General features: G+C 41.8%; 34 protein-coding genes (1 of these 34 running past the window's edge). 32 read left to right on the forward strand and 2 right to left on the reverse strand.

What is annotated here, in order from left to right; genetic code table 11:
* Positions 1 to 284 precede the first annotated feature (284 nt).
* From DWW23_RS20600 to DWW23_RS20740, 29 genes are all read left to right on the forward strand, one after another.
* On the forward strand, positions 285 to 1,580 hold the full coding sequence (locus tag DWW23_RS20600; protein ID WP_122355711.1) for an IPT/TIG domain-containing protein: 1,296 nt from the start codon (positions 285 to 287) through the stop codon (positions 1,578 to 1,580).
* Positions 1,581 to 1,604: 24 nt separating this feature from the next.
* On the forward strand, positions 1,605 to 4,673 hold the full coding sequence (locus tag DWW23_RS20605) for a TonB-dependent receptor (RefSeq protein WP_122355713.1): 3,069 nt from the start codon (positions 1,605 to 1,607) through the stop codon (positions 4,671 to 4,673).
* 19 nt (positions 4,674 to 4,692) lie between these two features.
* Positions 4,693 to 6,681 (forward strand): RagB/SusD family nutrient uptake outer membrane protein, encoded by a 1,989-nt coding sequence (locus DWW23_RS20610; protein WP_122355715.1) that lies wholly within the window; start codon positions 4,693 to 4,695, stop codon positions 6,679 to 6,681.
* 19 nt (positions 6,682 to 6,700) lie between these two features.
* A complete protein-coding gene (locus DWW23_RS20615) occupies positions 6,701 to 7,633 on the forward strand; it encodes a BT_3044 domain-containing protein (RefSeq protein WP_122355717.1) in 933 nt (310 codons plus the stop codon).
* Between the two features lie 157 nt (positions 7,634 to 7,790).
* Positions 7,791 to 11,030: a S41 family peptidase gene (locus DWW23_RS20620; protein WP_122355719.1), complete on the forward strand. Its 3,240-nt coding sequence runs from the start codon at positions 7,791 to 7,793 to the stop codon at positions 11,028 to 11,030.
* Positions 11,031 to 11,156: 126 nt separating this feature from the next.
* Positions 11,157 to 11,735, forward strand: a complete 579-nt coding sequence (locus DWW23_RS20625) for an RNA polymerase sigma-70 factor (RefSeq protein ID WP_122355833.1) — start codon at positions 11,157 to 11,159, stop codon at positions 11,733 to 11,735.
* Positions 11,736 to 11,805: 70 nt separating this feature from the next.
* Positions 11,806 to 12,828, forward strand: coding sequence for a FecR family protein (locus tag DWW23_RS20630; RefSeq protein WP_122355720.1), 1,023 nt, complete (start codon positions 11,806 to 11,808; stop codon positions 12,826 to 12,828).
* A gap of 314 nt (positions 12,829 to 13,142) precedes the next feature.
* Positions 13,143 to 16,328, forward strand: coding sequence for a SusC/RagA family TonB-linked outer membrane protein (locus tag DWW23_RS20635; RefSeq protein ID WP_233564405.1), 3,186 nt, complete (start codon positions 13,143 to 13,145; stop codon positions 16,326 to 16,328).
* Between the two features lie 12 nt (positions 16,329 to 16,340).
* The gene (locus DWW23_RS20640) at positions 16,341 to 18,008 is read left to right on the forward strand and encodes a RagB/SusD family nutrient uptake outer membrane protein (RefSeq protein ID WP_122355724.1); all 1,668 of its coding nucleotides are present in this window, start codon (positions 16,341 to 16,343) and stop codon (positions 18,006 to 18,008) included.
* A 10-nt stretch (positions 18,009 to 18,018) separates the two neighbouring features.
* Positions 18,019 to 19,191 carry an FN3 domain-containing metallophosphoesterase family protein gene (locus DWW23_RS20645; protein WP_122355835.1) on the forward strand — a complete coding sequence of 391 codons (1,173 nt, stop codon included), beginning with the start codon at positions 18,019 to 18,021 and terminating at the stop codon, positions 19,189 to 19,191.
* 143 nt (positions 19,192 to 19,334) lie between these two features.
* Positions 19,335 to 19,907, forward strand: a complete 573-nt coding sequence (locus tag DWW23_RS20650; protein WP_122355726.1) for an RNA polymerase sigma factor — start codon at positions 19,335 to 19,337, stop codon at positions 19,905 to 19,907.
* A gap of 86 nt (positions 19,908 to 19,993) precedes the next feature.
* Positions 19,994 to 21,001 carry a FecR family protein gene (locus DWW23_RS20655; protein WP_122355728.1) on the forward strand — a complete coding sequence of 336 codons (1,008 nt, stop codon included), beginning with the start codon at positions 19,994 to 19,996 and terminating at the stop codon, positions 20,999 to 21,001.
* Positions 21,002 to 21,293: 292 nt separating this feature from the next.
* Complete coding sequence (locus DWW23_RS20660; RefSeq protein WP_233564406.1) at positions 21,294 to 24,644, forward strand: TonB-dependent receptor; 3,351 nt, start codon at positions 21,294 to 21,296, stop codon at positions 24,642 to 24,644.
* Between the two features lie 12 nt (positions 24,645 to 24,656).
* Positions 24,657 to 26,159, forward strand: a complete 1,503-nt coding sequence (locus DWW23_RS20665) for a RagB/SusD family nutrient uptake outer membrane protein (protein ID WP_122355732.1) — start codon at positions 24,657 to 24,659, stop codon at positions 26,157 to 26,159.
* A gap of 82 nt (positions 26,160 to 26,241) precedes the next feature.
* Complete coding sequence (locus tag DWW23_RS20670) at positions 26,242 to 27,420, forward strand: sialidase family protein (RefSeq protein WP_122355734.1); 1,179 nt, start codon at positions 26,242 to 26,244, stop codon at positions 27,418 to 27,420.
* A gap of 90 nt (positions 27,421 to 27,510) precedes the next feature.
* Positions 27,511 to 29,796 carry a family 20 glycosylhydrolase gene (locus DWW23_RS20675; RefSeq protein ID WP_122355736.1) on the forward strand — a complete coding sequence of 762 codons (2,286 nt, stop codon included), beginning with the start codon at positions 27,511 to 27,513 and terminating at the stop codon, positions 29,794 to 29,796.
* Positions 29,797 to 29,811: 15 nt separating this feature from the next.
* On the forward strand, positions 29,812 to 30,834 hold the full coding sequence (locus tag DWW23_RS20680) for a hypothetical protein (RefSeq protein ID WP_122355738.1): 1,023 nt from the start codon (positions 29,812 to 29,814) through the stop codon (positions 30,832 to 30,834).
* 104 nt (positions 30,835 to 30,938) lie between these two features.
* On the forward strand, positions 30,939 to 32,087 hold the full coding sequence (locus DWW23_RS20685; protein WP_233564407.1) for a Gfo/Idh/MocA family protein: 1,149 nt from the start codon (positions 30,939 to 30,941) through the stop codon (positions 32,085 to 32,087).
* A gap of 278 nt (positions 32,088 to 32,365) precedes the next feature.
* Entirely contained in the window at positions 32,366 to 32,920 is a 555-nt protein-coding gene (locus tag DWW23_RS20690; RefSeq protein ID WP_233564408.1) for an RNA polymerase sigma factor, read from the forward strand.
* Positions 32,921 to 32,944: 24 nt separating this feature from the next.
* Positions 32,945 to 34,201 (forward strand): FecR family protein, encoded by a 1,257-nt coding sequence (locus DWW23_RS20695; RefSeq protein WP_122355744.1) that lies wholly within the window; start codon positions 32,945 to 32,947, stop codon positions 34,199 to 34,201.
* 155 nt (positions 34,202 to 34,356) lie between these two features.
* A complete protein-coding gene (locus tag DWW23_RS20700) occupies positions 34,357 to 37,830 on the forward strand; it encodes a TonB-dependent receptor (RefSeq protein ID WP_233564409.1) in 3,474 nt (1,157 codons plus the stop codon).
* 26 nt (positions 37,831 to 37,856) lie between these two features.
* Positions 37,857 to 39,323: a RagB/SusD family nutrient uptake outer membrane protein gene (locus DWW23_RS20705; protein ID WP_122355748.1), complete on the forward strand. Its 1,467-nt coding sequence runs from the start codon at positions 37,857 to 37,859 to the stop codon at positions 39,321 to 39,323.
* 24 nt (positions 39,324 to 39,347) lie between these two features.
* Complete coding sequence (locus tag DWW23_RS20710) at positions 39,348 to 41,456, forward strand: nucleoside hydrolase (protein WP_122355750.1); 2,109 nt, start codon at positions 39,348 to 39,350, stop codon at positions 41,454 to 41,456.
* A 169-nt stretch (positions 41,457 to 41,625) separates the two neighbouring features.
* On the forward strand, positions 41,626 to 42,636 hold the full coding sequence (locus tag DWW23_RS20715) for a hypothetical protein (RefSeq protein ID WP_122355837.1): 1,011 nt from the start codon (positions 41,626 to 41,628) through the stop codon (positions 42,634 to 42,636).
* Positions 42,637 to 42,717: 81 nt separating this feature from the next.
* Complete coding sequence (locus DWW23_RS20720) at positions 42,718 to 43,392, forward strand: SGNH/GDSL hydrolase family protein (RefSeq protein ID WP_122355752.1); 675 nt, start codon at positions 42,718 to 42,720, stop codon at positions 43,390 to 43,392.
* 136 nt (positions 43,393 to 43,528) lie between these two features.
* Positions 43,529 to 44,077, forward strand: coding sequence for a 3'-5' exonuclease (locus DWW23_RS20725; protein WP_122355839.1), 549 nt, complete (start codon positions 43,529 to 43,531; stop codon positions 44,075 to 44,077).
* A gap of 114 nt (positions 44,078 to 44,191) precedes the next feature.
* On the forward strand, positions 44,192 to 45,208 hold the full coding sequence (locus tag DWW23_RS20730) for a sensor histidine kinase (protein ID WP_122355754.1): 1,017 nt from the start codon (positions 44,192 to 44,194) through the stop codon (positions 45,206 to 45,208).
* A 1-nt stretch (position 45,209) separates the two neighbouring features.
* Positions 45,210 to 45,923 (forward strand): LytTR family DNA-binding domain-containing protein, encoded by a 714-nt coding sequence (locus tag DWW23_RS20735; protein WP_122355756.1) that lies wholly within the window; start codon positions 45,210 to 45,212, stop codon positions 45,921 to 45,923.
* Between the two features lie 112 nt (positions 45,924 to 46,035).
* Complete coding sequence (locus tag DWW23_RS20740; protein ID WP_122355758.1) at positions 46,036 to 48,432, forward strand: TonB-dependent receptor domain-containing protein; 2,397 nt, start codon at positions 46,036 to 46,038, stop codon at positions 48,430 to 48,432.
* A gap of 15 nt (positions 48,433 to 48,447) precedes the next feature.
* Here DWW23_RS20740 and DWW23_RS20745 read toward each other — a convergent pair whose 3' ends face one another.
* The gene (locus DWW23_RS20745; protein ID WP_122355760.1) at positions 48,448 to 49,638 is read right to left on the reverse strand and encodes a dicarboxylate/amino acid:cation symporter; all 1,191 of its coding nucleotides are present in this window, start codon (positions 49,636 to 49,638) and stop codon (positions 48,448 to 48,450) included.
* Complete coding sequence (gene nhaC, locus DWW23_RS20750; RefSeq protein WP_122355762.1) at positions 49,607 to 51,073, reverse strand: Na+/H+ antiporter NhaC; 1,467 nt, start codon at positions 51,071 to 51,073, stop codon at positions 49,607 to 49,609. The genes DWW23_RS20745 and nhaC overlap by 32 nt, the downstream gene beginning before the upstream one ends.
* An 830-nt stretch (positions 51,074 to 51,903) precedes the next feature.
* Between nhaC and DWW23_RS20755 the strand changes: the two genes are divergently transcribed.
* The 3 genes from DWW23_RS20755 to DWW23_RS20765 form a co-directional block, all read left to right on the forward strand.
* The gene (locus DWW23_RS20755) at positions 51,904 to 52,869 is read left to right on the forward strand and encodes a FecR family protein (RefSeq protein WP_233564410.1); all 966 of its coding nucleotides are present in this window, start codon (positions 51,904 to 51,906) and stop codon (positions 52,867 to 52,869) included.
* Between the two features lie 117 nt (positions 52,870 to 52,986).
* The gene (locus tag DWW23_RS20760) at positions 52,987 to 56,382 is read left to right on the forward strand and encodes a TonB-dependent receptor (RefSeq protein WP_122355766.1); all 3,396 of its coding nucleotides are present in this window, start codon (positions 52,987 to 52,989) and stop codon (positions 56,380 to 56,382) included.
* A 13-nt stretch (positions 56,383 to 56,395) separates the two neighbouring features.
* Positions 56,396 to 57,671: the 5' portion of a RagB/SusD family nutrient uptake outer membrane protein gene (locus DWW23_RS20765; protein WP_122355768.1), read on the forward strand. The gene runs 347 nt beyond the window's last position; the window shows 1,276 of its 1,623 coding nt (coding positions 1-1,276); its start codon is at positions 56,396 to 56,398; the stop codon falls past the right edge of the window.

A 57,671-nucleotide genomic window follows, 5' to 3' on the forward strand; every position in this document is an offset into this window, starting at 1 on the left:
AAAATTATTAAATAAATAATATTTTATAGAACATATATGAAATATAGAGGACAATAACCAGATCGATTTCAAATGAAGAAATAAAAGCCTGTAAAATGTTCTAAATTCCACTCAAAGTTATAAAATGCAAGTAAAGTCCTACCAGAACTAATGCACATTGAAGCAAGCAATGTGACCCATATAATAGTGTGCTATCTTATGATATTACTTCGGTATAAGCTTTAGATTTAAAAATACCTTTTTTGTCTAATGCACTTTGTATTAATTAAATGATTTAAAGTACTATGAATTACTCAACCAAAAGAAGACAACTATTGTTGTCGATGATTGGAGTGGCTCTTTGGCTAGGATTTGCCTGCAATAACAAAGAGAACGGAATTTCAGAAGGACCCTATGATCCTTCCAGACCAGTGAAAATAACAGAATTTTACCCCGATTCAGGCGGAATGGCTACAAAAATGATCATTAAAGGGGAGAATTTTGGAATAGCCTCAGAAGATGTGAGAGTCTATTTTAACCAGAAAAAAGCCGCTGTAGTTGAGTCTAATGGCGATATGCTGTATGTAATCGTTCCCAAACAACCAGGCGACGAGTGTAAAGTGTCAGTAGCCGTAGGGAATGATTCTTTGGCTTTTGAAAAGACGTTTTCCTACATTACATCTGTGACTGTTTCTACTATTGCAGGTAAAGTAGGTGTACAGGGAAGTACGGACGGAACCTTGGCGGAAGCTGAATTTCATTCTCCGCGCTATTTGATTATAGATGCAGAGAAAAACATTTTTGTATCAGAGTTTAATAACCATATGCTTCGTCAGATCAATGAAGAAAGTAATATGGTAACAACCATTCATAAAGGAAATGGCATGACTAACCCGAATGCACCGGCTACGGATGCTGATAAGAAAGTTATTTTCGTTCCGAATGATGGTGGTAATGTATTCCTTGAGTTTGATCCTGAATTACAATGGGCCGGAAAGAAAATATCTCCCCGACCAGCTGAGGGAGAGTCTTTCTCTATTGACTATAAGCATTCGTTGGCCCCTAATCCGAAAGATGGAATGATCTATACACGTGCTTACAATGGGCAGTTGATAAAATTTAATGCACGTACGAAAGCAGCTTATGTCGTTGCCATAGATTTGATGCCGAACTCAGACGGCTATTTATATTTTCATCCTAAAGATCCCAATCTTCTCTTCCTTTGTTATCAGAAAAAACATTGTATTTATACCTTCGATTTAACAACTAAAGAGCATAAATTATTTTCAGGAACACTTAATCAGGCAGGTTGGATGGATGGTGAACGTGAGTTCGCAGAATTTAATGCTCCACGCCAGATCTGTTTTGATAAGGATGGAAACTTATATGTAGCCGATGGAGGTAATCACGTAATCCGTAAAATCGATACAAACGGTATCGTATCAACAGTTGTTGGAATTCCTGGTGTGAAAGGTTACCGCGACGGTAATCCCGATGAAGCCATGTTCAATGCTCCTGACGGCGTAGCTATTGATGATGAAGGTATTATCTATATTGCTGATTATGAAAATAGACTAATTAGGAAATTAGCAATCGAGTAAATGTTAGCATAAATTGAAATGATTATGAAAAGAAAATTATACATTATACCGTTCTTTTTATTGACGGTTCTATTTGCATTTGCACAATCCAACCAGATTATATCAGGAGTTGTAGTGGAAGATAGAGATAATGGTGAGCCTTTGCCTGGGGTAAATGTCTATCTAAAGGACCGTCCGGGCGTTGGAGTTGCAACAGACATGAATGGACACTTCTCAATCAAAGCTGCCATCAATGATATTTTGATCTTCTCTTATCTGGGATACAATAATTATGAACACCGGGTGAATAAACCGGATGATAAACTGACAATTCGGATGACAGAATCTTCTACCATGCTGGAAGAAGCAGTTGTAATAGGTATGGGTACACAGCGAAAGATCAGTGTAGTTGGTGCAATTACCAGTGTAAAAGCGGAGGATTTGCAGATGCCGGCAACTAATATCAATAATGTATTAGGAGGACGTGTACCTGGTATTATTTCGGTGATGAGCAGTGGCGAACCAGGTAAAAATATTTCTGAATTCTGGGTACGTGGTATCGGTACTTTCGGTGCCAATTCCAGTGCTTTGGTTTTGATTGATGGACTGGAAGGGCGTTTGAGTGATGTCGATCCTGCTGATATTGAAAGCTTCTCCGTATTAAAAGATGCTTCAGCCACGGCCGTTTATGGAGTACGCGGTGCAAATGGTGTTGTTTTGGTAACGACAAAGCGCGGTAAGGAAGACCGCTTGCAGATCACCGTCCGTGCCAACCTGACGATCTCTCAATTGACTCGACTGCCGGAATATCTGGGTGCTTATGATTATGCTAAGCTTGCCAATGAAGCTCGTGCCGTTTCCGACATGGAACCGCTTTATTCGCCGATGGAACTCGATTTGATCAGATACAAGCTTGATCCCGAACTCTATCCCGACGTAAACTGGCAGGATGAAGTATTGAAAAAAACATCATTGCAACACACCTATTACATGAGTGCTCGAGGAGGAGGTAGTGTAGCTCGCTATTTCATCAGTTTAAATGCTTCTTTGCAGGAATCAGCGTATAGGCAAGATCCGACATCCCGTTATAAATCAAGTGTAGGATACAATAACTATGGATACCGTGCTAACATTGACATGAATGTGACTAAGTCGACTAAATTATATTTAGGAATGGAAGGATTCATCTCTACCAAAAGCGAACCGGGTATGGCTAATACCGACCGGATCTGGGCCGCACAGGCGGCGTTGACTCCATTGACGATCCCGACAAAGTTCTCTAATGGTGCTCTTCCTGCTTACGATGCAGATAATGCGTATTCCCCTTATGTGATGTTGAATCATACAGGTACACACTCTTTCAGCGAATACAAGAACATGGTAACATTAGCTTTAGATCAGGACTTATCAATGATCACCAAAGGTTTGACAGCCACATTGCAAGGTGCGTTAAATACGGAATCCAATTATACGGAAACCCGTTACATCATGCCAGACTTGTATGCCGCCGTAGGTCGTGCGACAAGTGGCGAGCTTCAGTTGGTTCGTAAGGTAAATTCTGCTGCTGCAACTTATTCAAATAAGACTTACTTCTGGCGTAAATATCATTTCGAAGGGAAATTGAACTATGACCGCCTGTTTGCAGAAGACCATCGTATAGGCGGATTGCTATATTATTATATGAGTGATGCGCAGAATAACAATGTTACAACCAGCATGGCTGCTATTCCGGTGCGTTATCAAGGTCTTTCTGCCCGCCTTACTTATGGTTATAAAGATACGTACATGATCGACCTGAACTTTGGGTATACTGGTTCCGAAAACTTTGAGCCGGGAAAACAGTTCGGCTTCTTTCCTTCAGTAGCTTTGGGATGGGTATTCACAAACTACGATTTTATGAAGAATAAAGTGCCTTGGTTGAATTTTGCCAAGATCAGAGCATCTTATGGTACGGCAGGCAACGACCGTATTTCCAATACTCGTTTTCCGTATCTGACGTTGGTAAATTCGGAAGCTGAATCAGGCTGGGGATCAAACACCGGAGGTCTTATAGAAAGTGTCATCGGTGCCAATAACCTCGGATGGGAACGCGCTTTGAAAACAGATATAGGGCTGGATGTCCGCATGCTAAATGATAAAGTATCATTTACAGTAGATTATTTCAACGATTTGCGTGAGGGTATTTTCCAGCAACGCACTCAGATACCTGAGTTTGCGGGAACAATCACCATGCCTTATGGCAACGTCGGGCGCATGAGAAGTTACGGTTCTGATGGTAATATATCTTACTCTGATAACATCGGTAAAGACATTTCTTATACCATCAGGGGCAATTTCACCTATTCAACAAACTTTGTAGATGAATGGGAGCAGGCCTATCCGAAATATGGTTACCAAGAGATAGCTAATAACCCGTATAATATAACCCGTGGATATATTGCTTTAGGTTTATTTAAGGATGAACAGGATGTAAATAGTAGCCCGAAGCAATTCGGAACAGTCCGTCCGGGTGATATTAAATATAAAGATGTCAATGGTGACGGCATCATTGATACAGATGATAAAGTACCTATCTCTTACTCCCGTTTCCCTCGTTTGATGTATGGTTTCGGTGGTGAGTTTAAATGGAAGAACTGGACATTGGCTGTCATGTTCAAGGGCACCGGACGTACGGACATTTATCATGTAGGGGATGGTTATAATATGGGATATATGCCATTTGAAGGAAATAAGACAGGAAATGTCCTGAAGATTGTCGGTAATCAGAATAACCGTTGGACGCCCGCTTCTTATTCGGGTGATCCTTCTACTGAAAACCCGAATGCGAGGTTCCCCCGTTTGACTTACGGACACAATGAAAATAATACGCAGCTCTCTACTTTCTGGCATGATAACGCAAGATATTTGCGTTTGGAGGAGTTGAGTCTGACGTATAACTGGGTTCCTAAAAAGTTAGCCTTCCTGGGAGTTAAGTCTATCGACCTGCAGTTTGTTGGTTACAACCTGGCTGTATGGGACGAGGTCAAACTGTTTGATCCTGAGCAGGCGTATGCAAATGGGACGGCTTATCCGATCCCAAGACGTTTTGCATTCCAAATGTATTTAAATTTTTAACGGCATAAATCTTATATATATGAAATCAATTAAAACAATAGTAGGTACAGTTCTTGTAACTGCTGCAACCATGTTTGGCTCATGTAATTTTTTGAATGTGGATGATTATTTTGTGGATACATTCAATTATGATTCCATTTTCGTTAATAAAATCAACTTGAATAAATATTTATGGAATATACCTACCATGTTTGATGACGAAGGAGGAATTTGGGGATCTACCAAAACCCCGGGTATTTTTGCTTCGGGTGAAGCTTTTACTCAATGGGATCAGGATGAATATCCAGGCATGAACTTTGCATTAGACAGGATCACTCCTGATAAACTGATGGGCTTTGGTGACGTGTGGCCAAAAATGTATAAAGTGATCCGTCGTTGTAACACAATCCTGGCAAATATTGATAAATGCCAGGACCTGACAACATTGGATGAGAGAGAAGTGCTAGGTTATACTTATTTTATGCGTGCCTATGCCTATTATAATATTTTGGTTGATTATGGTCCTGTTGTTTTACTGGATGATGACCTGTTAGAAACCAATGAGGAACCTGAATATTATAACCGTCCCCGTTCAACTTATGATGAATCTGTTGATTATATCTGTACACAGTTAGAAAAAGCAGCAGAATATATGCCATTGAATGTGACGGTAGGACAATTTGGACGTCCAACCCGTGGGGCTGCCTACGGACTGGTTGCTCGTTTAAGATTGCTGCAGGCAAGTCCAAGTTTTAACGGAGGCGCTTCTGCTCGTCGTTATTTTGCTGACTGGAAAAGAAGTACCGACGGAGTCAGTTATGTATCCCAGACTTACGACGAATCGAAATGGGCTGTTGCAGCTCATGCTGCCAAGCGTGTCATTAATATGGGTATTTATCAGTTACATACCGTCAAGCGGGATACAGCAACAGCCTTATTGCCAAAGAATATTCCGAGTGGGAATTTCCCGGACGGTGCAGGCGATATCGATCCTTACCATTCTTATAAAGACATGTTTTCCGGTGAAGCAATTGCATTTAAAAACCCTGAATTTGTTTGGGGGCGCAATTCCGGGCAAGTTAAAAACTATACAAAACATTCTTTCCCCGTCTTATTGCTGGGAGGTTGGAATGGTATTGCTATTCCCCAGAAATTTGTAGATGCCTATTATATGGAAGACGGTAATGATATCCATTCTTCGAGCGAAGAGTATCCCTATAGTGAAGAAGGCTTTACGATCGACTCAAAACGTAGGTCAGGTTATCAGCAGCAGACTGGTATTTCAAATATGTATAATAACCGTGAATGGCGTTTCTATGCCAATATAGGTTTTAGCGGTTGCTTCTGGCCTTGTAGCTCTACTTCTGAAAATAACCGTAAAAACAAAGATGTCACCTATGGTTTGGACGGAACTGCCGGGAAAACCCAGACTGATGGCGATTTACGTAATTATCCGGTTACAGGATATGTATCTAAAAAGTTCATCCATAATGATGACGCCTGGGCAGGAAACGACTCGGAGGTGTTAAATAAAACATTTGGTATCATCCGGTATGCAGAAATGCTACTTTCTTATGCAGAAGCGTTGAATAATCTGTCAGGTTCGCATACCATTACCGACAAAGATGGCATCGCTTACACATATAGCCGTAATGAAGCTGAAATAGCAAAGTATTTTAACCAGATCCGCTTTCGTGTTGCTTTGCCGGGATTGACAAGTAACCAGTTGGGAAACCCCGGTGAGTTGAAGAAAGTGATTGAACGCGAGTGGATGGTTGAATTCTTTCATGAGAATCGTTATTACTATACGATCCGCCGCTTGGGAACTATGGAAGATTGTGCCCGCGAACCTATTGTCGGTATGAATACGGAAGCCAAAGAGAAAGAAGGCTTCTATACACGTACAACTGTTACCCATCCGTTTGCCCGTTATCGCGGTACGGATAAAAAGATGGTATTCTTACCGGTCAGTAGAAATGAGATCCGGAAAGTTCCGATGATGGATCAGAATCCGGGATGGAATAATTAATCATATAATCAGTAATATTATGGAATGTAAATTGAAAAAGATAGTTGCCTTATTAGTCATAGGATTGATTTCGGTATCTTGTAATGAAACAGGCCGGTTCGAGAAAGAACAGTATGAAAAGATCGTATATGCATTAAGCTACACCGACCATGCGTTTCCTATTTCCCATATGTTGACAGGAGAGGCTTCTGTCGGATATGTATCTGCGGGACTGAGTGGGACATTATCTGACAATGAAGATATTATAGTAGAGTTTGAAAGAGCTCCGGATGCTTTGGAACAATATAACTTGCTGAATTTCGATTTGGATGAGACGAAGTATGCTCGGGAATTAGGTGCACAACATTTTTCCATAGCGGATTACAAAGCGGTCATTAAAGGCGGTGAAGTATTGGGTACGATGGCAATTGAGTTTCGTCCCGAAGGGCTTTCTCCGGATTCTATCTATATGATTCCGTTAAAAATCAAGTCTGTATCCAAGTACACTTTCAATGAGAAATTGCAAAGTGTACTTTACCGTATCATGCTTGAAAATGAGTATGCCAGCCAAGATGACCAGACCACTTACTTTATGAAAGGTGTCGAGATCAAAGATGGTTTGGAAACAATGATTGCTGCCGGCAAACGAATATTTCCTTTGACGAGAAACCAGATTCGTACAACGGTTCATACAAAGCCTTATAAAGAAGATGCTGCTTACATCCGGGAAAATAGTATGGTGATAACCATCTTGGAAGGTGATGCTTTGAATGTTGTTCCTGTTGATAAAAATTGTATGGAAATAGAGCAGATCGGTGGTACAGCTGAGAATTATTATGGACCTGACGTGGCAGGCATAAATCGCTTTAATCTCTATTACAGGTATCGTACCAGAACATTTGATTCTGAGAGTGACAGCTATGACAACTGGAGTGAATGGAAAGTTATTAAAGAGAATCTGAAGCGTCAGTAAGATAATAAAAGGAGGATGTTACAAAAAATCAGCATCCTCTTTTTTATGTTTAATTTGTCGGAATTCTTTTTCAATGTATCTGTTTTTTTACACGTTTTTGGATGATACTATCCGGAAAGATTTTTTCTACCTTTGCGACATATTAAATTAACATTATATGAAGAAGAAAGTTATCCTTTTCTTACTTGCCTTAACCGGTACTCCGACTTTGATCATGGCTGCGGACAATGCACGCCTGTTGCGTTTTCCGGCGACTAATGGTAATGAGATCGTTTTCTCCTATGCCGGCGATCTATATAAAGTTCTGGTTACAGGTGGAGAGGCCCAGCGTCTGACTTCGCATGTTGGGTATGAAATGTTCCCTCGTTTTTCTCCGGATGGTAAAACAATTGCATTTACCGGACAGTACGATGGAAACACGGAAGTGTACACGATCCCTTCTACGGGAGGAGAACCTTTGCGTGTTACCTATACGGCAACCAACCAGCGTGATGACCTGGGCGACCGCATGGGACCTAACAATATCGTAATGAACTGGACTCCTGACGGAAGCCGTATCGTTTACCGTAACCGTATCAGTAGTGGTTTCGACGGGAAATTGTATACGGTGGATAAAGAAGGCGGCCTTTCTGAAGTGATCCCTTTGCCGGAAGGCGGTTTCTGTAGCTATTCTCCGGACGGAAAACAGTTGGCCTATAACCGCGTGATGCGTGAATTCCGTACCTGGAAATATTATAAGGGCGGTATGGCCGATGATATCTGGATCTATAATCCGGAAAAGAAATCGGTAGAAAACATTACGGACAATGTCGCACAGGATATTATCCCGATGTGGATCGGAGATGAGATATTCTTCCTCTCGGATCGTGATCGTACGATGAATCTCTTTGTCTACAACACAAAGACCAAACAAACCGCTAAAGTGACTAATTTCACGGAATACGATGTGAAGTTCCCGAGCGCAAACGGCAATACGATCGTTTTTGAAAATGGAGGTTATCTTTATAAAATGGATGCGACTGCCAAGAAGCCGGAAAAGGTAGAGGTCAAGTTGACGTCTGATAATATTTATGCGCGTAGTGAGATAAAAGACGGTTCTCAGTATCTGACTGAAGCCAGTATCTCTCCTGACGGCAAACGGGTTGTGGTGACTGCCCGTGGCGAAGTATTCAACTTGCCGGTAGAGAAAGGCGTAACGAAGAATATCACTCGTTCTCCGGGTCAACATGACCGGGAAGCACAATGGTCTCCCGATGGTAAAATGATCGTTTATATTTCTGACGGTACCGGTGAAACTGAACTTTATATGCAGGACGCAACAGGCGGTGAACCTGTTCAGTTGACAAAGGACAACGATACTTATATCCGTTCGTTTGTATGGAGTCCGGATTCAAAAACGATCGTCTATACAGATCGTAAGAATCGTGTTAACCTGCTGGATATAGCGACCAGGCAGGTAACGACTTTGTTGCAGGATCCGATGGCTGAGATCCGGGATGTAACCTATTCTCCCGACAGTAAATGGCTGACTTATTCCCGCCCGGGAACGAATGAGCACAGTATTGTTTATGTCTACAATATCGCGGAGAAGAAAGAATATCCTGTAACGGATAAGTGGTATAATTCGGATTCACCTGTTTTCAGTCGTGACGGAAAATATCTGGTGTTCTCTTCTGCCCGTGATTTTAATCCGACTTACGGCTCCTTGGAATGGAATCATGTATATAATAATATGGAAGGTGTTTATCTGGTATTGTTATCGAAAGATACACCTTCTCCTTTCCTGGAAAAAGATGCGGAAGTGGCTGTAGCAAAAGATGATAAGGCGAAGAAAGAAGAGCCGAAGATAGACGGAAAGAAGGAAACAGCTGCTGAAAGTCCGGTTGTGAAGATAGATATGGATGGCATTTCCGACCGTATCATCCAGCTTCCGCTGGCAGGTTCCCGTTATGGAAATTTCTATGCAGACGGTAATAAAGTTTATTATTGGGGCCGTGGTGGTGTGAAAGTATACGATCTGGAAAAACAAAAAGAAGAAAGTGTAGCCGACGGTGCTTCCATGTCTGTAGCTCCCGGTAGCAAAAAAGCGTTGTTCTATAAAGGCGGACAGATATACGTGACCGATATTCCTTCGGGTAAGGTCGATCTGAGTGAGGCCGTGAATCTTTCCAACATGAAGATCACAACCGATTATCCGAAAGAATGGGCGCAGATCTTTGATGAGGCATGGCGTGCTTACCGTGACGGTTTCTATGTAGAGAATATGCATGGAGTGGACTGGAAAGCTATCAAGAAAAAATATGAAGTCCTTCTGCCTTATGTAAAAACTCGTTTGGACCTGAATTACGTAATCGGCGAAATGATCGGTGAGCTGAACTGCGGTCACGCTTATGTGAACCCGGGTGAACTGGATCGTCCGGACCGTGTGCAGACTGGTTTATTGGGAGCGGAGATCTCACGCGATAAGAGTGGTTTCTTCCGTTTGGAAAAGATCTTACCGGGTGCTTCCTGGAGCAAGGACTTGCGTTCTCCGCTGACGGAACCGGGTATCGAGGCCAAAGCCGGTGAGTTCATCGTGGCTATAGACGGTGTTCCTACTAACAGCGTGAAGGATATGTTCTCTTTGTTGGTCGGTAAAGCCGGTGTGCCTACCGAACTTTCATTGAACAGCAAGCCCCAGTTGGCTGGTGCACGTAAGATCGTAATAAGCCCGCTTGCCGAAGAATATTCTTTGTATCACTATAATTGGGTGCAGGACAATATTAAGAAGGTGGATAAGGCTACGAATGGTCGTGTCGGATATATCTATATCCCGGATATGGGTGTGGAAGGCCTGAATGAATTTTCCCGTTATTTCTATCCGCAACTGGATAAGGAAGGTTTGATCATCGACGACCGTGCGAACGGTGGTGGTAATGTCTCCCCGATGATCCTGGAACGTCTTTCCCGTGAACCGTATCGCCTGACGATGCGCCGGGGCTCGAATCATGTCGGAACAGTGCCTGATGCCGTACAGGTTGGCCCGAAAGTTTGTTTGATTAATAAGTATTCGGCTTCCGACGGTGATTTATTTCCGTGGGGATTCCGCGCACTTGGTCTGGGCAAGCTGATCGGTATGCGTACCTGGGGTGGTATCGTCGGTATCAGTGGCTCATTGCCTTATATGGATGGTACCGATATCCGCGTTCCGTTCTTCACCAGCTACGATCCGAAGACTGGCCAGTGGATCATCGAAAACCATGGCGTTGACCCGGATATCCTGATCGATAACGATCCGATTAAGGAATGGAACGGTGAAGACCAGCAGCTGAATAAAGCGATCGAAGAGGTAATGAAAGAACTTCAGAACCGTAAACCGTTAGCTCCGATACCGGCTCCGAGAGATTTCAGTAAATAAGAAATCAGTCCGAAAGTATATATGCTTTTCGGCAAAAGGTTACATGCTTTTAATCAAAAGCATGTAACCTTTTTTCTTTTATCATGTAATAATTCTTTTACCTTTGCAAAGGCAACTATGTACATTATGAACGAAGAATCACTGTATATTCATCAGCTTAGAAGTGGAGATTCCCGGTCTTTTGAATACCTGTACACTATTTGGAGCGGTAAGCTCTATAATTTTGTTATGCGTATTTCAAAGGGGGATAGCTATCTGGCGGAAGATATCGTGCAGTCGACCTTTGTCAAAGTCTGGGAAAACCGCCGGTTGCTCGATCCCGACAAATCTTTCGGGTCCTATCTGTGTACCGTCGCTAAAAATCAATTAGTGAATATTTATCAGCATAGGATGCTGGAGTATCTTTATCAGGAAAAAGTTAAAACTTCTGAGCCGACTGAAAATACCACCGAAAAGGAAGTTGATTACCATCTGCTGGAAGAATACATCGACTCATTGATAGACCAGTTACCACCTGCCCGTAGAGAAATATTCGTATTAAGTCGCCGCAATATGTTAACCAACAAAGAAATAGCGGAGAAGCTCAATCTTTCGGAAAACACGGTAGAATCTCAGTTGACCAAAGCTATCTCTTTCATGCGCAGTAAGATAAATAAGCATTACAGTCTATCTGTGTCTTTACTCCTTTATTTATTGATAGATTAATAAAAGTTAAATAAGAGAAGTCGGGTAACGGATTTTTTCCGGTTGCCTGTATACCTAATAGAACAAAATAATGGAAAAGCAAGATTACATACAATTATTCGATAAGTTTCTGTTGAAGCAAGCTTCGCCGGAAGAGGTGCAGATATTGATCCAATGGCTGAAAAGTGAAGGTTCGTTTCAGGATTGGATGGATGAGGAATGGGATGCTGCTTCTTCCGGAATGGATACTGATTTACAACAAAAATTACTGGGACAGATAAAGAAGAAAATCAGCTTGGAAACACAACAGGCACCGCTGAAAAGGAATAAATATCGTACAATTTATCTATGGACTGCCCGCATAGCTTCTGTTATAATACTTTTATTATTGACCGGAATCTCAGTCTATCGTTATGCTATGGAACAGCAGAAGATGCAAGATATGATTGTCTCGGTCGAAAAAGGGCAAAAAGCAAATGTTGTACTTCCTGACGGTTCTAAAGTATGGGTTAATTCCGATTCAAGATTGATTTATGGAAGCCGCTTTACATCTAAAGAGAGAATCCTGGAACTGGAAGGTGAAGCCTATTTTGAAGTGGCTCCCGATAAGGATCGCCCTTTTATTGTGGAGACGAATGATTTGGCAGTCCGGGCATTGGGCACTAGCTTCAATGTGAAATCTTATAAAGAAGAAAAGGATATATCCACTGTTTTAATGACTGGAAAAGTTGAAGTATCAAGCAGTTATGATCGCCTGATATTAAATCCGAATGAAAGAATAGTCTTTGATAAGCAGACCGGGCATATGGAAAAGAGTAGTGTGGAAAACGCTAAAGAGTATATTAATTGGAAATTCAATGAACTGACATTTAAAGGGGAAACTTTTGAAAATATCGTTCACACTCTGGAACGCTATTACAATACCCGCATTGTTTTTGAATCGGAATCATTAAAAAAATATCGTTTTACAGGAACACCCGGAAATACCAGTTTGGAAAGTATTTTACAGATACTATCCCTGACTTCTCCTTTGTCGTATGAAGTGAAGGATAGCTTGATTATCTTACGGGAGAATGTGAAGCAGAAAGCATATTATGAAAAAGCATTGAAATAGATATATTGTTGTTTAACTTTTAAATTATGGGATATGAAAAACACAGAATGAGAGGAGTAATAAAGGGACAGTGCCTGGCACCATCCCCTATCGTGATTTATAACCGCACTTAGGTATCTCGCAAATAGTAAGTGCAATTAGTAAATACCTTTAATCTCTACAAATTTATGAATTATTTAATTAGCAGGACTATTTACGTCCTTAAAAAACGGCAATTTAGCTGGGTTAAATTAGTATTATTTATATTGTTGATATCGCCTTCCCTCTTAGGTCAGATATCGGTAAGTATTCAAAAGCAGACTTTACGACAAGCCTTGAAGGCAATAGAACGTTCGGGGAATTATCAGTTTTTTTATAATGAAGATTTATCCAGCCTGGATAAGATCGTATCTCTGACGGTAAAAGATGCTCCGGTGGAAGAAGTGCTGGATAAGTTATTGTACGGTACGGATATCACTTACAAGAAAGAGAAAGAAAACTTGATCGTGCTGACGTTGAAAGCGACATCAGTTGCTCCGCAACAGGAGAATCGAACGGTGAAAGGTACGGTTGTCGATGCAACGGGTGAACCGGTTATCGGGGCGAATGTAGTAGAAAAAGGAACTACGAACGGTACAGTTACTGATATGGATGGTAAGTTTGCATTGGAAGTATCTGCTGGTGCTACATTGAGTATTTCTTATATTGGTTATACAGAGCAATTGATTCCGGTTAAAAATCAATCTACTTTCGATATTAAATTGATGGAGGATACACAGAAACTGGAAGAGATCGTTGTGGTGGGATACGGAGCTCAGAAGAAAGTGAATTTGACCGGGTCTGTCGCTTCTATTTCCAGTCAGGAATTGGTACAACGTCCTATTACTTCTGTTGCTTCCGGTATTCAGGGGATTGTGCCGGGGTTGACGATTACTGCAGGCCAGGGACGTCCTGGTTCTAGCGACAATACCAGTATACGTGTGCGTGGTACGGGAACCCTCAATAATTCAGATCCTTATATTTTGATTGACGGAATAGAATCAGGATCTATGAATCAGATCGATCCGAATGATATTGAGTCTATTTCCGTTCTGAAAGATGCTGCATCAGCTGCTATTTATGGTTCGAAGGCAGCCAATGGTGTCATCTTGATTACTACAAAACGCGGTAGTTCCGGTCGTCCTGTCGTTGCTTATAATGCCACTTTCGGTTGGCAGACTGCTACTGGTTTTGTAGAAAGAATGAACTCTGCTGATGCTGCGACTTACTATAACAAAGCGTTGGAATCGAGTGGTAAAGCTCCCCGCTTTACAGAAGATGACATCCGCTTGTTCCGTGACGGAACTGATCCTTACGGCCATCCGGATACAGACTGGAATGATTTGGGCTTTGCCGGAAATGGATTTATGCACCAACATAATATAAATTTATCCGGTGGGTCTGAAAACATAAAATACATGGCTTCGGTAGGGTATTTGAATCAGAATGGTATTATGAAGCATAGCAACCGTGAACAGTTCAACATGCGAACGAATCTGGATGCCAAATTATCGGATCATGTTAATGTCCGTGCAAATATGTCGTTCATTCATAATGATTATGCAGACCCGACGAACTCTTACGTAGGAGGAGGATCCGATCAGATTATCCGTCAGTTGAACCGTATCGCTCCCTGGATACCGTATAAAAATGAAGACGGAACCTATGGAACTATCGGTGATGGTAACCCTGTTGCCTGGTTGGATCTGGATCAGACATTGAATCGTAACAATCAGAACTTTTCAGGTATTCTGGCCGTTGATTATAATGTGATGAAAGGTCTGAAATTTACTGCACAGGGGGCATATGTATCCGATGTTCAGGACAGGAAAGAATTTGTTAAGGATATTCAATATAATTCGATTAAATATCATGGTCCTAATTCTCTGGATGAACGGACTTATTTATGGAACCGTACATCTTTGGATTTGTTGATGAATTATGACAAGAGTTTTGGTAACCATAATCTGAAAGCAATGGTCGGTTATCGTATTGAAAAGTATAATTATAAATATACCAAGGCTTATCGTAAGGGTTTCCCGAATAATGATATGACGGATATTAATGCCGGTACACAGTCGACACAAACCAATGAGGGATATTCCCGCGAACTGGCTATGATGTCTTATTTTGGGCGTGTGAATTATGATTATGCCGGAAAATACTTGTTTGAAGCGAACTTTAGAGCGGATGCTTCTTCCCGTTTCAGCCCCGATAACCGTTGGGGATATTTCCCTTCTCTTTCTGCCGGATGGCGTATGTCTGAAGAAGGTTTTATGGAAGGAGCACGTGATTGGATGCAATCTCTGAAACTGCGTGCATCCTGGGGACAGCTGGGAAACCAGGAGGCTTTAGACGATTATTATCCCTGGTTGATCACTTATGCGATCGGTTCAAGCAGTGGCGGTAATTATCCTTTTGACGGAAATGTAAATACAGGTATAATGCAGAAAGCACAGAAATTATCTTCTATCTCCTGGGAAAAATCATCGAACTGGGGTATCGGTTTTGATTTAAGTGTACTTTCCTGTCTGGATTTGACTTTGGATTATTACAATCGTAAAACAACCGGTATCATTATGGATGTTCCTGTTCCCGGTAGTTTCGGACTCGATCCATATAAGGATAATGTAGGTGCCATGCGTAACTCGGGTTTTGAAGTAACAGCTTCTTTCCATAAACAGTGGAATGATTGGACATTTGGAGCGACCGGCAATATGGCAGTGAATAAGAATGAGATACTGAATCTGGGCGGTGTAAATGAAATGGTGGATAAAGACAATGCCTATTTTATCAATCGGGTAGGTGCAGCCTATAAGTCTTTTTACGGATATGTCGCTGACGGACTGTTCAGAAGCCAGGAAGAAGCCGATGCTTATACGGAAAAATACGGAAATCCTTTCGGTAATGCATTTAAAGCAGGTGATATTAAATATAAAGATGTGAATGGGGATGGAAAGCTGACTTCAGCCGACCGTGATGTTGCCGGATCCGAACAGCCGAATGTGACTTTTGGTTTGAACCTGTCTGCTTCCTGGAAAAATTTCGATCTGTCTGTCTTTATGCAGGGAGCCTGTGGTGTATCGCGTTATTTCAATAATGAGGTATTCGGTGAATTTACCGGAGATAGTTCTCACCCTTCCACTGCCTGGTTTGATGCCTGGTCTCCGGAAAATCCGGATGGGACATTTCCTCGTGTTGCAGAGTCTGACCGTACTAACAGTACTCCTTCGAATTATTCGACCTTCTGGATATTCAAAACGAACTATCTGCGGATCAAAAATATCCAGTTCGGATATAATTTACCTGACAGTTGGTTGAAGGGAATAGGCATTTCACGTGCCAAGATTTATTATTCAGGAGAAAACCTGTTCAAGTTTGATAACCTGCCGGTTAATATCGATCCGGAAGCACCCTCGGGTCGTGGTTCTCATTATCCGCAGGTATGTACAAATTCAATCGGAGTTAATATAACCTTCTAATATTCACGAATTATGAAATCATTAAAATATTTATCTCTATCTTTAGTTGTGTGCGGAGCGGCATTAAGCTCCTGTGATGACTTTTTCGATACGAAACCATACGATCAGTTATCTCCGTCTACTTTCTGGCAGACAGAGGAAGATGTACAGAGTGCCGTTACTGCCTGCTATGATAAATGGAATGAGGCAAAAAATGGTTCGACAGATATTCTTTATGCCGACTGCCTTTCGGATATTGGTTTTAATTATAGTAATACAAGTTCATTAAAAGTAACCGGAAACGGTTCGATGACACAGGCGGCAACGGTGAATTATTATAGTTATGTAACCATCCGCCGTTGTAACACATTCCTGGAAAATGCAGAAAGTGTAACTTTTGCAGACGAGGCTGAAAAGAAAGATTTATTTGCTCAGGTGCGTACTATCAGAGCATATCGTTATTTTCATATGAATTTCTGGTATGGTGGTGTTCCTCTGATAACCGATCAACCGGAAACGTCTGCAGAAGCACAGGTTGAACGGGCTTCGGAAGAGACGGTGAAAAAGTTTGTTTATGACGAACTGGATGCCGCTATTCCTGACCTGAATGATAAACCGTCACAACGTGGTCGCATTGCCAAGGGTACGGCTTTGGCTATTAAGATGCGTGCTGCTCTGTATTGGGGGGATCTCGACCTGGCGATGAGTGCTGCCCGTGCTATTCAGAATCTGAACCAGTATGAATTGGATCCGAATTTTCAGGAGATGTTCAGCATAAAAGGACAAGGATCGAAAGAGATCATATACGCTATGCAGCATGTAAGCAATACATATGAATTTTCTAATATGATTCGTATGTTCAATAATCAGGATGGAGGCTGGGCTTCCATGGTACCGACGCAGAATCTGGTGGATATGTATGAAATGAAGTCCGGATTACGTCCGGAAGAGGAGGGATCAGGCTATGACCCAGTACATCCTTTTGCAAACAGAGATCCTCGGTTGGCTCTGACAATCCTCTATCCGGGAATGGATTGGATTGGTTCTGACGGAAAACAGCGTGTGATAAATACATTGGATAAATCGATCGACGGCAGCTCGAATGCCGATTATATGGATGCTGCCGATAATTCTTCCCGGACCGGTATGATCTGGGCTAAATATACGGTTCCTTTATCCCAGTATTCAGCCTCGCTGGATAATGAAAATACCTGTCCGATTTTGTTCCGTTATGCAGAAGTATTACTGACGATTGCTGAAATCGATATTGAGAAGAATGAAAATCTGGAGGAAGCGTATAGTATATTGGACCAGCTCAGGGCACGCTGCGGTCATGTCGCTGTAGACAGGGTAAAGTATAACACACAGGAAAAACTTCGTGAACTGGTTCGCCGCGAACGTTGTATCGAAATGGCAGGGGAAGGTTTACGTCGCGCAGACTTGTTACGTTGGAAAGATCAAAATGGAAAAATGCTGGCAGAAACCCGGTTGAACGGTACTTTATATCGTATGATAGGAACTGTCAATGTGAATGAGCCGGATCGTGATTTGCGGGCAACCGTTGATACTCCAACGGCATCCAATGAATCATTGCGGAAGATTGAAGACCGTGCATTCCGTACGCATAACCGATATTTACCGTTCCCGCAGGCAGAACTCGATAAAAATCCAAATTTAAAACAGAATGAAGGATATGAATAATAGCAGAAATATGAAAAGATTGTTGTTAAGTTTACTTTGTATATGTTTTTCCGTATTGGGTTTTGCTCAGGATCGCATTTCGATCAAACATGGTCCTTATCTTCAGAACCTCAAAGAAACGGAAGTTACGATCGTCTGGATGGCTAGTAAGCCATCCGTCGGGTGGGTGGAATTGGCTCCTGACGACGGTAGCGATTATTACCAGGAAGCCCGTCCGAAGTATTTCGACTCAACCAACGGGGTAAAAAATACTTCTTTGCTTCATGCGGTGAAAATAACCGGACTGACCCCGGGTACAAACTATCGTTATCGTGTTTATGCAGAGGAAGTTCTCAATCACCAGGGTGTTGAAATTATGTACGGGAAGGTGGCTGCAACAGATGTATACGGAGCCGATCCTCTGGTTTTTAAAACGAATGACCGGAATAAATCGGAGACATCATTCATTATGATCAATGATATTCACGGTCGTACGAGTGATATTCCCCAACTGTTGAAAGTTGCAGACTATAAGAATACCGATATGGTTATTTTTAATGGCGATATGTTGAGCCAGCTAAAGAATGAAGAAGAGCTTTTCACTGGCTTTATGGATGTTTCCATTGATATGTTTGCCAAAGAAACTCCGATGTATTATGCCCGTGGAAATCATGAGACTCGTGGTATATTTGCTGCTTCGTTTCAGCATTATTTCTCACCGAAGGAACCTCATCTGTATTTTCTTCTTCGTCAGGGACCGATCTGTTATATCTTCCTGGATACGGGAGAGGATAAGCCGGATTCAGATATTGAATATAGTGGCATAACTGATTATGACAACTATCGGACAGAACAGGCGAAATGGTTGGCTGAAGCTGTGAGATCAAAGGATTTTACGGAGGCAAAATACAGAGTGATCATTGCTCACATGCCTCCGTTGCCGGATAAAAGATTATGGCATGGACAAAAAGAAGTGTTGGAAAAATTTGTCCCGATTTTAAATGAGGCGAATGTCGATGTTATGTTATCCGGGCATTTACATCGTTATTTCAATAACAAACCTACTTCTTCGGTTAAATTTTCTGTCATAGATAATGCCCATAAAACGGTTGTAAAGGGTGTCACTAAGGACAATAAACTGGAATTAAAAGTAATGGATCTGGAAGGGAAAACGGTAGATCAGATCGTGTTGAATGCTAAATAAGGCGATCCTTTAAAAGAAAACTACCTGTTTATTATAAAAGTGGTAGAATGAAATCCCGGGCAATAGTAAGTTTATTATATATCCTACTATGCCCGGGTATTTTTTATTTCATATATTTGTGATTCAAAAAGGAAACGGGAAGCATGTTGGAGGAAAGAAAATTATTGAAAGAGTTAACCGAAGGATCAGAGTCTAGTTTTAACGCTCTGTACAATCTTTGGGGCGCCAGGCTTTACCGTTTTGCATTCTCTTATCTGAAATCGGACAGTGCAGCAAAGGATGTGGTGCAAGAAACGTTTGTGAAGATCTGGACGAACCGGGCCGGTATAAATCCGGATACATCCTTCAAGGCCTATTTGTTTACAATTTCCTATCATTTTTTATTGAAAGAGCTTCGCCGTCAATTGAATCATCCGCAAATGGAGAATTATCTGGAGATCAAAAAAGAAGTCGTTTCAGCGGAAGATGTAGAAGCTAAATATGATTTTGATCTTTTCCTGAAAGAATTAGAAACTGCCAAACAGAAGCTGACACCCCGCCAAAAAGAAATATTCACTCTGAATAAAGAATATAATCTTTCTATTACAGAGATAGCTTCCCGCTTATCTATAACGGAACAGGTTGTGCGTAACCAACTTTCAGCGGCATTGAAAGTATTGCGTAGAGAATTATCCAATTATTCCTACTTGTTTATATTATTCACGATATACTTCTGAGAAATATGTTTTATAGCATGCGAAAATGCATGTTATAAATGTAGCCTTTCGGGATATAACTCATAAACAAACGAAATCTCCGGTTTATGAGTACATCAGTATATAGAAATTTGAAAGATTGGTTAACGAAATATCAGGCTGAAAAAATAAGCCGAGAAGAATTTCGTGAACTCAGGCAGGAAATCAATAATCATTCGGATGAAGAACTTTTTCCTGTATTGCTCGATAGTTGGAATAGTTGGGATAATAACGAATGTTTATCGTCGGAAGATGCCCAAAGCCTATTGCTTCGTATCCGGCAAGAAATGAATGTAAAGCCTGTTCCCGGAATAAGAAAGTTGGCCTGGCGACAAATCGCAGCAGCTGTGGCCTTTTTACTAATGGGAAGCTTATCGGTCTATTTCTATGTTGATAACCGTGAAATTACTCAGTTAGCAGACCGGGTTATGGAAGTCAAAGTCGGAAAAGGAGAGCGGGTTTCAATCACTTTACCGGATGGAACGGCTGTTAAACTTAATTCTGAATCTGTGCTTTCGTATAAACAGGATTTTGGAAAAAAAGACCGCCGTGTGTCTCTTTCCGGGGAAGGATATTTCGATGTGCAGAAAGACATGCAAAAAAAATTCGTAGTGAATACCGAATTTATGGATATTGAAGTAACTGGTACTTCGTTCAATGTATATGCTTATTCCAATAAGGATATACTGGAAATGGCATTGGTGCAGGGTAGTGTGACTGTTTCTTCTGTCTGCCCGCCTTTTGAGAAAATGAATGTAGTTCCCAACGAGAAAGTTATTTATGATAAGAAAACGGGGATAATGATGAAAATAGGGACTTCGAATGTCTTGGAAACAGCCTGGGTAAGTAAAGAACTGGTGTTTAGGTCGGAACCGATGGATGCAGTATTGAAGAGAATAGGACGAAAATATGGTGTCTTTTTTGAAATCATGGATTCTTCACTTGTTAAGGATACCTATACCGGTGTGTTTGATAAGGAAGATATTGAAGAGGTCATAGATATATTGAAAGTACATTACGGTTTTGATTATAAAATAAAAGGGAGTGAAGTTCAAATTTTTGCGACAAATAAATGAAGTATTAACCTTAAAAAAATAAGAAAAATGAAAACATAAGAAAGAAAAAAATATCCGGAAAGCGGGCCGGCTCTCCGGATAAATCGTCGAATTCAGTTTCGCGAAGCTATGTGATAGCATAGCAGTAAAAAAACTAAAAGTCAACTTTAAATTTCTTATTATGAATGTAATTCAACACTTGATTAAGTTAAGATGTAAAAGTACGAATTTTTGTGTAACAAACTTGTTACTTGTACTAAGTTTTATCTTTTTAACAACTATACCAGCGAATGCGCAAACAGGTAATGTTAACTTGAAACTAAAGAATGTGACATTACCTCGTCTTTTTCAGGAAATAGAAAAGCAGTCAACTTACCGTTTCTCTTATCGGGATGCTGATCTTGTGGGAAAAGACCCTGTAACAGTTTCAGTGAAAGAACGATCACTGAAAAGTATATTAACTGATATTCTATCGAAACGAAATCTTCAATATCAGGTATCGGGCAATAAAATCCTGATAACCGTTTCTTCTGTGCAAACTCCGAAATCGACAGAAAAAAAAGAGGTTAGCGGAATTGTTGTTGATGAAAGGGGGGAACCTGTTATTGGTGTCAATATTTCGGAGAAGGGAACAACCAACGGAACTATTACGGATATGAATGGTCGATTCTCTTTTAAGGTAGGCGACAACAGTAGTTTACTCGTTTCCTATATTGGATATGACGGACAGGAAATATCTGTTAGAGGAAAGAATAGATTTAATATAACTCTGAAGGAGAATTTGCAGACTTTGGATGAAGTTGTCGTGATCGGCTATGGTACGCAATCACGTGAATTGCTGACGACATCTGTTTCGAAGGTCGATAATAAAGTACTGGAAAATGTGCCTTATGGTAACCTGGCTTCTGCTCTGCAAGGGGCGGTTTCCGGTGTGAGGGTACAAAGTACTTCCGGACAACCCGGTGAAGCTCCCCGTATTGTTGTACGTGGTGGTACTTCTATTCAGAATCCGGATGGGGCAGCTCCTTTGTATGTGGTCGACGGTATTACTCGTGACGAAATCAATCATTTGTCAAGCAATGATATCGAATCTATACAAGTATTGAAAGACGCTGCGTCTACTTCTATTTACGGAGCGAAGGGGTCGAACGGTGTTGTTATTGTAACCACTAAGTCAGCTAAGGCAGGTAAAGCATCGGTTTCGTATTCATATGACTTTACCATATCGACTATCGGAAAAAAATATAAAATGGCGAATGCCAAAGATTATCTGACTTTACATCGTACAGGTATGGTTATGCAGGATAAATTCCCGGATGCAACCAGCGAGTTGGGGCTGGCAAAAGGGTATGGTATAGGAAATAATTTGACAAATCAAACAGCGTTCACTACACAATATCTGAATGATTCGAACAGACATAAACTGAATGAGGGCTGGATAAGTATGCCGGATCCCATAGACCCCTCTCAAATGTTGATATTCCAAGATAATAAGATGTCAGATCTGGCTTATCGCACCGGCTTTTCCCATAATCATCATGCAGAAGTGAGTGGCAGCTCCGAACGGGCAAAATTTTTGGCTGGTATAGGTTATCTGAAGAACGAAGGTACTTTACGTGCAACGGATTATAATCGTTTTTCTTTCAATATTAATGGTGAAGTACAGGTGTTGGATAATTTGAATGTTACTGGAAGAGTGTATTACTCTAATACAAGAACTCATACGTCGCCTTTCAACTCTGCTGTTTCGTTTTATAGAAATGCCAGTTTGGCCCCGACTGCCAAGATTTATTTTGAGGACGGCTCGTATGCTCCTGGCTCGCAATGGGGGATGAGTAACCCATTGTATTCCATGTCAATTGCGAAATATACGGATAAGTCGGAGAACTATACATTCTCTTTGGGGGCAGATTGGACTATATTACCGGGGCTTTCCTTCAGACCTCAAATAGCTTTGTATAAAACAAATACGGAAAAGAATCGTTTTATGCCGGCATATTGGAATGGGCCGAACCAGCAAGTTAAAACAAGAGAGGCTTCTGCCAGCAATGATCAATGGTCGCATTATCAGGTGGATGCCGTATTGGATTATACGAAAACATTTTGGGAAGATCATCACTTTTCTGCTATGTTGGGATTAAATTATACCGAACGTATCATAGATTCGATCATGGCTGCGGGTAGAGGAGGCGCTACGGATAATATTACGACCGTGAACGGTATTGCTGAAAGAACTGTAGCTTCCAGTTCGAGTTCTACGCATAAGATGATGGGATATTTCGGTAGGGTTAATTACAATTACAAAAACAAATACTTGTTGTCTTTTAGTGCTCGTTATGATGGAGCCTCTAACTTGGGACGTAATAACAGATATGGATTCTTCCCGGGAATTTCGGGAGGTTGGCATATCGATCAGGAGACTTTTTATCCGGACGGGTTGAAGAAAATCGTGAAGGCTAAATTGCGTGCCAGCTATGGTGTGAACGGTAATATCAACGGACTTGCCGATTGGGCCGCCGATGGTAATTATAGCGTGGGACAGACATTCTTCGGTAATCCGGCTATCCGTATCAGCTATCCGGCAAACGATGATGTGAAATGGGAACGTTCGAAGACATTTGATATCGGCGGTGATTTTAAATTTTTGAACGGGCGATTGAATATTACGGCTGATTATTTCAGGAGGAAGACCGATCATTTGATTACAATGTTTACACTACCGCCGTCTACAGGTCTGGGGGACGTATATACTAATCTGGGAAGCTTGGAGAATAAAGGTGTGGAATTGGAAATTAATACCGAAATACTCCGCTTTGGAAAAGATGGCAGTTGGACGATCGGGTTTAACGCGTCGAGAGTGAAGAATAAGATTTTGGAATTACCGGAAAACGGTGTGGAAAACAACCGTATAGGAGGTGAATATGTATGGGATGTATCCAAAAAGCAATATACCTGGCAGGGAGGCTTGCAAGAAGGAGGAACTATGGGGGATATGTTCGGATATAAGCAATTGGGTGTTTATTCGACCGATGAACAGGCTGCCAAAGCTCCGGAAGACATGCTTATAACTATTGAAGACAGGACTAAATTCGGAGGTGATGTAAATTGGTTGGATGCCGACGGTGACGGTAAAATCGATTCGAAAGATCGGGTATATATGGGTAATCAATATCCGAAGTGGACGGGAGGAATTTCCAGTAATTTATCGTTTAGTGGCTTCGACTTCTATGTAAGGGCGGATTATACGGCCGGTCATACTATTTATAACTGGGCGAAAATGTTCTTGGATTACAGTTTGTTCGGTGACAACAATATGACGCAGGATGTAGTAAAGTATTCCTGGAAAAAGCAAGGGGATGTGACGGATTATCCTCGTTTCTACAGGGGTAATTTTACACAGTGTAATGCAACAGGAGCAAGACCCGGTTCGATGTATTATGAAAAGGGCAATTTTTTATGTTTCCGTGAGGTAACTCTTTCTTATTCTTTCTTACCTGAGATATTTAAAAAAGCGAGAATCAGTAATGTTCGTGTATCTGTCACTGGTAGTAACCTTTTATACCTTACGAGTTATAAAGGCCTGAACCCGGAGGATGGAGGAACCGACGACGGACGCTATGCAATGCCTAGAAACGTGACTTTTTCAGCTAATCTTACATTTTAAAAACATGACGTTATGAAAAATAGAATCAGAATAATTAGAAACGCGATAATAGCGGTCTTGTTTACTTCGTTGGTAAGTTGTAATGTTCTGGACGTGGAACTGCCAAGTGTAATCAGCGGTAATTCATTTTGGAAAACGGAAGAAGATGTTAAGGCCGCAATTCAGGGTATGTACACTTACTTGCGGGAGGTGGACGAAGAACTGTTTGTACTGGGGGAATCTCGTGCCGAAACTTCCGGTTTAAATGCTTCAGGCAGTAGCGGCGGATATGATATTTATTTTAATAATACGCTTACTTCTGCTACGGTCGGGGTTTCCTGGAAACCCTTTTATTCATTGATTAATTCGTGTAATCTGATAATTAAATATGCGGATGGTATCGATTTCAATTCCCAGGCGGATAAAAACTATTATTTGGCACAAGCTTATGTAATGAGGGCTTATGCTTATTATGTAATGGCTCGCTCCTGGGGAGACTTGATTATCCGTACGGAACCGGTTGAAGGGACAGACCCAAAAGTGCTTTATAAAGAGAGGTCGTCTGTCGAGGATGTATTTACTCTTATAAAAAGTGATATCGATAAATCGATTGAGTTGTTTGCGGATCATCCTAGCAGCGGTGCACCTGCCAGCGGGAGAATCTACTGGAATAAACCTGCCGCAAATGCTTTGAAGGGTGATGTTTATCTTTGGACGGGGAAACGTCTGAGTGAAGGAGAAAAGGATTTCACAATAGCATTGAATGCCCTGAAGGAAGTTAAACAACCGGGTGTTGATTTGATTACTGATTTTGGGAAAATTTTTGATGTGAGCAATAAGTTCAATTCAGAACTCCTGTTTTGTGCACATTACCAGAAAGACGAGAGAAATAATAATTTTTATTGGCATACATGGTTGATTCAAGCCGGAGTTCCGGGAAACATCGACGAAGAAACGAGAAATACACTTTTTCCTACAGGTAGCGGACAGTCGCTTACTGCACCGACGAGATTGTTGGTCGATTCTTATGATCCTGATGATACTCGGAAAGCAGGTACGCTGTATGAAATATATACTTATGGTGAGGACGGTAGCCGGGAATATTACCAAAGTGTGTGCATGAAAGGAAAAGGGTTGGTGGAAGCCGGGCAAAGGTACTTTATGAGTCATGTTATTCTTTACCGGTATGCGGATGTTCTGTTGATGATGGCAGAAGTGAAAAATGCCTTGGGTATGGATCCTTCCGATGAGATTAACCAGATAAGGAAAAGAGCTTATGGGGAGAACTTTGGTAAACATGTTTTTGTCAGTGGTTCAAAAGAATATAATGATGAAGTGATCCTAAAAGAACGCTTGTTGGAGTTTGCCTTTGAATGTAAAAGATGGTGGGATTTATTACGTTTTGATAAAGCGTTCGATTTGGTTCCGTCTCTTCAGAATAAGAAAGGAAAAGATTATCTGAAATTATTCCCTATAAGCGATGATTTGCTGAGTAAAGAGCCCATGGTAAAACAAAACCCGGGATACGATGACTGACCAATAATAGTAAAATTCTCAAATATAAATTGAGTACAAAATTTTATTATTGAAGTCTATATACAAAACAAATACTAAAAAGATGAGAATATTTCTAGTAATACTATTTGCCTTGTCCTGTTTTTCAGGCAATATGCTGGCAAAAGAGTTGAATAAACAGCCGGGTGTACGAAAAATAAAAGATGTGGTTGTATACGACGACCCGCAGTTTTATGTAGCATTTCCTTCTGTTGTAAAAAGCGGTGATGACTATCTGGTTGCTTTTCGTCGTGCACCCAACAGGGTTATGCTGGGAGAGCCATATCCGACACATACTGATTTGAATAGTTATTTAGTGATGGTCCGTTCCAAAGATGGTGAAACTTGGACAAAAAATCCCGAATTAATTTATGCACATCCTTTTGGCGGATCTCAGGACCCTTGTTTGTTAAAGCTGAGAGATGGGACGTTGCTTTGTACGAGTTATGGTTGGACACACCTCAGAGAAGATGCGATAGCGGAGTTGAAACAACCTGTTTACCATGAAGGAGGATGGATTGCCTTGGGCGGGTATATTATGCGTTCTTTTGATAATGGCAAGACATGGGAAGGACCGATTTATCCCACCGCAGTGAAAGATGGAATTTATAAAGATCCGATGGGAAATCCATTATCCGCCTATAACAGAGGTGCCTTATATGAAGGTAAAAGCGGAAGAATTTTCTGGGTAGTGGCAGCCATGGATGATTATCCGCTTACAAAAACATCCAATCATTTACTTTATTCGGATGACAAAGGGGTGACCTGGCAATACTCAAGTATCGTGGCGACTCATGAGAAATTTATATTTAATGAAGCTTCAGTCTATGAAACACCTAAAGGAGATATAGTTGCATTCATACGTACTGAGAATCCGGAAACACGGGCTTGCATCGCTCGCTCTACAGATGGTGGGAAAACGTTCAAATGGCAACCTATGGGTTTTTATGGACACCCACTGGCGGCTGTAAGGCTCCCGGACGATCGCGTGTTTCTGACATACGGTTACCGAGAGAAACCTTGTGGCGTACGGGCCAGAATCTTAAATGCAGAATGTACAGACTTTGCAACCGCAGAGGAAATAGTACTTCGTGATGATAACGGACCCGGTACAGATGTGGGCTATTCATGGCCGGTCGTACTTGATAATAACAGAGTGTTAGTCGTTTACTATATAACGAGAGACGACGGTCAGCGCTATATCGGAGGTACTATTTTAGAAGTAGACCCAAAGAAAAAGTAGCATATTGATTTTTTGCTTAAAATAAGAGGGGGAGAGGCCGACAGACCTCCCTCCGCTTTATAACTCCTAACATGTAAGATATAATTCAAAATGAAAAGATACTTTGTATATCTGTTTTTTTATTCTTTCATATCCTGCCATCTTTCAGGGGAAGATAAAGTATACAATTCCGGAATACATATTATACCGGAACCATTACAGCTGGAAGTTCGACAAGGCGTTTTTCCTATCAGCAACTCGACCACCCTATCACTGGAAAATGGTGATTGGGAAAAAGAAGCCTCTGTATTAATGAATAAGCTGGAAGAAGCAAGCGGATATAAACTCTCTTTTTCAGACAGCTCTTCCAATAATTGCATTAGACTCAAAACGAATGGAAACCTGGAAGAAGAAGGATACGAAATAGAAGTAGACGACAAACAGATATTACTTTCGGCTGCAACAGAAAAGGGCATGTTTTATGCCATACAGACATTATTCCAACTGTTACCGGCAGAAATCGAAAGTGCAAAACCCTTGAAAATGGGACTATCTGTTCCTGCTGTTAAAATCGCAGACCATCCACGTTTCAGTTACAGAGGAGTAATGATAGATGTGAGTCGCCATTTCTTTACCGTAGAAGAACTGAAAAAACAGATATCCGTGATGGCTATGCTTAAACTGAACCGCCTGCATTTGCATCTGACGGATAACCAGGGATGGCGTATTGCTATTGATAAGTATCCGCAACTGGTTGAATGTTCTGCCGTACAGGAAACCTATAATGAAGAGTTATACGGACCTTGTTATTATACAAAAGAAGATATAAAAGAACTGGTAGCCTATGCCGGTCGTCATCATATAGAGGTGATACCCGAGATAGAATTCCCGGGACACAGTTTGTCGGCCCTGGTTCCCTTCCCTGAATTGTCATGCAGTGGCGGACCTTTTAAAAGTGAACAGGTCTTTGGCTATGAAGAAAATGTTTTTTGTGTAGGTAACGACTCCGTGTTCACTTTTATGGAAAATGTATTGACGGAAATAGCCGAACTGTTTCCAGCCCGCTATTTGCACATCGGGGGAGATGAATGCGTTAAGAGGTATTGGCAAACATGCCCCCGTTGCCAGGCATTAGCAAAAAGGATGAACCTTCACCCTACTCCTGAGCACTCAGTGGAAGAGCAATTGCAAAGTTATGCCATCAAACGGATGGAGCGTTTTATTTCCGGTACATTGGGAAAACGGATGATCGGTTGGGAGGAAATTCTGGAAGGCGGACTGCCTGAAGATGCAACGGTAATGAGCTGGAAAGGTACCGAATGCGGAGCCAAGGCCGCAGCAACAGGCCACGACGTTGTTATGGCATCCATGGCCGACGGGCTTTACCTATGTGCTGCACAAGGCGCCGACGAAGTAGAACCGGCTGCCATGGGCGGACAGTCTTGCCTGAAAGACGTGTACGAATTTGAGCCGCTTCCAAAAGAGTTAGCTCCGGAAAAAAGAAAACATGTAATTGGTACCCAGGCTTGCTTATGGAGTGAATGGACACCCTCCGGAGAACTATTGGAATACATGCTTTATCCACGAACCGTGGCTTTGGCGGAAACAGCCTGGACAACACCCGAAAAGAAAAACTGGGACGACTTCTTGCGCCGTCTGGAGAACATGCAGGTCCGTCTGGATTTGAAAGGTATCAATTACCACATTCCGCTTCCGGAAGGAGAGTTGACGACCAACAAAGTCTTTACCGGAGATTCTGTTATTCTGGAATTTAAGAACAGCCGTTCGCTGCCCATGGTTTATACGGTAGACGGAACAACTCCCAACATGTACGCCCCCTCTTTGCCGGAACGATTGGTGCTGCACCAGCCGTGTACACTAAAAGTCTGTACCAAGACAGCAAACGGCAAACTCAGTCCGATACGCACCATAAACATTGAAAAGCAAACACCTATACCCGCAATTCAAAATACATGTAACGGACAAATCCACCTTCAGCTGGCAAACGGCCTTTTTAAAGATCATAGCGACTATACAAAAGCCGTATATGAAAAAGATACGATAATAAACTCTTTTGCTGTATATAATAAAGACAAATTCGATTTCAAAACACCCGGATTGGCATGCTATTCCGGCGAAATCGAAGTACCGGAGACGGGCATTTACACTTTTAAATCTAATGCGGATGAGTTGTGGATTGCAGGTAAACTATTAATTTACAATCCCACCTCTTCCCGCTTTTACGAGAAAAAGACGCAAATCGCCCTCGAAAAAGGACTTCATTCCTTCGCCCTGCTGTTTTCCAACCGCCTGAAAGAAGGATTTGCCTCCTGCTGGTACCCCATCGATTTTCAATACCTTCCGCCTTCCGGTGGCGAGTGGATAAAAAGTAATTAAAATTTTGTACAAACCATGAAGCACATATATAAACTATTATTGGTAGCTACCCTGTTGGGAAGTTGCCAAACCGACGGAAATCAAACAGATTTGAATGTAGACAGAAATACGAACGAACTCTTTCTGAATACAACTCCCCATAAAAAAATGATCGTCGACGTCGACATGTGTACCGATGTAGACGACGCTTGCGCCGTACGGATCGCAACAGCACTCGATGACGACGGCGTCATTGACCTACAAGGAATAGCCTTTTCCGTAAATGGCCCCAATAACCTCGATGCCTTACGTGGTTTTCTGCTTCACGAAGGCAAGCCTGATGTATTGATAGGAAAAAGCGCGGTAGCCAACGAACCAGAAGAATCACCCTACTGGGATCTGATGGCCGAATATAGTGATGGCAAGGTGAATGCCTACGAAGCTGTAAAAATGTACCGCAAAATACTCTCCGAGAGCGATACCCCGGTCGATATCGTTACAACCGGCTACACCACCAACATCGAGTACCTTTTGAAAAGTGAACCTGACGAATACTCCGATCTTACAGGTCTGGAACTTGTCAAAAGAAAATGCGGACAACTCTACGTCGTAGGCGCAACCTATCCGGAAGGGCGTTGCAACAACATCTGGTTTGCCCCGGCAGCTCGGACGGCGGCAGATTATATCAGCAAGCATTGGCCCTATCCGATACTTTTTTTCACCAATAATGTAGGCGGATTGCTCGTATGCGGCGCCGGGTTGCAACAGGTAGATATCGACCGCAAAGACATTGTAACCCGCGCCTTATACGCATTCGGAACCGATGCCGGACGGCTTGCTTGGGACCCTTTCGGCGTATGGTGTGCCGGATATGCCTGCAGTAAAATCAATCGGCTGGGTTTCAAACGAGTAAATATATTCATAGATACCCAAACGGGTCGTAATACATTTGCCGATGCAACCGACGGAAAGCATTTCGTTATCTATCCGCTATGCGATAATAAGAACTATTATAATGCCATGATGGATCACCTGTTAATCAAAAAAGCCAAACTTTAATTGCTGACCGGATTATTTAATACCCATTTTTTAATAAATAAAAGAATATGGAAAAGATAAACAGACGACAGTTCATAAGCCAGTTCGGACTGGCCACGACAGCCATGTGTATTTCGCCACGCTTCGCATTCGCCCAGCCACTCGGTTCGGACAAGAAAATCCGTCTGGGCGTAGTTGGAGGTAACTTCGGTTTAGGTTTTTTCTTCCACGAACACCCCAACTGCATTGTTGAGGCAGTGAGCGATTTGGATACCCAAAGAAGAAACAAACTGATGGAAGTTTACCAATGTAAAAAGTCTTACGAATCACTGGAGAAATTGCTCCGCGATCCGAAAGTCGAAGCCGTAGCCCTGTTTACCCCGGCACCCGACCATGTGCGCCACACGATTCAGTGTCTCAAGGCCGGCAAACATGTGCTCTGCGCGGTTCCTGCCGCCATGACCGAAGAAGAATGCTATCAGTTGCTTGAAGCCGTGAAACGTTCCGGACTCACTTACATGATGGCTGAAACGACCACTTATCGCGAAGAAACCATGATGGCGCAGGAATTCTATCGCGCAGGCAAGTTCGGAAACATCTTCAGTAGTGCGGCCCAGTACTATCATCCCGGTTTGGAAACCTTGTATTTCGACGCCGACAAGAAACCTACCTGGCGACATGGCCTTCCCCCTATGCTATACCCTACGCATGTTACTTCTTTCCTTATCGCTGTCACCGGAGAAAGGTTGACAAGCGTAACCTGCAACGGTTGGGGCGACGGGAGCCCGATATTGAACAACAACCCTTTCAATAACCCCTTCTGGAATGAAACCGCACTCTTCCGTACTGACAAGGGTAACTCCTTCATGGGCGAGGTATGCTGGCGAGGCGCATTGGTAGGTGTTGAGAGAGGTGAATGGCATGGCGACAAAATGAGTTACTATTCTGAATATAAAGGCCTGGGTTCACATCAGGTAGTCTCCAGCGAAATGCAAGGTAAAGACGAAGGTGGATTCGTTGTCGACGAACCCGAAATGCACTTTGTCGAAATGAAGCCCTGGTGGAAGACCGACTTGCCGGGAAAGATCAGCCATATCAGTGGACACGGTAACTCGCATTGTTTTATTACCCACGAGTTTATTAGCTCGCTTGTAGAAAACCGCAAGCCTGGAGTCGACGTACATGAGGCGCTGGCTTATACAATTCCCGGTATCATTGCCCACAAATCGGCCATGCACGACGGCGAATTATTGAAAATACCGGTATTCGATTAAACAGTTCCACATTTATAAACTATACCCTGAGCAATACATTTTTTCATGCTATAGAATTGTGTGATAACTGATGCAACCGGTCTGTGACAGATCGGCTGCATTCTTGTATATTCTGTCTCCAGTGATGCCCCACTCATAAGGAATGGTGTAATATTATAGGTAGTTCCCCGAATTATTTCCTCTATTGGAAATAAAATCCGGAAAATTTCAGTAAGGAATTGAGTACAAATTTTTAATATTAAAGTCTATATAATAAATAAAGGAAAATGAGCGACCAGATGCACATAGATGATCTATGGAAGCGCTTTCTTAAAGGCGACGACCGAGCATATACAGAGTTGTATAACCTGTATATAGACGATTTGTTCGCTTACGGCATGCACTTTACCACCAACCGTGAGGCGGTTAAAGATTGTATTCAGGAGGTTTTTATCTCTCTTTATAAAGATCGTTCCAAACAAAGGAAAGTAAATAATATAAAAAGCTATCTCTTTGTTTCGTTGAAAAACGAATTGTTCGATCTGTTCAAAAAAAGTATGGAATATTATCAGATAGAGACAATAGAGCCTGTTTTTCAAACGGAATATTCCGTAGAAGATCAGTTTCTGAAAAATGAGACTGCTAGTAATAATGTTGCCAGGGTGAAAAAACTTTTGCAGGTCTTATCACCCAAGCAAAACGAAGTGATCTATTATCGCTATGTAGAAGAAATGACGTATGATGAAATAGGGGAACTTATGCACATGAACAATCAATCTGTACGTAACCTGGTTCATCGCTCTATCCAGAAGATAAGGGAACTCATGCACAATGATATATTCGTTCGTTTTTGATAAATTGATTATTGGATTAACAAGATGGAGAAGAAATATAAGACATATACAGTAGATGAATTATTGCAGGATGATTATTTCATATCGTCTATCTTGCATCCTACGCAGGAGAGCCGCGAGTTTTGGGATTTTCTGATACAAAGCGGTAACCTGTCGGCACAGGATTTTGAAGAAGCGGCTTTTTTTATCGAGGTAGTACATTCCCCGAAAGAAAAACTCCTTCGTAAAGAAAAAGAAGCATTATGGAGCAAAATAGAAATAGAAAATAAAAGTTCGCTGAAGAAAAAAATACGGACACTTTATGCCGCCTGCTTCTCGGCCGTAGCATGTGTTTTCATTTTGCTGGGCGTATCATTTTATTTCTTTTATGAAAGCAATCAGCAGGGAGATGATGTAATCGATATGATTGCCGCCTTGAAAAAAAATCCGGATGTACAACCCGGATCAGATATTCGTTTGGTGTTGTCGAAAGACAAACAGGTAACATTTGAAGAAGACAATACAGATGTGAAATATGACGATAAAGGAGAAATAAAGGTCAATTCCCAAACGGTAATGGAGGGAGGAGATAAGGATAAAAAGGTAGGCGGCGATAAAGAAGAAAAAGAGGCGACTGTTACCTATAACCAGTTGATCGTGCCTAAAGGTAAACATTCCACCCTGTTACTGTCTGACGGCACAAAGCTTTGGGTCAATGCCGGGTCGCATGTCATATTCCCTGTATCGTTCAAAGGCAATAAAAGAGAGATATACGTGGATGGCGAAGTCTTTTTGGACGTAACCCGTAACGAGGACAATCCTTTTGTCGTGAAAACAGACCGGATGGCAGTCGAGGTGTTGGGAACCTCCTTTAATATCAAGTCGTATGGCCATGAAGATACGGATGATGTCGTATTGGTGACAGGTTCCGTTCATGTTCGTACGGAAACGGGCCGGAAAGCCGAGTTGATTCCCAATCAACGATTCCGGTGTACATCGATCGGCGATGTGGATATTCAGACTGTAGATGTATATGATTATATATCCTGGAAAGACGGTTTGTTGCAATATAAAAAAGAACGTCTATCCGTCATATTGCAGCGATTGTCGGATTATTATGGAAAACCGATCCGATGGGAGCCGGAATTGGAACGCCTGACTTGTTCGGGTAAACTGGATTTGAAGGATGATATGGAGAAAGTACTGAACGGATTGACCAGGATGATCCCCGTAAAATTCGTGAAACAAGATGATTGCTACTATTTTAGCGTAACCCCCTTAAACAGCAAGCCTATGGAGTAAAGAGCATAAAAAAACCGGATAACATACCCCTACATTATCCGGCATAATTCAAATTGAAAATTTCACAGAGTATCAACTTAAATCAATACAAATGTATGATAAATAAATTGAAAGGCAACAATACGTATGCCGTTTTTAGTAGATTCATTCGGATTATGAAACTGATAAACCTATTCTTCATAGCGGGGATATGCTTTGCGAATGCCGCAAGCAGTTATTCGCAGTCCACTTTGTTAACCTTGGAAGCAGACAACAATACCCTGGAGGAAGTATTCAAAATGATAGAAAAAAATAGCGAGTATGTTTTTTTCTATAGTGACAAGGCAGTTAACCTAAAGAAAAAAGTCAGTATTAATGTGAAAGATCAGACGATCGACAAAATACTTGATCAAGTGTTGCAACAAACCGGAAACGCTTATTCGATCGACGACCGTCAGGTGTTCATCGGCGCTGCAACAAAAAACAAGTCGAATACCGTCCAACTGCCCGTGGTTGCGCAAGTAGAGCGCATCGATGTGACAGGCGTTGTCAAAGATAAAACAGGGGAACCTGTTATCGGAGCAACTGTTGTGGAAAAAGAAAATCCGACGCATGGAACCATTACCGACCTGGACGGCCGTTTTGAGTTACGTAATGTACCTAAAAATGCCGTATTGCAGTTCTCTTTTGTGGGTATGAAAGCACGCGAAGTGGGAGTGAACGGAAAAACGATGTTGAATGTCATATTGGAATCGAGTACGGTCTTGGATGAAGTCGTTGTAGTCGGATATGGTACACAGTCAAGGGCTACATTGACTACTTCTGTCTCCAAGATGGATACGAAAGCGCTCGAGAGTGTACCTTATGCAAACCTCGTATCAGCGCTGCAAGGAACTGTGTCCGGTGTCAGAGTACAGACAACTACCGGACAGCCGGGTGCAAGTCCCCGTATTATCGTGCGTGGTGGTACCTCTATTAATAGTCCCGATGGCGCCGAGCCGATCTATATCGTGGACGGCGTGATTCGTAACGACATTGATGGTGTCAATTCGGATGATATCGAATCTATGCAGGTGCTGAAAGATGCTGCATCCACAGCCATATATGGTGCACGCGGATCAAACGGTGTTGTTTTAATTACAACGAAAACAGGTAAAGCCGGGAAAACCAGTATCACTTATAAATACGACCTTACACTTTCCAAAGTAGGAAAGAGATATGATATGGCATCTGCCCGCGACTACATTTATTATGGCAGAATAGGGACCCAGGTGGCTGATCAAAGATGGGGATTCGGTTTGAGCAACCTTTATACGGCTTCCGGATTCGGTACAGGAAATGATTTGACAGCGAATACAACCTATACAACGCAATATCTGACTCCGGAAAACCAGCATAAATTGAATGAAGGATGGGAAAGTATGCCTGACCCGATTGATCCGTCGAAAACCATCATCTTCAAGGAGACAGACTGGCAGGACGTATTGTTTCGCACGGGTGTTTCTCACAATCATAATGTCAACATTTCTGGTGGTTCCGAAACAGCTACTTTCAATGCCAGTGCAGGCTACATGACGAATGACGGTACTGTTATCACTACCCATTATGACCGGTTGACGTTCAACCTGGGAGGTGAAGTGAAGATTCGTCCTAACCTGAAGGTCGGCGGACGTGCTTCCTACAGCAAATATACTAATAACGGCATTAATGAAACAAGTATATTTGCCCGTGCCATCGGACAGGCGCCGACAACGAAATACACCTTCGAAGACGGTACGTTGGCTCCCGGTAACAGAGGTGCTGGTAATCCCGCTTATCATTTGCATAAAAATACGAGTAAGAATAGTGATGAGAACATTACTTTCATTTTCGATGCTAACTGGGAAATTATTCCGGGTTTGACATTCACACCGACGTTCTCTATCTGGAAAGAATCTGAAGATAAATATAGCTTTACACCCTCTTACCTGGATGGTGTGAACCGCCTCAATACTGTGCGCCCAGCTAGTGCCAGTTATTCTAAATGGTGGCAGACACAGGCAGATGCCGTATTGTCATACAATAAAGATTTTAAAGATCATCATTTGAACGTCATGGCTGGTTATTCCTACTATTTCAAGTCCAGCTATGGTATGTCGGCCAGTGGAGAAGGTGCGTTAACCGACTTGATCCCGACTTTGAATGCGGTTTCCAAATATACTCACATGAGCAGTAACTTGTCAAAGCAGATCATGTTGGGTTATTTCGGAAGAATCAATTACAACTACAAACAGCGCTATCTGCTGTCTGTGAATGCCCGTTACGATGCCTCTTCCATGTTGGGACGCGAACATAAATGGGGCTTTTTCCCCGGGGTGTCTGTCGGATGGAACATCCATGAAGAAAATTTCTGGAGAGATATGAATGCCGAAGATTTCCGTTTGAAATTGAGAGGTAGTTACGGTGTCAATGGTAATATTACCGGTATGGGACCGTATACGGCACAGGGTGAATATGCCGTAGGAGGCGGAAAGTATATGGGGGTAAACGCTATCCAGAACACCGTTCTCCCCAATGAAGACTTGCAATGGGAAGAGTCCAAAACGTTCGATTTCGGTATAGACTTGGGACTGTTTGATCAACGGGTGGATATTATCTTCGATTATTTTAATCGTAATACCGATAATTTGATTACGCAGTTGCCTATGCCCATGTCGTCGGGTTTCAATGTGATTACCACGAACTATGGTAGCTTGAACAACCGAGGAGTCGAAGTCGAAGTTAAGGTGCAAGTGATGCCTAAACGCTCCGAATTGCAGTGGGAGCTAGGATTTAACGCCTCCCATGTAAAAACCAAAATTCGTAAACTGCCCGAAAACGGAGTGGAAAGGAACAGAGTCGGTGGTTATTATGCTTGGAACCCGGAAATCAATGACTACGATTGGGTAGGAGGCCTTCAGGAAGGTGGTAGAATCGGTGACCTCTTTGCTTGGAAGTCGTTGGGAATATATGCAACCGATGAGGAAGCGAAGGCCGACCCAGTGATTGATATGATGGACCCGTATGAAGACAAGACCAAATTCGGAGGCGATACCCGCTGGTATGACGCCGATGGTAATGGCGAAATCAATGAGAAAGATATTTGTTACATGGGAAATACTTATCCGAAATGGACGGGCGGTATTTCTAGCTCATGGAGCTATAAGAATTTCGACTTGTATCTGCGTATGGACTATATGACCGGACATACCATCTTTAACGAACAGAAGATCTTCCTTTGCGGGCAGTGGGCAGGCAATCTCAATATGCCGCAGGAAATGATCGACAAGAGTTGGAAGAAGCAAGGCGATATTGCCGAACGCCCTATTTATATACCCAATGAGGATTACAACCTCTGGAGAGGCGGCGACTGGTATGGAGAGGGGATGATGAACTCTGAATTTTATGAATCAGGCAATTTTCTTTGTATCAGAGAATTAACCCTGGGGTATAGATTGCCGCTTACAGGAGTCATGAATAAGATATTCACGAACTTGAAGGTGAACGTGACCGGAAATAACCTCCATTATTTCACGAAGTACACGGGTGCAAATCCTGAATTCGGAGGAAAAGATGCAGGACGTTATCCGCTTCCCAGAAATGTGATTTTCGGCGTATCAGCTACATTTTAATTTAATTTCGTAAAACTCGATAAGTTATGAATAAGTATAGTCATTTATTTATATGCCTGTTTGTTCTGTTGTTTGGCTCGTCTTGTGGCGACCTTTTGAACCAGAAGCCGGTGAGCTCTATTACAAACGAGTCTTTTTGGACGAATGAAAGTGATGCAACAGGGGTCTTGACGGGAGCGTATATACAGCTAAGGTCGATGACCTGCGACCAGTTGTTTACCCTGGGGGAATCCAGAAGCGAAGTCGTCACGAAGGCTGTAACCGGCGATATCTACGAGCGATATTACAAAAATACATTGAGTCAGGAGTTGCCGGGCCCCGATTGGTCTACGCTCTATAGCACTGTCAATACGGCGAATTTGCTGATTAAGTACATCCCGCGTATCGATGCTACTGAAATGTCAAGGAATAACTTGTTGGCAGAAGCTTATACGCTGCGTGCTTATCTCTATTTCGTGCTGGTAAGAACGTGGGGCGGGGTGCCGCTTCGAGTGGAACCGACCGAAGGATACAACCCTGAAACCGTACAAAAAGGACGGGCTACGGAAGAAGAAGTGTTCCGCTTGATAAAAGAGGACTTGGATAATGCGATCGCTTTGTATCACGACAATACCTTCTGGGCTTCCAGAAACCGCTTCTCCAAACCGTGCGCCAATGCGTTGAAGGCCGACGTTTATTTGTGGACTGCCAAACGATGCGGCGGAGGGAATGCCGATCTGGAGACTGCTTTGGCGGCTTGCAACGAGGTACAACAGGCGGATGTGATGTTGCTTTCTAATTTCGGCGACTTGTTTGAATATAATAATAAGTGCAATGATGAAGTTATCATGTCAGTGGCAAATGATATTTATGATGGGGGCGACAACTACTTTAAGGACAACTATTCCGGTATAGACGGTAGCTCGACAGATCCGGTAGACGGGGAGGTGATTGGCACCGGAACGAACGGTATGGCTTGGACGGTAAGCGATTTGGTGAAAAATCAATTTATGGAAGATGACTCTAGAAAAGCTCCTTCTTTTACCGATGGCTTGAGAGGGGGGGAGAACGGAGAGATCGAGTATCCGGCTTTAATCCGTAAGGGACGCGGTATCGTACAAAATGGACATAGGTATTTCAGAAACGATTTCGTTTTATATCGTTTGGCAGACGTACTGCTCATGAAGGCGGAAGCCAAGAATGCACTGGGACAGGACCCGTCTGAGGAAATGAACCTGATCAGAAAAAGAGCATATGGTGATAATTTTGAAAAACACATCTTTGTGAGCCGATCTAAAGAATTGAATGACGAAGAGATTCTGAAAGAAAGGTTGCTTGAATTGGTTTTTGAAGGAAAAAGATGGTGGGACCTCGTACGATTCGGAAAAGCTTTTGATATAGTACCTTCATTAAATAATAAAAAAGGACAGGATCATATGCTGTTATGGCCCCTTAGCCTGAACGTATTGACGCGTGAACCGCAAGTCGGACAAACTCCTGGCTGGGGTGACTGATTCTCATAAAAATAGAATATAGGGATGAGATATTTACTTGTTAGTGTAATAATAAGTATTGGTATTGGTCTGTTTGGTTGTAAACAAGAACAGAATGCTGGGGAAAATACATCACTTCCCCAGCATGTTCAAGTACGAAACGTGATTATTGATGCCGATACGGATAATGAACTGGATGACTTGCTTGCAATTGCTGCTGCTTTGAAGTCGCCTAAGCTGGAAGTCATCGGAATGACTGCTGTGCAATGGGATGGAAGGAATAATACGGTGCGGGAAGGACATGATCCTTGGTGGAATGACAATTCTGCCTATACCAGTTGGCTGATGAACGCTGTATTGGTGCAATTATTAGACCGGACAGACCTCCCGTTGCCAATGGGAAATGAGAGGAAGATCGTTTATAAAAAAGGTGGTTCTGAAAACAAACCGCGGGAAAGTGAGGCTGTGGATTTCATTATCCGCAAAGCACTCGATCTGCCTCAGGGAGAAAAATTAACGATCATCAGTACCGGTGCTCTTACGAATGTGGCATCTGCTGTAATGGTGAAGCCTGAAATCGCGAAAAAGATTGTGCTTTACTGGCTTGGGCAAACGTATGATTATGAAAAGGATCTATGGATAGGCGAACATGAATTTAATGTGTCTAATGATTTGGATGCCTTTGATCTTCTTTGTGATGCAGAAGATTTGGAATTTCATATAATGCCTAATAACGTAAGCGGATTACTGCGCTTTCATAACGCTCATTCGATCAATAAGCTTGAAAAAGTGGAAGGTATAGGTACTTTTATAGCGGATCGGTGGAGAAAGAGAATCGGAGACAATATGACTTCTTCCTGGACTATGTGGGACGTAGCTCTTATTTATGCGATTACAAATCCGGAATGGGCGGAAGAAAAGAAGGTCGATACCCCTCCGGGCACTGTAAAAAGAAAGGTCGATATATATACGAATATCGATGCTGAAAAAATGGAGAATGAGTTTTGGAATGCTTTCGGTTGTAATGTACCTCAGGGACAGCCAGCACTGCCACAGATACGGAAAATAAAAGATGTGGTTATTTATGAAGATTCTAAATTTCATGCAACATTTCCTTCGGCGGTGAAGATAGGCCCCAATAATTATACGGTAGCATTCCGGCGTGCACCGGACAGAAGAATCTTCGGTGAACCAGGGAATGCGCATGTCGATCCTAACAGCTATTTAGTACAGGTTCATTCGAGTGATGGTGAAAACTGGACGAAAGACCCGGAGTTAATCTACGCCCATCCTTTTGGTGGTTCACAGGATCCTTGTTTACTGAAATTAAAGGACGGAACTTTGCTTTGTGCCAGTTACGGCTGGGCTTTTTCCTCTCAGGAGGGGATAGACAATTTAGGAAAACCGGTTTTGCATGAGAGTTGGCATGGAGGCGAAATAGCATTTTTAGGAGGATATATCTTGCGCTCTTTTGATAAGGGGAAAACATGGGAAGATCCGATTATTCCTCCGACGCTGGATTCGGAAATTTATATCAGTGCAACGGGAGAGCCTCTGCCAACTTATAACAGAGGGGCTATGTGCGAAGGTAAAAACGGTAAGATTTATTGGATTGTGGCAGGTCATGATCCTGCCCCGTCAGGAAAAACCAGTAATCATTTGCTTGTATCTGAGGACAAAGGCGAAACCTGGCAGTATTCCGGACTGGTTGCTACCGATGATAGTGTTGCATTCAATGAAGCTTCCGTCTATGAAACACCGAAGGGAGATATAGTCGGTTTTCTGCGGACTACTTTGTATGATCATGCATGTATTGCCAGGTCGACCGATGGAGGGAAGACTTTTAAATGGAAATCAATGCATTTCCAGGGGCATCCTTTGGCGGCTCTGAGGCTCCCTGACAATCGTGTGTTGCTGACGTATGGCTATCGTCACAAGCCTTTTGGCATCCGGGCAAGAATTTTGAATGCAGAATGTACGGATTATGCCATTTCCGAAGAATTTATACTTCGTGATGATGGTTGTGGACCGGATTTAGGTTATCCTTGGCCGATTATGTTGGAAGATAATAGAGTTCTTGTGGTTTATTATTATAATAAAAATGGCCATCGTAATATTGAAGGAACCATTTTGGAAATAGACTGTAAAAAATAGAGAAATATATACCTTTAAATTCTGAGATCATGTAAAAGAACGCAGACAGAACAGATGACGCAGATAAACGCAAATTTATTTTATTAAATAACTTTGCCGTAATCTGCGCTCTGTCTGCCTTAATATCAATTACCTTTCGGCAGTGAGTGGATAAAAAATGAAATACGAGATGAAAGATAAATTTAAAATAATTTTGTTGGTCATCTTTTTGACCGGTTGTAAGACATACGAGAATCGGCAGGAAGACAGAAACATGGATGAGTTGTATCTGAATACCGCTCTCGGAAAGGAAATGATATTGGATGTCGACATGTGTACGGATGTGGATGATGTCTGTGCGGTAAGGATTGCAACGGCTCTTGATGATGATGGCACTATTGACTTAAAAGGTATTGCATATTCAATAGTCGGAAAGAATAATCTGGAAGCATTGAGAGGTTTCCTGTTATATGAAAATAAACCGGATGTATTGATTGGAAAAAGTATGGCAAACAATCCGGATGAATCCCCTTATTGGGATCTGATGGCAGCGTATAACGATGGTAAGGTAAATGCGTATGAAGCTGTAAAAATGTATAGAAAGATATTGTCTGAAAGTAATACGCCTGTGGATATTGTCACTACCGGATATACGACAAATATAGAAGCCCTGCTGAAAAGCCAACCGGATGAATATTCTGATTTGCCGGGGCTTGAGTTAGTAAAACAAAAATGCGGACAGTTGTATATCGTCGGTGGAACTTATCCGGAAGGGCGTTGTAACAACTTCTTCTTTACTAAAGAAGCCAGATTAGCTATTGATTATGTAAGTAAGACCTGGCCTTATCCGATACTCTTTTTTACAAATGAAGTGGGGGGAATACTCAGATGCGGTGGTCAATTACAAGCTGTGGATATAGATAACAGTGATATTGTAACTCGTTCGTTGGTAGCGTTCGGAACCCAAAACGGTCGTCATGCTTGGGACCCTTTTGGTGTATGGTGCGCCGGATATGCTTGTGGTAAAATCAATCGGTTAGGTTTTAAACGTGTAAATATAGCTATAGATACTGAAACGGGACGTAATACATTTACAGATGCCGCCGATGGAAAACATTTTGTGATATATCGGTTATGCGATGATGACAATTATTATAATACCATGATGGATCATTTACTAATAAGAAAAGCCAAACTTTAATTGTTACCGAAATCGTTTAATACTCTTTAAAACACATCAATGATTGAATTTTGTAATAACGTGACTTAATAAAATAGTAGTATGAAAAACGTAAAAAAATGGTTGGTACTAAGTATTTGTGTATTGGCCACAACTTCTTTATTTGGCCAACAGGCAGTAGACTGGGCCAATTTCGAACGGTATGCAGAACAGAACAAGACTGTAAAAACACCTTCGAAGGTAGTATTTATAGGAAATTCAATTACCGAAGGTTGGTGGTATGCCGATTCGCTGTTCTTTAAGAAGAATGAGTTTATAGCCAGAGGAATCAGCGGACAGGTCACATCTCAAATGTTGGTTCGCTTCCGTAAAGATGTGATCGACCTTAAACCTAAAGCGGTAGTAATCCTTGCCGGAGCTAACGACATTGCGGAAAATAACGGTTATATCTCTTTGGAGAATATCAAGGGAAATATTGTTTCTATGATTGAATTGGCAAAACTTCATAAGATAGATGTGATTCTTTGTTCTGTTTTGCCTGCTTATGACTTTAGTTGGCATAAGGGATTGGAGCCGGCGGAAAAAATTATCGAGCTGAATAAAATGCTTAAAGCGTATGCAAACCGTAATAGAATTACCTATGTAGATTATCACTCTAAAATGGCAGACGAACGGAACGGATTACCTGAAAAGTATTCCGGAGATGGGGTACATCCTAATGCGGAAGGATATAAGGTCATGGAAAATATACTTTTGCCAGTGTTAAAACGGTACTAATGTTGTTCTCTAAAAAAGCATTTTTTTAGAATTTATCCATAACTGCTAAAATGAAGGTGGAGGATGTGACTATTTGGGCACATCCTCTTTATTTTCTTTTGGAAACCTTATATTTGCATTTATTTTAATATTTTATATGGAACGCTTTGCCGCAATAGATTTTGAGACCGCCAATGGGAAACGCTGTAGTGTATGTAGTGTCGGGGTTGTCATTGTAGAAGACAATCAGGTTATCGACCAGGCATATAGTTTGATCCGTCCGTATCCCAATTATTATACCCAGTGGACCACTGCTGTTCATGGCCTGACACCGGAAGATACAAACGAGGCTCCTGACTTTGAAGAAGTCTGGGCGAAGATAGCACCGAAGATTGCGGATCTGCCTCTGGTCGCTCATAACAGTCCTTTCGATGAAGGATGCCTGAAAGCCGCCCATATGGCCTATGAACTGGCTTATCCCAAATACCAGTTCTATTGTACCTGCCGGCTATCCCGAAAGATGTACCCTTTTCTGGTCAACCACCAGCTGCATACCGTAGCAGCCTATTGCGGTTATGACCTGACGAATCATCATCATGCGATGGCAGATGCTTATGCCTGTGCACATATCGCTGTAGCAATGATGCGTGAGAAAGGTGCCAATAATTTGCAAGAACTATTATTGTCCTGTTCTAAAAGAAGTTGACAAAGGAATATTTGCTGTTTAGAAGGAAAAAGCTTACATTCATCAAATAAATTTTATTCTATCTCAATTTGAAGGTAGTTTTGAGAGCTTTTGATATTCTAACGTAAATAAAATATGATGTATTGTTTACAGAAATGGATTTCACCTGTAATATTAGCTGTTATATGCCAACAGGCAATACGGTTGGTAACCGATATTTCTATAGATAATACTTTTTGGGTTACACCTTCACAACATCTGAGAGAACTAATAATTAGTCCTCCTTTTTTTTATTTAATTGACAGGGGATTGTATCTGCTCTTTGTAAAAAGAAGTACAAATAAAAAAGGGTGGAAAGATATTGTAAAAGAATATGGGTTGGCTGCTATTTACTTTTCTATATGCATTATTATTACTGTTTTTATTATACATATTTTATTGAGTCTGCCGGATTACTTTAGAGATTATGTAATTGCAGTAATGGTCTGTGTACCGATTTTGTTGTTTTATTTTACATTGATACGGAATGAGTATAATAGAAGAAAGGTTGACGAGCAGAACTTTGAATTGGAAAGGGTAAAAGCTGCTCAGCTTGAAACAGAGATGAAGTTCCTGAAAGCCCAGTATCATCCGCATTTTTTGTTTAACGCATTGAATACAATTTATTTTCTGGTAGATGAAACTAATATTGCTGCTAAAGAAGGTATCGAGCTTCTTTCGGGTTTGTTGAGATATCGGCTTTATGATGTGGAAGAGCAGGTTCCGTTAGAGGATGAACTTCAATTTCTTAATACATATATCGCTTTTCAGAAACTTCGGATTGAAGAAGGTGTGAAAGTGGATTTCTCAACAGAGATAGCCGATAACCAAAGGAAAATCCATCCGTTACTCTTTCATCCGTTACTCGAAAACGCCTTCAAATATGTAAATGGAAATTTTTATATCGGCATTCGGGTAAGTCAACAAGGTAATATGGTTATTTTCAAAATAACCAATACAATCATAAGGTATCCTGAATCTGAACAAAAGGCAGGGATAGGACTTACTAATCTTAAACAAAGATTATCAATACTTTATCCAGGAAGACATGATTTGTCAATCAACAAAGAACAGGATTTGTTCACAGCAACATTAACTATAGAGATGGAATAAGATGAAGATAAAATGTGTAATAACAGACGATGAGCCTTTGGCTCGTAAGGGGTTGCGGGAATATATCGAGAAAGTAGATATTCTGGAATTAGCAGGAGAATGTAAGAATGCGATCGAATTGAATAATCTATTACAAACGACGAAGGTCGATTTATTATTCCTTGATATTGAGATGCCGTATTTATCGGGTCTCGATTTTTTAGCCAATATGGAAAATCCGCCTCTCACTGTAATTACCTCTGCTTATGAAAAGTACGCTTTGAAAAGCTATGAATTCCACGTGTCTGACTATTTGTTAAAACCGATTTTATTTGCGCGGTTCATGAAAGCCATAAATAACATACAAGTTATTATGGAAAAGGCTGGAAAAGAAATCGACTCACGTGCATATGTTTTTGTCCGGAGCAATAAGCAGCTAAAGAAAATCATATTCGAGCAGATATTGTTTATAGAGAGTATGGAAAACTATGTCATTATAAATACACAGTCATCGAAAGATATAGTCAGTATCCCTTTAAAACAATTTGGGGTCATATTACCGCAAAGTTCATTCATGCAGGTACATCGTTCCTATATCGTTAATATCAATAAAATAGACGCTGTAACAGGTAATCAACTAAAAATAGGAGATAAGATACTTCCCATCGGGCGTAGCCAGCGTGAAGATGTGAAGCGCATATTAGGCAGTTATATCATTTCCCCCAAAAAGGAGTAAAAGGAGAAAAAGTGTAGTATATCCATCGATATATGTCGTTCGTCAATATTTTTTGTTTTAGGCGGTTTACCGGAATAATTTTGACCGTAAGTAACTTAAAATAAGATATATTATGGTCAACAGATTCTTCTTTTCCGTTCTTCTGTTCATTTGCTTTTTCTCCCTGAACACTTACGCACAAAGTATCAGGATTTCGGGACGCATTATCGATGATAGTGGTCTGGCTATACCCAATTGTACCGTGATGCTTTACCATGAACAGGATAGTACTTTGGTCAGTGGAGTGATTTCTGATACAAATGGATTGTTTATGGTTCATGCGAATTCAAAAAGCTCTTATCTGATCGAAATTTACATGCTGGGGTTTGAAAAAAATATCTCTTTTCTGGAAGTCAAAACCGAAAGTATAGATATGGGAGATATTCGGTTAAAAGAATCTGCAGTCAGTCTGTCGGAGATAACAGTTACAGCCGCTAAAAACGAAATTGTGTTTTCTCCCGGGAAAACAATTATCAACCTGTCTTCTCCTCTTACCCAGGCAGGAAGCAATGTGTTGGATGTATTAAAAACAATGCCGGGTGTCTTCGTTAGTGAAGACGGGACCGTATCACTGAACGGACAGAGCGGTTCGCAGATAATTGTCAATAACAAATCCACCTATTTGTCCGGAGATAATCTTATGAACTTGTTGCGTTCCATGCCGGCAACCTCCGTAAGTAAAATAGAACTGATCACCCATCCTTCGGCGCAGTATGATGCAGCGGGGAATGCGGGTATTATTAATCTGCAAATGGACAGGCATTTTTTCAGAGGAACCAGCCTTGCCGTCAATTCTCGTTATACGCAAGGTAAATATGCCAGCGGTGATGTCGGTTTTAATTACGCATACCGTGATGGAAAATTGTGCCTGTTTGCTGACTATTCTTATTACACGGGTAAAGGCTACAATGATTTAAATGTTATACGGGAAGACCTGCATTTGGTCACTCAGGAACCGTTGGGTAAATTTATGCACCAGCATACATACAGAAAATGGAAATATGACTCTCATTATTATCGTGTAGGATTTGATTATGATATCTCATCGAAAATCTATCTGGGAGTCTATTCCAACGGTTTTATTATGGACCGGAGGCAGGACGGGGATATCAGCTCCCGGATTGTCGAATCAGGTCATCCATTGCGGTCGGAACTGTTCACGAGTAACAGGAACAATAAATATCCCCGTTCGTATGCAGGAGGCATAAATATGTCGTACAAACCGGAGGAAGAAGTGGAATGGAATAACTATTTCGATTTTGTCTATCACAATCAGCCTGAAAATCAGTTTCAGTATGATGTTTTCAACGACTTTGTTTCAGGGCAACAAAAACAAGATACCTTGAAAGGTGATATGGGGGGGAAGATACGTATTTATGCGGGAGAAAGTAATATTAGTTTCCCGTTAGGTAAGAGCAAAGTACGTGCCGGAGTAAAAACATCCTTTGTTTCTGTCGATAATTTTACCCTTTATCACAATCGGTCTGATAATGAATGGAAAGAAGATGTTCAGCTGAGCCGACAGTTCTCTTATAATGAGAATATAAATGCTGTTTATTTACAGCTTGAAACCCGTTTTTCAGACAGGCTATCCACACAAATAGGATTCAGGGTTGAAAATACAAATGTAAAAGGAATCTCCCAGCATTACACGCATTTGTTTCCCTCGGTAACTTTAGAATATAAGCTTCCGAACGGGAATGCCTTGTCTGCCCTCTATTCCAGACGTATAAACCGTCCTAATTACAATGACATGAATCCTTTCGTCTATATATTCGACAATTATATGCACGAACAAGGAAATCCGGATTTGAAACCTTCGTTGTCCGATAATATAGAACTGTCTTTTGTCTGGAAAGACAAGATGAAAGCAAGTCTTTTCCTTTTACATGTGAAAGACCCTATCAGCAAAAGTTTCCATCTGGAAGAAAACGACCGGATATTGGTTTATCCCGATAATTTATCATCCAGCTACTCATACGGATTGCGTTTAAATTCCACAGTCTTCAGTCCGGTTACCTGGTGGAAAGTGAGTGCAAATCTCTCATTGAATTATAAAAGATATAAATGGTCCTTTTTTGATAAAGAAGAAAAAGCATCCCTGTTTTCTCCTTATGCAGGCTTAAACAACCAGTTTGAATTCTCCAAAAACTGGACAGCGGAAATAAATTTATCCTATCGGGGGAAAAATGCTGACGGACAATATTTTTTTAAGCCCATGTTTATAGCTAATGCCGGAATACGCCGGCAAATATTTAAGGGTAATGGAACCATCTCTTTAACTGTCGATGACATCTTCGAATCCAACCTGCTGAAAGGAGAAGTGAGAATGCCCGGACGGTTTTATAATAGTCGTGAAAGGGAATTGGGAAGACTTTTTCGCTTTTCTTTCTCGTATCGGCTCCGACAGGGAAAAGAAGCCAAAGCCGCCAACCGGAAAAGATATGTAGATGAAAGTAATCGTATTTGAATGTTTCATCAAAATCTATTCGGTGATCTCGGGAGACGGCTGCTGCTTTCCTGCAATTTTATCTACCACAATGGCAATCGCCCCGTCACCTGTGACATTGCACGCCGTACCGAAGCTATCCATTGCAATATAAAGTGCGATCATCAAAGCCTGTAAGGTCTCGTTGAAGCCAAGCATACTCTGTAATAATCCCAGGGCTGCCATGATCGCCCCTCCCGGAACACCTGGAGCTGCTACCATCGTTATGCCCAGCATCATGATAAAGCCAGCCATTCCGGCAAAAGTGACCGGTTCTCCGGCCATGTACATGATTGCCATAGCGCAGGCTGTGATCTTCATGGTGCTACCTGATAAATGGATTGTTGCACAGAGGGGCACAGTGAAAATCGCAATGGTTTCCCGGACCCCGTTTTTTATGGTCTGTGCCAGTGTTACCGGTATGGTTGCCGCCGAGGACTGGGTGCCTAGCGCGGTTGCGTAAGCCGGCAACATATTCTTCAGGAGCCGGAACGGATTTCTGCCGCTGATACCTCCCGCGACAGAAAACTGGATGATTAAAAGCACTACATGGAGAACAAATATGACAATGATCACTTTCAGGAACATCGCTATAATACTCATTACCTGCCCGCTAACCGTCATATTCAGGAAGATACCGAAGATATGCAAAGGTAGAAGCGGTATGATCACAGCCTCGATCAGTATCGTTATGATCTTTTGAAAGTCATTGAATGCATCCCGTAGGGTATTGCCGCTGATATACGAAAGCCCGAGGCCGATCGTAAACGACAGGAGCAAGGCCGTCATTACATCCATCAGAGGAGGCATCGCCACAGTGAAATAAGGTGTCAGCATGAAATCTTCCGGATTATCCATTGCCGTCAGTTCTGCATTGGCAGGCAGGATATGGGGAAAGATGGCAGAGCTGCTGAAAAAAGTAAAGAATCCGGAAAAGATAGTAGAGCCGTAAGCGATCAGGGCCGTAATAGCCAGCAGTTTTCCGGCCCCTTTACCCAGGTCTCCGATGGCAGGTGTTACAAGTCCCAGGATGATAAGGGGGATTGAGAACGAAAGGAAGTTCCCGAACAACGAGTTGAAGGTTACAAAGATACGTGCGATGCCATTCGGTAAAAACTGGCCGAATAAAACACCGGCAGCGATGGCAATAATGACTCTAGTCAGTAGCGATACTTTCAGCTTTTTCATTTATCCTTTTTATTTTGTACCCGATGGCGGCAACCGTTATGCTCATCAACGGGCTGATTAGATTAAAGAAACAATAAGGTAAATAGGTCAGTGTAGCGACACCTAGAATGGTCGCCTGTGTCATACCGCAGGTATTCCATGGAATAAGTACCGATGTGACGGTCACAGAATCTTCCGTCGTACGGCTCAGCAGACGGCTCTCATATCCTTTTTTCTGGTAGATATCTTTGAACATATTACCTGTCAGGATGATGGAAATATATTGGTCGGCAGTACAGATATTCAGGAACAGACCGGATGCAACCGTTGAAGCGACCAGTCCTACCGTCCGTTTCATAAAACGGATAAATACGGAAGTGATGCTTCCCAGCATTCCACTGGCAGTCATAGCCCCACCGAAACACATGGCGCAAATGATCAGCCAGATCGTGTTCATCATACCGCTCATGCCCCGGGTGGAAACCAATTCGTTCAAATCCGGATTCCCCGTTTGGATCTGTGTGCTACCATAGAAGGTCATGATTAGTCCCTTGAACTGTGATTGCATATTTTCTATCGGCAAACCGGATATTTCCTGTAGCAGATGGGGCTGGAAGATCAGAGCGAATATACCGGCCAGAGCAGTGGAAATAAAAAGAGTGATGATAGACGGTATGCGTTTGGCTATAAGGATACCTGTTATGATCGGGACGATTAACAGCCATAAAGAAATATCGAATGTCTCTTTTAAAGAGGCAGAATACATGGCAATCTGGTCGGAAGCGGTTGCTTCGTGTGTCAGTCCGGCTACGGTAAAGATCACTAATGTGATCACTATGGACGGGACTGTGGTGATCATCATGTATTTGATGTGCTTGAACAGCGGCGTGTCCGTTACGGATGAGGCAAGGATGGTCGTATCTGAAAGCGGGGATATTTTATCTCCGAAATAAGCGCCGGAAACAATAGCCCCGGCAATCCAGCCATCGTCAAATCCTTGTGCTTGCCCGATGCCCAGGAGGGCGATGCCGATGGTTGCTATGGTGGTCCAGGAGCTTCCGGTCATAACGGAAACGATGGCACAGATAACACAGGTGGATGTCAGAAAGAAACTGGGATGAATGATCTGCATCCCGTAATAGATCAGTGTCGGGACGACTCCGCTTATCATCCAGCTACCGGATAAAGCCCCGATGATCAATAAAATGATCAAAGCCGTAGCCACTCCGGATATATTATTGATCATTGCCAGTTCGATCGCTTTCCAGCGCACTTTGCTGTATCCCATAGCGATCAGACAACAAACAGCCGTGGCCGTAAGCAGTACTACCTGACTTCCTCCGCTCAGGGCATCGCTGCCGAATATCCGGATTGTGACAAACAAAAGGGCTACCAATACAAGTATGGGAACCAGTGAAAGTAAAGGTGAGGGTATCTTTATGGGATTATGATCCATTATTATATATATGCTTTGAATTATTTGCCTGCAAAAATACGGAAAAATAATCTATATATCGACATACAGGATTTCAATATCCCGATGATAAGTAGTTCAAATAAATAAAATTGACAAAATGTTATTTTATCTTGTTGGAGATTTTGTTGTATGTATTCCGGTATATGTCCGTGCGGATTTATGCGACTGTGGAATAGTTGTGTGTTGTCATGTTGGACTCGTTGGAGTGGAAAATGAAGCAAACTGGTGTACTAGGCGATAATATCGAACGGTTTGTTTGAAATAGATGGGATTTGCTATTTATATGCTAATCTGTTTGTGATTCGTTTTTGAATCTTTTAGCGAAATAAAAATGTTTTATAGCATGTGTTTTTAACGCAAAAGTCCGCTCTCCTGTTTGAATGGCAACTGAATTTAACATATATTTCATTTAAAACGAACCCTCTTCTTGTTTAAAATGAGAAAAAACTCGTTTTAAACGAACTTCAAAAAATACAATGTAAATCTGTGAAAAGCCTTAAAGCGGGGAAAATGTTAAATAATGTAGTTTTATTCCGGCCGGATGATGAACGTTTGTAAATAGTGGTGTCGCTTGTAAAGGGTATATTGTATCATAATGACCGCTTGTTGCCTGAATAGTAATCTTTTTGATTTTTTACTCAAGGCTGCGCTGTGTCAGGACTTCTGAATTAAATAATCATTTTATTATGAAAATATGAAAGTCCATATACCCTCCTTCTCCTTTTCTGCGCCTTTAATTATGATGAGGGATATTTCCCACTCATAAATTAAAGTAAATGGTGCAAATAGATAATTACATACAATCATTTTTGAATGGGTCTCTGGATGCTGAGAGCCATGCTGTTTTACGGCAGTGGATCAAAGAAAAACCGGAGAACAGGGAATATTTCCAAAATACGGTAGCTATATGGAAAGCGACCGGAGTAATGTCGAATGCCGATGGTTTCGATGTTACAAGTGCCATCGGTAAGTTTAAGGAAGAAACCCAACCGGCAAACCGGATAGATTTTTATCGCCGTGCATTGAAATTTTCGGCTGCCGCTATCATTCTTTTATTGTGTGGAGTTTCTTCATTATTCTTTTTGTGGCAATCGGAGCGATCGGCATCGGAGATGGTTGAAGAATACAAAGAATATGTGGTTGAGGTTCCGGACGGGGCAAAATCAAAGATTACATTTCCGGACGGTTCTGTTGTCTGGCTGAATGCCGGGAGCAAGGTGACGTATGATTCGAACTTTGCCAGGGAATCGAGAAATGTCGGATTGACGGGGGAGGGCTATTTCGAAGTAAGCAAAAATAAAGAATTACCATTTGTGGTGAATACCGGGAAATTAACAGTGAAGGTTCTCGGTACTAAATTCAATCTAAAATCCTATGAAGAAGACTCAGAGGTGAAAGTAACCCTCAAGGAGGGAGCGGTGAAGGTCGGAGATTTTCTGACCGATGCCGCCCCGGTCGTACTGAAACCAAACCAGCGATTCACCTTCAAGAAAATGACTCAGACCATACAGGTCGATTCGGTGGATGCCAGCCATATAGAGAATTGGCGTAACGGAGCGATGACCTTTGATAAGGTTCCGCTTGAAGAAATAGCAAAAGAATTGAGACGCCTATACAATATACCGATCCGGATAGAGAGCGATAAACTAAAACATATCGTCTATTATTCAGATTTTCAGGAGAATGTGTCGATAGAAAAAGTACTGGAAATATTGTCTTCCGGCAATAAATTCAGGTATGAGGTGAAACCGGAATTTGTTCGAATTTTCAATTAACATAAGTCAAACCCAAAAGTAAATGTGAATGAGGAAAAAGTAGTAGTAACCGTGGGGTAAAAAATCAGGAACCCTTTTTTCAAGTAATTAAAAAGTTAAATCTTAAACAAGTGAAGTATGAAAAAAACATTTAGAAAATCTGTTCAGGACTTATTGGCTACAAGAGCAGGACGTCTGGCAAATCTGGCCGGTGTATTTCTTGTTGCCGGAACGCTTACTCTTAGTGCGAGTACGTATGCAACTGAGCATATGCTTTCCTTAAATCTTAAAAATGCCACGATCCGTGAGGCTATTGAATCCATCAAGAGCCAAAGTGAATTTTCATTCAGTCTGGATGTTAAAGATCTCAATCTGGATGAAAAAGTATCTGTCTCCCTGGACAACAAGTCTATTAATGAAGTATTGGCCGTGCTGTTTAACGGACGGAATGTACATTATGAAATCAATGATCGTCATGTTGTTATTACTCGTGCCGGAGAAGTTGGGCCTGGAGCAGTGATGCAACAGACAAAGCAGATCACAGGCCGTGTTCTGGATGCAAATAATGAACCCGTTATCGGAGCAAATGTTGTAGTAGAAGGAACGACAATCGGTACGGTTACTAATGTGGATGGTAGCTTTACATTGGATGTGCCTGACAAAGCAACATTGAAAATCTCTTATATAGGTTATATCGAACAGAGTATTCCTGTTGGAAATAAATCTGTAGTTTCTGTTATTCTGAAAGAAGACTCGCAGGCGTTGGACGAAGTGGTTGTGGTTGGGTTCGGTACGCAGAAGAAATTGAATTTGACCGGTGCTGTAACGGCTGTTACCGGCGAAGAGATGACCAAACGTCCGGTTACTAATGCAGCAACCATGTTGCAGGGACAGGTCCCGGGTTTGCGTGTCAACCAGGGTTTAGGAGCCCCGGGTGCTGAGGCTACTACTTTTCGTGTTCGCGGTCAGGGAACTTTCTCTGATGCAGGTTCTGATCCGCTGGTTTTGGTAAATGGAGTTCCGGGTAGTATCTCTAACCTGGATCCGAGCATGATTGAAAGTGTTTCTGTATTGAAAGATGCTGCGTCTGCTGCTATTTATGGTGCTCGTGCCGCCAATGGGGTTATTCTTGTAACGACGAAACAAGGGGCGGCTGGTGATGGCAAGGCACACATTGCTTATCATGGAAATGTAGGTATCTACAACCCGACTCGTATGTACGATATGGTAACGAACTCTGCAGAATATATGGAATTGTTTAACCTGGCCAAAGCAAATTCCGGAGCTGGAGAACGCTATACCCAGGAGCAGATCGATGCTTATCGGAATGGTGGTGGTAGCGAACAATATCCTAATTTCGACTGGTTGGGTTATATGTTCAATACAGCCGTGGTTCAGAATCATAATCTGTCGATTGCCGGTAATGCCGGAAAGACAACATATAATGTTGCTTTGAACTTTGTAAATCAGCCTGGTACGTTGAAAGGCTTCGATTATCAGAAATACAATGCGACAATCGACTTGACTTCTCAGATTACTGATTTTATCAAGATCGGTACTTATTCCAATTTGATGTATGGTGATCGGGAAGAACCTCGTCAGGGACAGAGTGATGTTTTACTTTCAACAATGTCGCAGGCGCCTACTTATATGCCGTGGTTGCCGGATGATGGTTCCGGTGTTACCCGCTGGACCGGTTCCGCCTATTCTTTTGAATCTCACAATAAAAATATGCCGGCCATCATTGGTACCAACACTACTAAAAATTATCAGGATTTTGATGTGAATGCTCAATTGTGGTTGGAGGTAAATCTGGCTAAAGGGCTTACCTGGTATACAAAAGGGGCCGCTCGTTTGCAATCGAATAAGTGGAAAGAGTGGGGAGGATCCGATGTCCCGGTTTATGATTATCATACAGGCGAACAAACCGGTTATCTGGATAGAGGTTCTAATGGTTTGACTGTTGAAGATCAACGTCGTTTCTATACGAATCTGTATACTTATTTGAAGTATGATTATTCTACTCCGAATAAAAATCACAACTTCAGTATTATGGCCGGTTATAGCCAGGAATCGGAAAAGTATGAAACAGTAAGAGCGTTCAGAAAAGAATATGCATTTGACTTGCCGGTAATCGATGCCGGTTCTACTGCGAATTGGTCTAATGAAGGAAAACAGGAAGAGTGGGCCATCCAGTCTGTATTCGGCCGTTTGAACTACAATTTTAAAGAACGTTATCTGTTTGAAGCCAATATGCGTTATGACGGTACATCCCGTATCTCTTCGGAAAATCGCTGGGGTATTTTCCCTTCATTCTCTGCAGGTTGGCGTATTACGGAAGAGGATTTTATTAAGGATTTGAATCTGAATTGGCTGAATAATGCTAAAATCCGTGCTTCTTGGGGACAGTTAGGTAACCAGAATATTGGTTTATATCCATATCAGGCGATGATTGCCAGTGTAAGTAACTATCCGTTCGATAAGAAAACTGAAACCGTGGGTTATCAGCAGAAAGCGTATGCAAACCGCGACATCAAATGGGAAACTACTACTATTACCGACGTCGGTTTCGATTTGCAGGTATTCAATGGGTTGAATGTTACATTCGACTGGTATAAGAAAGTTACTTCTGATATTTTGCGTACCTCACAGGTTTCTGCATTGTTGGGTATGACTGCTCCGACTGTAAATAATGGAGAAGTTGAAAACAAAGGTTTTGAAATCGCTTTCAATTACAACAACATGATCACGGATGGAGTCTTTAAGGGCTTGCAATATAATGCAGGCGTTTATTTCGATCGCTCGAGAAACAAATTAACGCAGTTTGGTGCAGAGGAAATCGACGGATATAAATTGAGAAGAGAAGGCCTTCCGTATAATGAATATTATATGTTGGAATGTATCGGTGTCTTTGCAACGGAAGATGAAGTGAAAAATTCACCGAAACAATTTAATGATAATACATTACCGGGTGACCTGAAGTTTAAGGATCAGAATAATGATGGTGTAATTGATAATGATGACCGTATTCCTATTTCAGGACGTTTCCCGGGTTTTGAATATTCGGTAAATGCCGGTGCTAGCTGGAAAGGCTTCGATTTATCGTTACAGGGACAAGGTGTTTCAGGTAAGAAATGGTATACAAACGACTGGGGAATCTATCCGTTCCGTCAGGGCTCTGCTCCAACGCGTGAATATATAGAAGGTATGTGGACAGAAGAAAATCCATATAATGCCAAACATCCGCGTCTTTACTTCGATAATTTGGGAGGTAATAAGAATAACAGAGCGAATACTTATATGTTGCAGAATGCTTCTTATTTCCGTTTGAAGAATTTGACATTCGGCTATACTTTACCAAAAGCCGTTACGGATAAAGTGAAAATGTCACGGGTAAGAGTTTATTTCTCAGGAGATAATCTATTGACATTTACAAAATTCTACGGTCTGGATCCGGAACGTGAGGATGATGGACGTGCAGCTGTTTATCCGCAAAATAGAATTTGTTCTTTTGGTTTAAATGTTGAATTTTAAAAGGTAGAATACAATGAAAAAGATAATAAATATAGTATTGGCTTCGGCTTTGTTGGTGGGTTCTACGACTTCTTGTAGTGATTTCTTACAGAAAGATCCTCCATCTTCGCCATCACAGTCTGTTTTTTGGCAGAAAAAAAGTGATTTTCAATCTGCTTTAGCTGGTAGTTTTTCTATGGTATACGAATGGCCGGGAGAAATGTCGCAAATTATTGCTTGTTTTGATAATTTGACGGACAATTCTATTTGCCAGCATGATGAAGATACCTATGGTAAAACCAAAACAATAGCATTAGGTGATTTGGATCCGAATACAACAGGATATGTAACTTATATGTATAATCATTGTTATCAGGGTATAGCTCGTCTTCATCTATTGATGGAGAATCTGGAAGTTTATGAAGGAACAGATATGTCTGCTGATGAAAAATCTTTTATGCTCGCACAAGCGAAGGCTTTAAGAGGATATTTTTATTCCTGGTTATATCAATGCTATCGTGAGGTCCCTCTGGTAACAGCTTCATTGACTATGGATAATATGTATCAGGCAAAAGCTTCCCGTTCTGATGTCTATACTCAGATTGTGAAAGATTTTGATGATGCGATTGCAGCTCTGCCGGATAAACCTTATTCGGATTCACAGATGTCCGGATATTTTACTCCGGGTGCTTTGAAAGCGTTTAAAGCTCGTCTGATGTTGGCTGAAGCTTACGATGATAATGGTAATGCCGATCCTTCTAAAATGGGGGCCATTGTATCTTTACTGGAAAGTATTCAAGGATATGGATTAGCCGACAGAATGCGTGATAATTTCATTTCCGCTGAGCAGTTGGCTTCTCCCGAAATCATGTTCTCCGTTCGTTATCTGGCTCCCAATACCACACATAGTATGGATTTATATTATGCAGCATGGACCACTTGCGGTGTCACTCGTGACTTAGTAGATGCTTTTGAATGTACAGATGGGCAAAAATGGGGTGAATCTCCGTTGACGGTTCCGGTAAATGAATCATTACTGGCAACGGGGGCTTTGGATAATGCCAATAAAGCAGAGAGAGAGAAACTGTTCCAAAATCGTGACCGCCGTTTGTATGAAACGGTTTGTCATAGCGGTGTGGCTGATTTTTCGATGGATGGACAAGAAGGAGACCCTGTTACGGTCACTAATCAGATGCAAACCGGTTTCGGTATGATGAAGTTGATCCAACCGACAAAAGAAATGCCGAGTTATTCTACTATTTCCGATGCGGATGTTATCATTCTTCGTTATGCAGAAGTGCTGATGATGA

Origin of the sequence: Parabacteroides sp. AF14-59 (assembly GCF_003479515.1) — a bacterium.
Classification (GTDB): domain Bacteria; phylum Bacteroidota; class Bacteroidia; order Bacteroidales; family Tannerellaceae; genus Parabacteroides; species Parabacteroides faecis.

What these genes read in the sequence shown, in the direction of transcription:
- DWW23_RS20600 (WP_122355711.1), top strand. Translation starts at nt 285, where the DNA reads ATGAATTACTCAACCAAAAGAAGACAACTATTGTTGTCGATGATTGGA.
- DWW23_RS20605 (WP_122355713.1), top strand. Translation starts at nt 1,605, where the DNA reads ATGAAAAGAAAATTATACATTATACCGTTCTTTTTATTGACGGTTCTA.
- DWW23_RS20610 (WP_122355715.1), top strand. Translation starts at nt 4,693, where the DNA reads ATGAAATCAATTAAAACAATAGTAGGTACAGTTCTTGTAACTGCTGCA.
- DWW23_RS20615 (WP_122355717.1), top strand. Translation starts at nt 6,701, where the DNA reads ATGGAATGTAAATTGAAAAAGATAGTTGCCTTATTAGTCATAGGATTG.
- DWW23_RS20620 (WP_122355719.1), top strand. Translation starts at nt 7,791, where the DNA reads ATGAAGAAGAAAGTTATCCTTTTCTTACTTGCCTTAACCGGTACTCCG.
- DWW23_RS20625 (WP_122355833.1), top strand. Translation starts at nt 11,157, where the DNA reads ATGAACGAAGAATCACTGTATATTCATCAGCTTAGAAGTGGAGATTCC.
- DWW23_RS20630 (WP_122355720.1), top strand. Translation starts at nt 11,806, where the DNA reads ATGGAAAAGCAAGATTACATACAATTATTCGATAAGTTTCTGTTGAAG.
- DWW23_RS20640 (WP_122355724.1), top strand. Translation starts at nt 16,341, where the DNA reads ATGAAATCATTAAAATATTTATCTCTATCTTTAGTTGTGTGCGGAGCG.
- DWW23_RS20645 (WP_122355835.1), top strand. Translation starts at nt 18,019, where the DNA reads ATGAAAAGATTGTTGTTAAGTTTACTTTGTATATGTTTTTCCGTATTG.
- DWW23_RS20650 (WP_122355726.1), top strand. Translation starts at nt 19,335, where the DNA reads ATGTTGGAGGAAAGAAAATTATTGAAAGAGTTAACCGAAGGATCAGAG.
- DWW23_RS20655 (WP_122355728.1), top strand. Translation starts at nt 19,994, where the DNA reads ATGAGTACATCAGTATATAGAAATTTGAAAGATTGGTTAACGAAATAT.
- DWW23_RS20665 (WP_122355732.1), top strand. Translation starts at nt 24,657, where the DNA reads ATGAAAAATAGAATCAGAATAATTAGAAACGCGATAATAGCGGTCTTG.
- DWW23_RS20670 (WP_122355734.1), top strand. Translation starts at nt 26,242, where the DNA reads ATGAGAATATTTCTAGTAATACTATTTGCCTTGTCCTGTTTTTCAGGC.
- DWW23_RS20675 (WP_122355736.1), top strand. Translation starts at nt 27,511, where the DNA reads ATGAAAAGATACTTTGTATATCTGTTTTTTTATTCTTTCATATCCTGC.
- DWW23_RS20680 (WP_122355738.1), top strand. Translation starts at nt 29,812, where the DNA reads ATGAAGCACATATATAAACTATTATTGGTAGCTACCCTGTTGGGAAGT.
- DWW23_RS20685 (WP_233564407.1), top strand. Translation starts at nt 30,939, where the DNA reads ATGTGTATTTCGCCACGCTTCGCATTCGCCCAGCCACTCGGTTCGGAC.
- DWW23_RS20690 (WP_233564408.1), top strand. Translation starts at nt 32,366, where the DNA reads ATGCACATAGATGATCTATGGAAGCGCTTTCTTAAAGGCGACGACCGA.
- DWW23_RS20695 (WP_122355744.1), top strand. Translation starts at nt 32,945, where the DNA reads ATGGAGAAGAAATATAAGACATATACAGTAGATGAATTATTGCAGGAT.
- DWW23_RS20700 (WP_233564409.1), top strand. Translation starts at nt 34,357, where the DNA reads ATGAAACTGATAAACCTATTCTTCATAGCGGGGATATGCTTTGCGAAT.
- DWW23_RS20705 (WP_122355748.1), top strand. Translation starts at nt 37,857, where the DNA reads ATGAATAAGTATAGTCATTTATTTATATGCCTGTTTGTTCTGTTGTTT.
- DWW23_RS20710 (WP_122355750.1), top strand. Translation starts at nt 39,348, where the DNA reads ATGAGATATTTACTTGTTAGTGTAATAATAAGTATTGGTATTGGTCTG.
- DWW23_RS20715 (WP_122355837.1), top strand. Translation starts at nt 41,626, where the DNA reads ATGAAAGATAAATTTAAAATAATTTTGTTGGTCATCTTTTTGACCGGT.
- DWW23_RS20720 (WP_122355752.1), top strand. Translation starts at nt 42,718, where the DNA reads ATGAAAAACGTAAAAAAATGGTTGGTACTAAGTATTTGTGTATTGGCC.
- DWW23_RS20725 (WP_122355839.1), top strand. Translation starts at nt 43,529, where the DNA reads ATGGAACGCTTTGCCGCAATAGATTTTGAGACCGCCAATGGGAAACGC.
- DWW23_RS20730 (WP_122355754.1), top strand. Translation starts at nt 44,192, where the DNA reads ATGATGTATTGTTTACAGAAATGGATTTCACCTGTAATATTAGCTGTT.
- DWW23_RS20735 (WP_122355756.1), top strand. Translation starts at nt 45,210, where the DNA reads ATGAAGATAAAATGTGTAATAACAGACGATGAGCCTTTGGCTCGTAAG.
- DWW23_RS20740 (WP_122355758.1), top strand. Translation starts at nt 46,036, where the DNA reads ATGGTCAACAGATTCTTCTTTTCCGTTCTTCTGTTCATTTGCTTTTTC.
- DWW23_RS20745 (WP_122355760.1), bottom strand. Translation starts at nt 49,638, where the DNA reads ATGAAAAAGCTGAAAGTATCGCTACTGACTAGAGTCATTATTGCCATC.
- nhaC (WP_122355762.1), bottom strand. Translation starts at nt 51,073, where the DNA reads ATGGATCATAATCCCATAAAGATACCCTCACCTTTACTTTCACTGGTT.
- DWW23_RS20760 (WP_122355766.1), top strand. Translation starts at nt 52,987, where the DNA reads ATGAAAAAAACATTTAGAAAATCTGTTCAGGACTTATTGGCTACAAGA.